Genomic DNA, 57,671 nt, shown 5'->3' with positions numbered 1-57,671 from the left:
GTTGACCACGTTACTTTCGCTGAGTGTCTGCCCTTGTGGCGACATATAAATCACCGGGCAGTACTCACTATCAATACGGCAACCATGCTGACTGGCGCGTAGGCGGGCATCCTCGATGGCTTGTGATAATGGCTCAGCCATCATCACCATGCCAGGACCGCCACCATACGGACGTTCATCAATACGGCGATAGTTGTCAGTGGTGTAATCACGCGGGTTAATACATTCGATCGTGATTTGCGTCTGAGTGACCGCACGTCCCGTGATACCAAACTCACGAATCGCTGCAAACATCTCAGGAAAAATACTAATCACGGCAAAATACATTTAAATCCCACATAAACGCGTCTAAATAACGACTAAAGTTAGACTAGTAGTCGCTTGGCCAAGCTACAAGCACCGTTTTACTGGCCATATCGACCTGCATCACGGTTTGCTTGTGCCAGGGTATCAAGCGTTCTTCAGCATCTAAACTATCAGCAGTTGTGGCAACACGCATCAAATCATGGGCACCAGTCTCAAACATCTCAGTAATATCACCAAGATACTGCTCCTGTTCATTCATGACTCGAAGACCAACCAAATCCGACCAATAATATTCATCTTCGGCTGTTTCTGGTAAGACATCTTGCGCGACCCAGATAGTGGCACCGTTCATGGTTTCAGCGACATTACGGTCAGGAACTTGCTCAAACTGAGCCACAAGTCCTGTACCTTGCTCACGCCACGCTTTAACAGTTAGCGGCTTCATACCAGTAGCCGTTTTCATCCACCACTGCTTGATGTCAAATATTTCCGCGTGTTCATCGGTATCGCTGAACACCCAAAGCCAACCTTTTATGCCGTAAGGCTTTTTGAGCTGACCGATTTTCATAAGGGTGCTGGCGTCTGGTACAGATGACATAACGGCTAACCTAACATGATATAAATAGCAGTGGATAAATAGCGACTGTCAGAACGTAAACAATCAATTAAAACAGCGATAAACAGTTAATGGCGTACACTGGCTCAACCAGCTACGCTATGTGTTCTAAAGCCAAGCATGCAACGCAACCATCACGCTATCAATGCTCAACGACTGCACTTGGCAACTGGCAATTAAGCAGTAGCTTCAGTGCTGGCCGCAGCTTTGTTATAAGCTTTTACTAATGAAGCAACGCGGTCTGAAGGTTGTGCACCTTTTTCGAGCCACGCATTGTACGCGTCCATATTTACACGTACCGCTTCTTCTGACTCTTTAGCTAGCGGATTAAAAAAGCCGATGTTTTCAATGTAGCGACCGTCACGCGCGCGGCGTTGATCAGCAACAACAACTTGATAAAATGGGCGTTTCTTGGCACCGCCCCGTGCTAAACGAATAACAACCATGTGAATTCTCTCTTTCGCAGGTATACCAAAAAGGGCATAATTATATCATAGTATTATTTTATTGAAAACATAAACTGTGTTTATTTAATTAAATTATAACAATAGCTTAAATGCCTTCGTCTACCAAATGAGGTCCATAGCGATTACCCCTTATCGGTTCGAATTATGGTCGAGATACTCTTTGCAATACGCTCCCTTCATGACCCTATTTTCGTAAAAGTATATAAAATAACACTTATAACCTATGAAACCACAGGGTCACCATAGCGAATAAGTAGCTATTCAATTATACTTTGTGAGAACTTTGTAAAAACAGCCCCTACTCATGACGACTCCAAGCCTGCCCACACCACGTAAAGCCTGGCTTTCACGTTCCTACTCTAGTAGCTGGCTCACCACTTTAACGGTCGCTTTTATTGTGATCATCAGTGTTAGTTTATCGATTTGGTTTTTTTGGCGTAGTCTGTATTTACCGGAGTTAAAAACGCATGCACGCTACCTGACCAGTGAGCTTGAGTTAATCAACAGTGTCAAAAAAGATTGGCGAGATAATCCAGAAATACGGCAATGGGTTTATCAGCATTCACATGTGGTCGTGGTCGAAAACCCAGGTGACTTTCCGCTGGTTGCAGACAAGGCTTTTGTAGGAATTTTTACCGATGTCTTGCAACACGAAATCGGCGCGCAGTTAGGACGTCCGGTCGAGGTTTATTTCAAGTTCAAACCTACCCCGCAGCTGTGGGTACAAGACAGCCGTGATAGCAGTTTTTGGATTCGCGAACCAGTGGTTTATTATTCGCAATATAGCCCGACCCTATTAATATTATTTTTGATCGGGCTCCCGATATTAACGCTGCTAACTATTATATTGTTAGCACGGCAATTAAACCGCCCGCTGCGCTATCTACAGCGTGCTGCCACTAATTATATCCGTCTTGGCCATGCTACTACCCTGCCTACGCGCGAAGGCCCTACTGAAATCCGCCAAGTGAATATGGCCTTTAATCATTTGTTCACCACTCTCAATCAAGCCCAAAAAGAGCGGACGATTATGCTCGCAGGTATTTCTCATGATTTGCGCACCCCACTTACCCGGATGCGCTTAACGGCTGAGATGCTACCAGATGATTTTTTTCGTGAGGGTTTAATCTATGACATTGAGGACATGGACGCCATTTTAGAGCAGTTTATTTCATTTATGAAAGATGGCTCCGATGAGCCAGTACGCCTAACCGACTTAGATGTGATATTTAATGAAATTATGGTGCAGTTTGCGCCAATGAAGTTTATTTATCAGTCAGAGCATAATGAAGCAGTACCAGTACGACCGTTATCAATCAAACGTTTGGTTATTAACCTAGTCAATAATGCCAATCGTTATGGCAAGCCACCAATTTACTTATCGGCGACTGTAATACCGACCTTCATAGAGACAGCTGAGCCAGAAGATAGCGATGTGGTCACTGAAAATGAGGTTAATAAAGAAGCGCAAGAACAATTGATGATATGCGTGCGTGACTGTGGTGATGGGGTCGCAGAAGACCAACTAGAGCGTATCATGCAGCCGTTTGAGCGTGGTGAGACCGCACGTACTACCCAGGGTAGTGGACTGGGTCTGGCGATCGTAAGCCGTATTGCACGCTTGCATCACGGCACCGTTGAAGCGATCAATCATCCGGATGGTGGATTACAAGTTTGTGTGCGGATTCCTTTAATTTCTAAAGTTTCTGAGACTGAGACGTTAAGCGCTGAGGCCAAAGACTTATCTATTGCTAAGAATACAATAGATGATGAAGATTCTTGAACATAGGCTATTAAGCACTAGCTATTAAAAGCAGCTTTTAGAATAAAGCTATGAGTGATTTATTCTCAAATAATAGCAACTGGAATATGAGTTTAGGGACTAGAGATTAGAGATTAGTCAGTATCAGTCTTTACTGCCGATAGGGGCCGGAATATGCTCAGCACTATTGATAAAAGATAATGGGCGTGTTATTTCAGCCTGTGCAGTCTGTAAGCTCTGAGTGGTGGTGGGTTGCTCGATAAACAGATAATAGCCCAGTGTTAAGGCGTTCAATAGCACCAAGCCACCAAATAAATACGGCATTCCTTGCTCCCTGTACTTTTAGCTTATCGTAAAAGTTAATGCTTTAAGTCATTGCTGCTTAACCCATTGCCCAGTATTCAGATACTATTTATATCGGCTATGATCAGTAAGTCTTCGCTCAAGTAACTGGGGCAAGTCGAACAATGATCAGTGCTAGTCATTTAAAATAGTTATTAATAATTGTCATGCCTGATGTTATATTCAATCCAATTTAAAAACGATAAAGTGCTGCTGTTATGAATTTTTAGCAGCCTCTGTCACGCGTGCGAACAGCAAGCAAGAAAAATTTATACCAGTAGCACGCTGATACAAATGTATCTATTTTATTTTGAACTAGCTATACCTGTATCAGCTTAAATTAAGCATCAAAGTCGCGGTCACTTTTTTCCTGCGTTAACTCATCGGCAACGATGGTTTGAGTTAACGGCTTGATAGGCCAAGTCATTACAAAACGCGCACCGCCAAGCTCCGGACTTTCATCAACATTCATACTACCATTAAACCAGAACGCAATACGTGACACGATAGACAGCCCCAAGCCATAACCACCCGATGCACGCGTTCGGCTATCATCTAGACGTGAAAATGGGATAAAGACCTTTTCACGATCAGACTCGGCAATACCCTGTCCGTCATCCTCGACACTAACAAAGGCATTGCCCTTTTTGACCCCAGCGCTAATAATAATAGTGGTCTCTGCATAGCGTAACGCATTACCGGCAAGGTTTTGGATAACGCGATGCAAATAGCGCCTGTCTGCTACTGCCGTTACTTTGACAGTGGGTGGGTTAGCAACGATTGTTATAGACTTACCTAGTGCATTGGTTTCGCGCTCAATCTGCTCAACCAGCTCTTTAAGATTTACTGGCTCTAAGTCTAATTTCGGCGAGCCCTCTTCAAGCTTCGCATAGGTTAACATCTCATCAATGAGCCCATTAAGCGACTCAATATCCTCATCGATAAAGTCACGCTGAGTGAATCTTGAGTCCTCATCCTCCGTATCTGCCAACATATCTACCGCAAAGCGAATACGTGCCACTGGCGTACGTAGCTCATGCGAAACTGCGCGGGTTAGTTCACGTTGCGACTCAATGAGGCGCTTAATGTGTGCAGTCATGGCATTAAAGGTTGCTGACAGACGAGCAATTTCATCTTGCCCGATCACCTGTACCTCACTATCAAGATTGCCTTTACTAACTTCATTAACCCCCACCTGAATCAACTGTAACTTACGCTCCAGCGGAAAAATCAGCGCATAAACACCTAGACTGATCAAAAACATACTGATCAGTACCATGCTAATAATCAAATTAAGGGGAAACCAGTTGAATAATGGCACAGGTCCCATCAAGATTGCCATGTCATTAATCTCGGATGGCACAACGATTTTGATCGATGAATTACCCTGGCTGGTGTTGGTATCCTGCAATAAGATAACCACCTCATCACGACGCAAGCGCGCCATTTGATCGTTATCTAAATTGAGTGTATTGACCCCTTTAAAGCTCAAAGGAAAAGAAAACGTCTTTTCTAACTCAGCTAGGCGCTCACGCTTAGCCGATAGCGTGGGGTAATAAGACAAGTCGTCCAACAAGAACACTGCCATAGCACGCACTTGTTGCTCTGAAACTTGTGAAATCCTAGCCGTTAAGACACTGTTGCCATCTGGCAGACGATGATAGACATCGGCATAGGTGGGTTGGTTGAAATAACGCACGACCGTGCCACCCTTGTCAAACCGGCGTAGCTCACTGGCGTTAAAGTCCACCTCATTGATGGGCACAATACGAAAAGTCGAGCCGAATAGGCTACTGGCATCAGACAACCAATAGTCACGCTGGGTCTCACTGTCTTGGTTAGTGACCCCTTCACTGACCAAATAAAAAGCACCGGTTGCCATGTTTTCGCGATACGACTGCACACGCTCCTTATTGATAGTGTCCATCAATAACTGCGCAAACAATGCGACACACAGGCAGACTATTAATAGTCCAGCATAAATACGAACAAAAATACTGTGTTTTAAAGAAGAGACTAATGACATACGTGCCGTGACCAAATCTATTGAGTAGTAATTTGCCGAAGCCATCTGTACTGTAGACAGTGTCGGTCATTATTAATTAAGAACAATGTCTATTTATTATTACGCTTTTACATAACACTTAGCATCATTAAGATAACCAATACCAGAAAAAGCATTGCTCGCCTTTTAGTATGAGAAACCATAGCTCAAGTTTAAAAAATTATCTATTAAGAATTACCTATCAAGGATTGCCTATTAAAGTTCACCTATTAAGGGTTACTCATTAGGGCCAATAAGTTATGTAAAGAAGGCTGAGCAATGGAGAGCGCTTGTCCCTACTGCCTGATATAAGTATAGATTATTTATATCATTAGCGCCCATAATTATCGCTTAATTAAACCACATAACCTGGTATATAGCGTTAGAAACTTAAACACTGTCCACAAAAAAACCAGCATGATACTGGTTTTTTTAGTCTATTGAAGAAGAACAGTCAGTTAAGGGTCGTGGGGTAAAACTAATTACCTTCTTTTACGAACAAATAACCTTTACTACGGACGGTTTTGATACGTTTTGGGTTTTCTGGATCATCACCAATCTTAGGACGAATACGTGAAATACGCACGTCAATAGAACGATCTTGACCATCGTACTCAATACCACGTAGACGCTCGAAGATATCTTCGCGTGACAAGATACGACCCGCGTTAGAGGCGAGCAACCACAATAAGTCATATTCCGCACTAGTAAAGTCGACTAACTCTTCACCAAGCATTACTGAACGACCGCCATTATCGATAACTAAGTCACCAAATTCTAAGCGCTGTGGTACATCTTCTGATGGGGCATTTTCCGAACGACGTAGTAAGGCACGAATACGCGCGAGTAGTACGCGTGGCTGAGCAGGCTTAGCGACGTAATCGTCAGCACCCATCTCTAAACCAAGTACCTGATCCATATCTTCAGTACGAGCAGTAAGCATCAAAATAGGGTTTTGATAATGAGGGCGTACTTCGCGGCACACCGTCAGACCATCACTACCAGGAAGCATGACATCAAGCACGACCAAATCTGGCTGCTCATTAACGATACGGCGGATAGCACGATTACCGTCAGTTTCAATCGCTACTTCCAAGCCATTTTTGACTAAATAGTCTTGAGTCAACATAGCCAGACGCTCATCATCCTCAACAATCAGGATTCGTGGCGTGTTGTCGTCTTCGTTCATTGTCATTTTTATATCCTCTAATGTAGAAAAATTAATAGCAGGGAAGGTAGTAGCACTATAAAAGGGAACAATTTATGTCCGTCGTGATGGTGCAAAATCGGTAGCGCATTATACTATCAAACGTGTAGCATCCCATACTATAGCCTATCATCGTTAACAAAATCTATAAACAATCTCTAATAAAGCTTTCGTTTGCGTCCAAAAACTGTGTGTTTTTCACCTAACGAACAATATATGATAGCCAGGTTTAGTTATTAATTACAAATTCCTTAAATAAGCACTCAAACACTTTATTAAAGCGCTATTGTTATCCTCAATATAACCAAGTATCACCATATAGTCGATCCAATTTAAAAAGGACAAGGCACTGCTGGTATATATTTTTTGCAGCCTCTGTCACACTTACGAACAGCAAGTAAAAAACAGCAATAAAAAAACAGCCCATAATGGACTGTTTTTATTATAGCTACTGTATATCGCTCAAAGAAACTCTGAGATGAATATTCTTAAGCACGGTTTTGGTACTTACGAATAGTATGTAACTGTGCAGCTGACTCAATCAGTGACACTAAAGCGGCGTTAGTTTGTAAGGTATCAGACTGGTTGACCAGCATTTGCTCTGCTTTTCTGCGGGCCTCGACAATTTTACTTTCGTCAAGATTATGCGCGCGCATGCCGGTATCTGCTAGTACGGTGACCATTTTTGGTTGTACTTCAAGCACGCCGCCTGAGACATAGATAACGACTTCTTCGCCATCTGGTTTTTGCACCCGCATTGGGCCAGGTTTTAGCAAAGTAATGAGCGGAGTGTGGCCGGGTAGCACCCCAATTTCGCCCTCGCTACCAGTAGCGATCAACATGCTGATCTCGCCTGAGTACAACTCTTCACGAGCGCTTACGACGCGACATTGTAACGTTGCCATCCCTATCTCCTTACTATAAAAACTGCTATAAAAACTACTGGGCGCTGCTGTTAGCAAACAAACTGTTTATAGCCTATTTGCCAGACAACTTGAAGTTATAGAACACTTACTTTGAAGCAGATTTCATTTTTTCAGCTTTAGCGACCACTTCGTCGATTCCGCCGGCCATATAGAATGCTTGTTCTGGTAGATCATCATATTCACCAGCGATAATTGCTTTGAAGCCAGCAATAGTGTCGCGTAGTGCCACGTATTTACCAGGGGCACCCGTAAAGACTTCGGCCACATGGAAAGGCTGTGATAAGAAGCGCTGGATTTTACGCGCACGATAAACGGTTAGTTTGTCTTCTTCTGATAGCTCATCCATACCCAAAATGGCAATGATGTCTTTTAGTTCTTTATAGCTCTGCAATACTTCTTGCACGCCACGAGCCACATTATAATGCTCTTCGCTGATGACCTGTGGATCTAGCTGACGTGAGGTTGAATCCAGTGGATCAACCGCCGGATAGATACCTTGTGAGGCGATATCACGGTTTAGTACGACCGTCGCATCCAAGTGAGCAAAGGTAGTGGCAGGTGATGGATCAGTCAAGTCATCCGCTGGTACATATACGGCTTGTATTGACGTGATTGAACCTGATTGCGTTGAAGTAATACGCTCTTGTAGCATACCCATCTCTTCAGCAAGTGTTGGCTGATAACCAACCGCTGATGGCATACGGCCTAGCAAGGCGGATACTTCAGTACCGGCAAGCGTATAACGATAGATGTTATCAACAAAGAACAGAACGTCACGACCTTTGCCAGTTTCAGGATCTTTGGTATCACGGAAATACTCAGCCATGGTGAGACCAGACAGCGCAACACGTAAACGGTTACCCGGTGGCTCATTCATCTGACCATAAATCATCGCCACTTTAGACTTGGTGAAGTCTTCGGTATTTACAACGCCCGCTTCTTGCATTTCGTGATAGAAGTCATTGCCTTCACGCGTACGTTCACCAACACCCGCAAATACTGACAAGCCTTCGTGTTTAAGAGCGATGTTATTGATCAATTCCATAATGTTGACGGTTTTGCCAACCCCAGCACCACCAAACAGACCCACTTTACCACCTTTGGCGAACGGGCAAAGTAGATCAATGACTTTAATACCAGTCTCTAATAGCTCAGTGCTGTTAGATTGGTCGGCATAGCTTGGCGCTTCACGGTGAATCGACCATTTAGTATCGGCGATTACAGGACCTTCTTCATCGATAGGACGACCCAAAACATCCATAATACGACCCAGCGTACCAATACCTACCGGCACAGAAATAGGGGCACCAGTATTGGTAACGGTTAGGTTACGTTTTAGGCCTTCCGTTGAGCCCATGGCGATAGTACGCACGATACCATCCCCTATTTGTTGCTGTACTTCTAGGGTGGTTTCGGTACCATCTACTTGCAAAGCATCATAAATTTGAGGTACTTCGTCACGGCTGAACTCAACGTCAAGAACCGCGCCAATAATCTGTACAATACGACCGCTACTCATTGCGTTCTCCTTGAACTTCTATATATAGGTGGTGTCAATTATGAAACAGCAGCAGCGCCGCCAACGATTTCTGAGATTTCTCGAGTAATCGCCGCTTGACGCAGCTTGTTGTAAACCAACTGTAAATCGTTAATTAGGTCACCAGCATTATCTGTTGCCGCTTTCATAGCGACCATACGCGACGACTGCTCAGAGGCAATGTTTTCCATTACCGCTTGATAGACAATCGACTCAATATAGCGCCCTAGCAGACTATCGATCAACGTTTCGATATCAGGCTCATAGATGTAATCCCAGCTTAGTTCAGTCTGCATGCCACTGTCTTCATCAGCAAACGATTGCTCTGGTAAAGGTACCAGTTGACTGACGGTTGGCTTTTGGGTCATCGCATTAACGAACTGGTTATACACCACATAGATACGGTCTATTTTACCGTTCTCATAATCGTCAAGCATGGCTTGAACCGGTGCATTTAGCTGCTCAAAGGTCGGCTTATCACCATAGTTAGTCACGGCTGAGGTGACTTTACCACCAAAACTCTTGAAGAAACTAACACCTTTAGCGCCAATAACTGCAAATTCAGCTTGTACAGACTGGTCTTGATAGTCTTTGATGCTTTTGCTTAAAGCTTTGAATAAATTAATATTCAAACCACCCGCCAGACCACGGTCGGAGGTGATGACAATATAACCTACTTTATTGACCGGGCGCGATACCATATACGGGTGTTTATAGTCTGATGAAGCATGCACCAAATGTGAAATAACCCGGCGCATACTATCAGCATACGGGCGACCCACGACCATGCGCTCTTGGGCACGGCGCATTTTACTCGCGGCCACCATTTGCATGGCGCGGGTAATTTTCTGGGTGCTTTTAATACTGGTGACTTTGGCACGTATTTCTTTTAAGCTTGCCATAATGATTCCAATATAAGAGGGTTAAAAAAGCATTGGCGAATGCAACAATATTTAATATAAAGCACTGTACTAGTTTCTTGTAGCACTACGCGGTCACATGCCGTTGATTATGGCTAAAGCAGCACAACTGTTATTCTTCTTAAAGACAGCGCGCCACTTTAGCAGTAACCAACCAAACCGGCTTAACCCGTTAAATTAATAACTGTGGTTTTGTTTAAAAGTCTCAATCGCTGACTTTAAACGACCTGCAATATCATCATTATAATTTGCAGTGTCATCAATCTCTTTCATCAAATCGCTTTGCTCGTCATGCATATAACGTAAGTAGCTTTCTTCAAAAGAACCGATTTTATTAATAGGAACGTCCGATAAGAAACCTTCGTTTGACGCGTAAATCACTGCCGCTTGCTCAGAGATAGACATCGGCTGATACTGTTTTTGCTTCATCAGTTCAGTCACGCGCTCACCATGATCAAGCTGGGCGCGAGTGGCATCATCAAGATCCGAGGCAAACTGCGCGAACGCGGCCAATTCACGATACTGCGCTAGCGCGGTACGAATACCACCAGATAGCTTTTTAATAATCTTAGTCTGCGCCGCACCACCAACCCGCGATACCGAAATACCCGCGTTCACAGCTGGACGGATACCTGAGTTAAATAGGCTTGATTCTAAGAAAATCTGACCATCAGTGATTGAAATCACGTTGGTTGGTACGAATGCTGATACGTCACCCGCTTGGGTTTCGATGATCGGTAGCGCGGTTAAAGAACCGGTTTTACCAACCACTTCACCATTGGTGAATTTTTCTACATATTCAGCGTTGACGCGTGAGGCACGCTCAAGCAGACGTGAATGAAGATAGAAGACATCACCAGGATAGGCTTCACGACCTGGCGGGCGACGTAGTAGTAATGAAATTTGGCGATAAGCAACCGCTTGTTTTGATAAGTCATCAAATACAATCAAGGCATCTTCGCCGCGGTCACGGAAGTATTCGCCCATCGTACAACCTGAGTACGGGGCAATATACTGAAGTGCTGCGGGCTCTGAAGCTGAAGCAACCACTACAGTGGTGTATTCAAGTGCGCCGGTTTGTTCAAGCTTACGCACCACGTTAGCAATGGTAGAGCGCTTTTGACCAATGGCCACATATACGCATTTAATGCCAGAGGTTTTCTGCGCGATGATCGCATCGATAGCCATGGCTGTTTTACCCGTCTGACGGTCACCAATGATCAGCTCACGCTGGCCACGGCCAATCGGAATCATGGTGTCAACGGCTTTATAACCGGTCATTACTGGCTGATCTACTGACTGACGTTCAATAACCCCTGGGGCGATTTTTTCGACTTTGTCAGTCATTTTAGCATTGATAGGACCTTTGCCATCAATAGGATTACCTAAGGCATCAACAACACGGCCTAGCAGCTCAGGACCTACGGGTACTTCAAGAATACGACCAGTACAATAGGCTTTTTGGCCTTCTTGTAGTTTTAAATAATCGCCTAGTACGACCGCACCGACAGAATCACGCTCTAAGTTAAGCGCCATTCCGTAGATTTCGCCTTCAAACTCAATCATTTCGCCATACATGGCATCTTCAAGACCATGAATCTGCACGATACCGTCAGATACTTTGACAATCGTGCCTTCATTCTTTGCAGTTGCACCCGCATCAAGGTCTTGAATTCGCTGCTTAATCAGATTACTGATTTCCGCTGGATTCAATTGTTGCATTGCCTGGTTTCCTTTAATTTATGATAACCCGCCCACTGACTTAAACGCTCTACTTATCACTCAAACTAGCAAAATATTGTCACGCCGACCTGACTTAACTGGTAAACGTTGATGAGAAGATAAATAACATTAGGCCGTTAGCTGTGTTTTTAACTGTTGTAATTTGCCGCGCATAGAATCGTCGATGATTTTGTCACCGATTTTGATAGTAGCGCCTGCCAAAAGACTAGGATCAACCGTTTCGTGAATTACCACACTGGCATTTAGCGAGGCGGCAAGACGGGTTTCGAACAGCTCACGCTGCGCGTCGGTCAATGGATAGGCAGAAGTCACATAAGCATTGAGCTGCTTTAAGCTTAACGCCTTATGACGACGATAATGCTCATAAACTTCAGGAAGCAGCGCCAGGCGCTCTTGCTCTGACAGCTGATGAACGAAGTTGCTAAGCGCTGTTGATACTTTAGGATAGCTGGTAGTGCTGTCTTGACGATGCCCTTGGGTATTATTCAGTAACACCTTAAAGGCAGAGTCAGTAGCGTCAGTTACTTGTGTATCATACAGATCGACCAAAACGGCTGACTTGTGCTCAGCAGAAACGGCTGGATTGTCTAGCAATGTGTGGAACGACTTGTCACTGACAATCGTACTGGCAATAAACAAGAAATCTTCCCACTCCTTTACCACCCCATGTTCATTGGCATAGTCAAACGCAGCTTTAGCGTAGGGTCGTGCTAAGGTTGATAAGTCAGCCATTATATCCTCACTATTACAGCTTCGCCGCCAGTTGGTCTAACATGCTGGCATGTTTTTGCATATCGACTTGCTCTTGCAAAATCTTCTCAGCACCAAGTACCGCAAGTTCTGCGACTTGGGCACGTAATAACTCACGTGCTTGATTGATCTCTTGATCGATAGACGCCTGTGCTTGTTGACGGATACGTTCACCTTCCACTTGGGCTTGTGATTTGGCATCTTCAACCAGCTGATTGGCACTTTTATTCGCCTGCTCAATCAACGCAGCAGCTTTAGTCTTAGCGACATTAAGCTCCTGCTGTACATCTTGCTCCGCGGAGGCCAAATCTGCTTTTGCTTTTTCCGCCGCATTTAGACCATCAGCGATTTTACGCTGACGCTCATTAATAGCGCCGATAAGTGGTGGCCACACGAACTTCATGCAAAAAACCACAAATATTGCAAAAGCAATGGCTTGACCGATGAGGGTAGAATTGATATTCACGTGATCACCTCTTTGTTAATGAAAAGTCAGTTTCGTTGACCGTGCTCGACAGTCAAGCAGTTACAACTGAGATTTCAGACTAAGCGCCTAGAGGGTTTGCAAATAACAATAACATAGCAATACCAACACCAATCATCGGTACGGCATCAAGTAGGCCGGCCACGATGAACATACGAGTTTGCAACTGTGAACCAAGTTCTGGCTGACGGGCAACGCCTTCTAAGAATTTGCCACCTAAGATAGCAAAACCAATACCGGTACCAAGTGCGCCTAAACCGATAAGCAAAGCCACGGCGATAACTGTGTAACCATCTAAGGTTGCTTGCGCTAATACTACTGGATCCATGGATGTATCCTCATTTACCTATTGAATGTCTAATTAATGTTCAGTTGATGATGCTAGCGACATATAAACTATCGTCAACATCATAAATACGAACGCTTGAAGTGTAATAATCAAAATGTGGAAAATAGCCCACGGTACCGATAACGCCCATTGAATCCAAAACGGCATTAGGGCTATCAATACGAAAATCAGTTCCCCAGCATACATGTTACCGAATAGTCGCAGACCTAATGAGATAGGTTTAGCAATCAAGGTAACAAATTCTAAGATAAAGTTAATAGGGATTAAAATAGTTTGTACGATAGGGTTTTTGGCGTTAAACGGATGTAACGTCAACTCGCCAACGAAACCACCCAGGCCCTTTTCTTTAATGCTATAAAAGATAATCAACGCAAAGACAGAGAATGACATGCCCAACGTGACGTTAGGATCAGTGGTTGGGACGATTTTAAAGAATACATGATGAGGATCATAGCCCATCGCTGCACCAATTTGTCCAGCAATACTTGGGATAAAGTCAACAGGAATCAAATCCATTAAGTTCATCAAGAAAATCCACACAAAGATAGTTAACGCTAATGGCGCCACCAACTTTGAGGTACCGCTATACGAATCACGGACGTTGTTGTCGACAAACTCAATGATAATCTCTACGGCGGCCTGTAGTTTACCCGGTACACCCGAGGTCACCTTTCTAGCAACCATCCAAAAGACGACACAAAATAGAATGCCTAGACCAATTGACCACAGCATAGAGTCGAGATGAATAGCTTTAAAGCCCATTTGTCCTGCTTCTTCAGCAGTATATGCGACTTTCCAACCTTCGCCCGGCAAATAGCCATACGTCCAGTTCGTTAAGTGGTGAGAGATATATTCTGATGATGTTTGTTGCTCGGCTGCCATAATGTAAGCTTCTTATTAATCAACGATTTAATCAACTACCAAAAAATACGGTTGTCATCTGATGAATAGCTTTGGCACAATAAATTTTTAGCGCTGATGTTCTGTGCAAATTTATCGTACTAAACTATCCTATAATCAACAACATCCAACCCATAAACCTAATGCAAGTATCTGATTTTATTAGCTTTTTATAAAATTTAGCTATCAAAAAAGGGCTTGTGATTATTCATTACTAGCCCTTGGTACTTGTGCGTAAAGCATTCATATTTGTGTTTGCTCATATCGTTTTGTGACGACACACGCTCAATACAGCGTAGATAAGCAGGTTAATTAGCGGCCTATATTAATGCAACGTTGTATTCATGTAAAGTCAATTATGTGTTTTTTAAGCGCTATATGGACGAGGTGTCGCTAATAGCGTTTATTAATATAGGTTTGCGTCTACAATTAAATTGTAAGATTTTATTTACAAGTGACCTTTACTCTCCAAACGGTCATCAACTTCCTCTGCTTAATACTCATTTTAATGGCTTATACTGCTGTTTTCGCAGTGATTAATACGGTTTTATAAGACATATTATTTATTACTTTTTGGTTTAACTGTCAAGGGGATGGGAACAAGGAGCGGGCAGATAAGGCAGTCTGATTAGCACTATCAACGGCCTTATAATTTAACTGTGTAACGTCTATTGCCGTCAGCGTACGTACGATAACATCACAGTATGACTAAACTGCATGACTATAAAACCAACAAATAACGCAGGCGCGGACAAAGGCTGTATGGTAATAAAGATCAATGCGAAACCCAACACGGTTAGTAGCCACTTGACCATTTGTCCTCGATACAACTGGCTGACAATATGTCGGCGCGCACGATACCCACTATGCCAAAAGATGAAGCCGGCAAATACTGCTTGGGTCGCAAAGCTTAGTAGTGCACCGATTGCACTGCTTTTTGCGACAACCAACGCACTGTGTAGCCAAAAAATATCTAACATCGAAGCAATAATAATTAGGATGAACAGTATCCATGCTTGGCGCTTGAGATAGATACCAATTTTATCTTTTTGCGTGCGTTTGGCAGGTTTGGTCATTGGCTATCCTCTAGCATTGATACAGCAACCACCGCGTTTTGATAAGGTAGCATAGTTGCGACAAGTTTATCCGTAAATGGGGCATTCTACTAGTGTCGACTGTTGTCCAAAAATAAAACGCCGATAACTTTAGAACCCACACTTCCGTCAAGCAAGTGCAGTATGACACTTATCAACCCTACAGTTGGGAGTATACCAACGACTCATTTATCAATAAAGTCACGACCCACATAATTTTTTATAATCACTTTAGGGGCCATTGCCAGTCACCTTAAAAGCCAGCAAGCGCAATACTTTATAGGCTCTTTATATTATTTTTGAGATCTACAGCGACTCTTAAGAAATACAACGACGAATCTGCTGCGCCATAATACTCCAGCCAGCCACAAAGTCTTTACTCATACTCATGTCTTCGGCTTGTACTGTAGTATTCACCGGTTGTAGCTTGGCAAGTAATCCTTTAGCAGGGCTGCTTGGGGATACCAAACACATTTGCTTAGCAGGTCTTTGCTCGTTAAGCCAGCGCAGTTGACTGGCCTTAGGTGCTATATGGTCATCGGCACTCAGACTACCGATAAACTGTAGTTGTAGAGAGGCTTCTATATATTGATAAGCATCATGATAGGCCCAATAAGGATACGCTTTTTGACCTTTTTCCTGCTGAACTTTCTGTATCTCATTGGCCACCGCACTGTCCATTCGCTGAGCAAATTTCTGTGCATTAGCGTGATAGAGTTTTTTATATTGCGGGTTAGCATGACTATGGATAACGGCGAGGGCACGAGTAATGGCTTTAGCGTTCTCAGGATCGAGCCACATGTGCGGGTCTAGCGTGCCGGCAATAGGGACACCTTTGACATCACGTAACGGATGACGATTAAAAGCATTGAAGTCAAATAATGCAATAGCATTAGGTGCTGACTCTAGGCTTGATGCCAAATTATTCTCTAAAGAAGCACCAAACCACACCACAAAATGGCTGTCTTGAATGGCTTTGATATCACCAGGGCTAATGCTACCATGGTGCCCCACCTCCCCCGCTTGTAATAATTGTTTCGCTGCCGGTGAACCTTCAGTCACTGCTTGGCTCAATAAAAACAGTGGATAGTTACTGACACTGACCGTTGCTGCTTGAGCATTTAAGGTTAAAGAGCCTAGCATTATTATTGCTATGATCAGCAAACGTTTAGACAGTATAATTGAGCATAAAAATTTATTGAAAAATGAATTGGTAAGAAAGGACTTAAGGTCAAGAAAATTATTTATAGTATTATCGTTATTTTGACGATGAAAAGTCATGCGTAAGTAGTCCTGTTAAATAGATAGGAATAATGAGAGTTATGTTTTTCTAATTTCCATTATGTTATACTATAACAATTAAAAGTGCTAACTTATTTTTTGGAGCTTGAATAGTGTCTATTACTTCATCTGGCTGTGAGTCATCTACCAATGGCGATGTATGTGACAATCACGTACACGACAACCATCTGCATGATGTGCAAGACTTTACGCCGCGCGATGTAGTTGAGCGACTCGCAGCAGCAAAAGAGCAGTGCCGGACGCGTGGCGTACGCTTTACGCCTTTACGTCAGCAGATCTATGAACTGGTATTGCAGGCCAATAAACCAGTTGGCGCTTATGATCTCATTACTCAACTGCAGCGTGTACGGCTATTAGACACCGATAATAATGTCCATGAAACAAAAAATACCACATCAAAAAATGTCGCACCACCGACGGTTTATCGCAGCTTAGAGTTTTTGTTAAGTGAGGGCTTGATTCATCAACTGACTTCGATTAATGCTTATGTCCCCTGTTGTCATCCACGGGCACAACATACGGCAGCCTTCTTAATCTGTGACCAATGCCAGCGAGTGCAAGAATGTAGCAGCTTACCAGTACAAGAAATGATGAGCTTCGCTGAGCAAGATGTTGGCTTTACCGTTGCCCGTAGTGTCATTGAGCTTAGCGGCATTTGCCAGGCCTGCCACTAAAGCCATGCAAAGAACGTCATGCAAAATATCTTTTTTATTCATTCATCAATTTTCAAACTATTAGCTGCCGACTCATGAATCATCCTGTATCTTCATCTACACAACCACCCTCTACTCAACAGCTTGATTCGTTCTCTAAGCGTGATGTTCCGCTTCTTACTTTAACTGATGTCAGTTATCATATCGGGCAACAGCGCTTGGTATCGCATATTAATATTGATATTGCGGTCAATGAAACCGTTAGTCTTATTGGGCCTAATGGTGCTGGCAAGTCAACGTTGGTGAAGCTTGTTTTGGGGCTAATCATGCCCTCTGAAGGGCAAATTATTGCGCATCAACCGTTGCAGCTTGGTTATGTACCGCAACGTTTTGCCGTACCGCCGATCTTGCCACTGCGAGTCCAGGACTTATTGGCGCAAGCAGATAAGCGACGCTTGACTGATAGCCAGCGGCAATTCATTTTTGATAATTTGTCATTAACGCATCTACTATCACGGCAGATGTTGCACTTATCTGGTGGGGAGACTCAGCGGGTACTATTAGCACGCGCCTTGTTAGACAAGCCTAATTTACTGATTTTAGATGAGCCCATGCAGGGACTGGATCCTGATACGGAAGTGTGGCTATATCAGTTCATTGATGAGCTGCCCGATTTTCTACGTTGTGCGATGCTAGTAGTGTCACACGATTTGCATTGGGTAATGAAAGGCAGCCGACGAGTGATTTGTCTCAATAAACATATCTGCTGTGAAGGCCAACCCAGCGATCTGGCTATCAGTGCTGAGTTTCAAAAATTGTTTGGTCATCATTATGAGCAACCTTATGTACATCAGCCGCACGCTTGTGAACACCAAGCGCCAAGTGGGCTGTTGTAGCTGCATCCATACCAGCTTGCCAGCTACTAAACTGGTTGTGTTACCTTACTTATTCACTATTAAGTTCTTTATTAAATTTTATAAATAAAGTCTAACGGACACTTATTATGACCGCTTGGTTAGCTATCATTGCCCCTGCTTGGATTGCCGGCAGTATTTTAGCCCTGCTATCAGCGCCCCTTGGATGTCTGGTATTGTGGCGACGCATGGCCTTTTTTGCAGATGCCTTAGCGCATGGAACCCTTCTCGGCGTTGCGCTAGCGGTGTGGTGGCAGTTGCCGATGGGTATTGGTATCGCTATGGTTAGCGTCATGGTGGTCGTAGGACTGGTGTTGATCGATGATGAGCGACTACCAGTCGATGCAGTACTGGCAGTGGTCGCGGTCTCACTACTGTGTTTGGGACTATTGGCCTTGACCCAGCTTACTGATCAACAAGCCAATGTATTGGGGTTTTTATTTGGTAATTTACTGGAGCTTGACTGGGCAGATCTGCCGTTACTTGCTACGAGTGTACTGATTGGACTCGGATTATTAGCTTATATTTGGCCAGCACAAATTAAACTGGCGACTCATGAAGCGTTAGCCCGTATTCAAGGCATTAACCCCACGCGGCAGCGGCTGTTTTTTATGGGAGTATTGGCTGGATTCTGTGCGATTGCCTTGCAAGCAGTTGGTAGCTTATTAATCAGTGGCTTGCTAGTACTACCAGCACTCACGGCGCGCCTATATTCAGCGTCACCTAAGCAGATGGTGATTATCGCACTGATCGTTGCTCAACTGGGCGTCACTTTAGGCGTTTGGGGCAGTATCTGGCTTGATATACAGACCGGACTGACCATTGTACTGGTCTTGGCCATTCTATTTTTCGCCGCGCTGATTGTCTCTAAATTAACGACCTCAAAATTAATGCCTTCAAAATTTTGGACGGCACGCCGTTAAAGAGACTATGACGGCACATCGTTAAAGGGACTATATTGTCATCGAATGAGCCCTTGTGAAAGTTTTATTCAACTTTATTTCACAGATATAGCTAGAGATTTATTAGGTTTTGTGCTATAAATTTTCCTAAATATTATCAGTACCCTATTTAATTAACCAACTGCCACACCAAATAGTGGTGGCAATTATTTAATTGTAATATCAGATGGGTTATAAAGTTGCTGGAATACCCTAGATAACATCAACGCTGAAAAGTAAAAAACCAAGACTTACTTATTCGTTTTCTGACAGCCTCATTCGTTTTAGTCTGATAAAGGACTGACCATGCTAAGCTACCCTGCCCGTAGGATTTACACGCCAGATGAGCACGTAAACGTCTTGCAGATCACTGACCTACATTTATCAGCCCACTATCCCATAACGAGCAGCACTATTGCTCAAAACGATGACCTCACTGACTCTATTTGTCAGGAAAATTTTGAAGCCAGCCTTCGACAGGCTTTGAACGAAGATATTCGCTGTGACTTGATTTTGGTCACTGGCGACTTGGTTAGTCAGGTTGAACCTGCTATTTATGATCATATTTTTAAGATACTAAAGGCGACTAATATCCCTTTTGCCTGTATCGCTGGCAACCATGACGTGACTGATGAAATAGTGACAGAGGTGCCTTTTTTTCAGCGAGAAACCATTGCTCAAGCGGCTGATGAGCGTTTGCTCAGTCGTCATGTCATTGATACTGACTACTGGCAGTTGTTATTATTAGACTCTGCTATCCCAGGTAAAGTCGCAGGGGAAGTCACTGATACCGATATTGATTGGTTGTGTGAGCAACTGACAGCTGACGATAAGCCAGCCCTAATCGCTATCCATCATCACGTACTACCGATGAGATCTGACTGGATAGACGCCCATATTGCAGAGAATACAGAGAGCTTTTGGCAACGTATGGTGCCCTTTGATCATCTGCGCGTTATCATTAGCGGCCATACTCATCAAGAACAAGTCCGCTATCGCCAAGGCGTTACTGTTTATAGCACGCCCTCTACCTGCTACCAGTTCGAGCCCTACAAAGATGACTTTACCTACGATCATGATGCAAACCCCGGTTATCGCTGGTTGCAATTGGCCAACAATGGGCAGGTTGCAAGCTGGGTCAAAAGACTGGATACTTGACGGCCAGTTTTATTAGGCCAAAATATTTATTGAGCTAATGAACGTGTTGGCCTGCCTAGCACTGGCATTACCTATAGCTGACAGGGACTGACTGCTAGATAAATAGTGTCATATAATATAAATAGATGCCAAAGTACATTAGCAGTTAATAATCAGTAAAAAGGCAGCGGCACTAGTAAAATGTGCTAAAAAATAGTATCGTCTAAGGCCGGATGTTAAGAAAAATTATAGTAGCTAGGATAGCTAAACCAACCACCTACTAAGCTTGCGCAACCAGTAATTTGTAGCATTGTTTGAGCAGTAGCATTTGAATAAAAATATGCATGACAATATACATAACAATTTTGTAGATAAAGATTTTATAAACAATAACTTTAGTAGCGATATAAGCATACCGGTATAAACGTATCATTATGAGCTTACTATGAGATTAGCTGTGTTACTTGCGTTACCAAGTGGTGAAACGTTCTGTAAAAGGACAAGTTATAACGTTTAGCAAATTTACAACGTCTTGTCTTTTAAAACGTCGTTTTGTTGAATTAATTTGAAAAATTAGGATACCCATATGAGCACCCTGACCACGAATCCGAGTGATGTTAAGTTCACCCCTTATGTGCCTGCCAAAGACGAAGAGTATATGTCTGATGCTCAGTTAGAGCATTTCAAGGCTATTTTGTTGGATTGGAAGCATCAACTGATCGGCGAAGCTGACCGCACAAAGACTTATATCCAAGATGAATCAAGCGCCATGCCTGACATCAACGACCGTGCCACTCAAGAAGAAGAGTTTGCATTAACCCTGCGTACGCGTGACCGTGAACGTAAGCTTATCCGCAAAATCGATAAGTCCATGGGTGAAATTGAAAATGACGACTATGGATTCTGTGAAACTTGCGGAGTAGAAATCGGTTTACGTCGCCTAGAAGCACGCCCAACCGCGACTCAGTGCATCGACTGTAAGACTTTATCTGAAATTAAAGAACGCCAAAACCAAGGTGCTTAAAAAGGCCTTTAAATTAAAGTTAACTAAAGTACGTATAACAACGAGCGACCATATTACTGGTCGCTCGTTGCATTTAATAAATATCTTTTTATAGTCGCCTTCTTTATCCTATCTATATTCTCCTACTTTCAACAGCTGCCTATTTTGACACTCATTAATGATCATAGTCTTACTCCAACTCGGGCGCCGCCAGCACAGCCTATTGGCCGTTTTGCACCCTCGCCGACTGGTGAGCTACACCTTGGCTCATTGACCACTGCGCTAGCAAGTTATTGCCATATTAAGTCATTAGGTGGCAAATGGTTACTACGTATCGAAGACACTGATACCGCGCGCTGTGATAACCAGTTTAGCGAGCAGATACTGATAGATTTAGAAGTATTGGGCCTGCACTGGGACGGTGATGTCATTTACCAGTCTGAGCGTGTTGATATCTACAACGACTACTTGTCCACTGTACTGCATCCGCGACTCTACGGCTGCCTATGTTCCCGTAAAAGTCTAACGCAATATTGGCAACAACAAGCTAGGAAGCAACAATCTTTAGAGCAAAAAAATGCGCCACCAAACAACACAGTCCCCAAAAGCGTCACTGACGCCCTAAGCCGTAATCAACGGTATCCACGCTGTTGTATAAATGCCAATCTTGATCAGCAGCAGCATAAGCTACGTATACAGCTGCCCGATCATATGATTGGTTTTATGGATGGGATTCAAGGCATGCAATGGAGTAATCCCCAGCAAACTTTGGGGGATATGGTGGTGCGGCGTCAAGATGGCATGATTAATTATATTTTGGCGGCCAGTATTGATGATGGTCTGCAACAGATTACCCATATCATGCGCGGCTTAGATATCTTACCGCTGACCACGGCTCAGATTAGCATCATGCAGGCCGCTAACCTGACCGCTATTGACCGTTGGTATCATCTACCGCTGATATGTCATACTGACGGCCAAAAGCTCTCCAAGCAAAATCTCGCTCAGCCTATCGATACTCGCAAGCCTAGCACGCTAATTGCCAACGCTTTACAGCTGCTACAACAGCCATCTGTCGATAATGACACGCCAGCGCGCATGCTGGAGCAAGCGATCGCCCAATGGGATAACGCGCCTTTGCAAGGCATAAGTCATCTGGATATGTTCAGTGAGTTTCAGGAACATAAAGAATAAAAAACGCCTTAATAACACCTTAGCAAGGTCTTAGTAATAGCGACCCTGGCTTTTTTCTATCTCAGGGCTTTCTTTATAAATTTTCAACAACAGCGCGACCATAACTAAGCTGATTAGCATCGATGAGCCGCCATAACTAAAGAATGGCATGGTCAGACCTTTGGTTGGAATGGCGCCCATATTCATCGCCGCATTAATAATAGTCTGCGCAATAAAGACGATTCCGATCCCAAATGCGGTATAGCTCATGCGCATCTGCCGACGCTTAAGCGCATTGTAGCTGATACGCATAGCGCTACCAATGATCAACGCTTCAAGCAGCAGCACCATAGTGACGCCTACAAAGCCCAGTTCTTCACCCGTAATCGCTAATAGAAAATCCGTATGAGCCTCTGGTAAGTGCGATAGCTTTTGCACACTCTCACCATAACCAACCCCTGTAAACTCTCCGCGACCAAAAGCAATTAAGCTGCGTGCCAGCTGATAATCGGTGTCCTGAACATCATCAAAAGGATCTATAAATGATAAGGCGCGTGTCAGGCGATACTGTACCAAGGTCACTGCTAGCACCGCTAAGCCCACGACTAATACGCCCAATGCTAGAAATTGCTTATAAGGGGCACCAGCGATATAAAATATAGCAAACACAGTCCCTACAATAACCACTAGCGAGCCAAAATCTGGCTGTAATAACAGCAACATCGTTATCATACCAACGACTAAAAAGATCCGTAAAAAACCATCCCAGCCATTACGTACCTCAAAAGAGCGCCGCACCACAAAGTCAGCAACGAACACAATCATCACTAATTTCGCCAGCTCCGCTACTTGGAAGTTAAGAAAGCCTAGCTCTAACCAGCGTTTAGAGCCATTAATAGGGGTACCAAGTAAAGTTAGAAACAGCAATCCGCCGGTAATGGCCAGCAGCAAAAATTGCATTTCAGTTTTATACAGGGTTCGTAGCGGTAGGAAATAATAGGGCACTGCCGCCACACAGATGCCAATACCCATATACATCAGCTGATGCTCAAAAAAGTATAGCTCTGTCATTCCGCGACTGAGCGCAAAGGGAATAGAGGCAGAGGCCACCATTAATAAACTGAGTACCAGCATACAGCCAACACTTGCTAATAAGATGGCACGTGCTGATGGCATGGACAGGATACCATCTGAGCCAGTAGCTGACTGCGATTGACGAGATGAACGAGAGAAGAAAGAGAGCGCCATAATTTTTAAGTACACTAACAAACAAAAAACACGGCGTCTATTAAACGCCACCGTTTAAAAAGTATAAAAGAGATAAAACAAAATAGACAGTAACCAATAGCGAATACAAGACAAATACGACTAGATAGGCGATGTCAGGCAACATGATACAACATTAAACTGCGCAGCCTAATAAACTATTAGGCGTTGCAACAAATAATGTCAGTGCAGCACGTCTTGTTACTCATTGTTATGTCACAAGGCGAGGTCAGCCGGCTATTGATTTGGTTGGTCTGTTGCTTGATCGATTATCATTGACAGTAGCAGTAATCTATAAGCAAAACAATACTTTATCAAGCGAACATAATGTATTAGGCACAAATTACCTTTTATTAAATACTGCTGCCTGATTATCAATTGATGACACGCCCTAGCTAGCTGGCCGTAAACGCCTCTAACTGTGCGACTAACTGACTAAAATATTCACCGCGAGCCGCATAACCACTAAACTGATCAAAGCTGGCACAGGCCGGTGACAATAACACCGCTTGTACTTGTGACAGACTACTTGCGGTCACTTGTTGAATGGTCGCAAAAGCACCCTCCAGTGTCTGGCATTGATGTAACATCACCTCATCACTTAATGCGGCAGCGCGTAGATGCTGCTCAATCTGCTGGCTGTCCTCACCAATACACAGTACTTGACTGACATACTGGTTGATAAAAGGGGTTAATTCGCCAAATTTTTGGCCTTTGCCTTGTCCGCCTAAGATTAATAACAGCTTGCCATCTTTGGGGGCATATACTGCACCTAGCCCTTCGATAGCAGCCATCGTTGAGCCGATATTAGTGCCTTTGGAATCATTAAAATAGTCAATATCAGCGGCAGTTGCGACATATTGGCAACGATGTTCAAGTCCGGTGAATCGCTGTAGCGTGATCAGCATACTATCAAGCGGTAAACCAGCAAGCTCACCTAGTGCTAGAGCAGCCTGTGCATTGAGCAGGTTATGGCGACCTTTAATAATCAGTTTGTCCGCCGATAATAGTCGGTCAGTACCTCGTGCCAGGTGAATTTGTCCGTTAGGATCAGTAATTAGACCATAGTGACCTTTATCAGGGGCATGGATACCCGTACTCAACCGTGGTAAGTTATCTGCTACTAGAGGTCGAGTCAATGCGTCTTCACGACTAATAACCACTGACTTTGCGCCTTGAAAGATGCGATGCTTAGCTTGATGGTAGCCGAGCATATCGCCATGACGATCTAAATGATCAGGCGACATATTGAGTACAGTGGCGACCTGCGCGCCTAAATGAGTCACTGTCTCCAACTGAAAGCTAGACAGCTCAAGCACCGCTAACTGCATGTTGGCATTAGTAAGTAAGCTCAATGCTGGCACGCCAATATTGCCGCCAACGCCAACATCAACGCCGGCATCAGCAGCCATTTGTCCAACCAAGGTGGTCACCGTACTTTTGGCATTCGAGCCAGTGATTGCTACTATTGGTACCTCACAGGCGTCACAAAACAGCTGAATATCACTAACTACCGGGATCTTCGCCTGTCTAGCAGCAGACACTGCCTCGATGTTAAGGGAGATACCAGGGCTTATGATAATGCGTGCTGCTCGTTGTAATAGATCGGCATCAATCGCGCCAAATTGCCGAATAGTAACTGCTGCCGGTAACTCCTGAGCCAATGCAGGTGCTGACTGATTGTCTGTGACTGCCACCTGGTAACCTTGATCGGCAAGATACTTTGCCACTGATAATCCGGATTGTCCTAAGCCGACCACTACTTGTAGACCACTGCCTTTATGAAGTAAGGTTTCTGTTGCGGCGAGAATGGTCATATCTATTCCTTCTATGCTTGGTTAGGCTGACTTAGCGTTTTAGTTTAGCATGTTGTGACCTGTATCACGCTATTGTCACGCATCTTCAGCGAAGATGGGCATTATTATAGTAGGGTAAGCATCGGCTTAATTATATTTTCACCCTTTATTTTCGCCCTTCTTGTTTGAGCACACATTTACGTCCTATTTGCCGCTCAGATACCCGAGCTTAATCCTATGACAGAGCGCGTTGGATTGACCGTATGTGTTATGACAGCCGCTGAACACCGTGCATATTGATCTCAGTCAAGCCCACTTCTGGGATATCAGTGCCGTTGATACTTTAGACAAGCTAGTCATATGCTTGCAACGTGAAGGGATTGATGTCAAAGTGTTAGGACTCAGTAGTGAGAGTCGTACACTAATTGACCGTTTCTCTATCTATGATCAGCGCGATATTGACCTGTTGGATTAAATCTAATGACTCGTTTGCGTTATTAGGTTAACGCAATCGTGCCTGTTACCAATTTCGTTATTGAGCCTGACTATACTTTCATTATCAATATGATGTAACTGCCTTATGAGTAATTTAAAGCCAGATAGTATCATTGCTTGTTTAGACTGTCCTAATCACGTCCAAGCAGTGTTGGATGCCAGTATGTGGGCGTCGGCACGTCTGCAAGCCCCTATTGGTATGCTCCATGCGGTGCCAAGCGTCCAGAAAAAGGCAGCTGTCAATTATTCAGGCTGCCTGAATATCGGTGATGAGAGCACCTTGCTTGATCAATTTACCAGCAAAGAACATTTAAGTGACTCTGAGCTAAAAGCTCAAGGCAAACTCCTGCTGCATCAAGCCGCAGTTTATTGCGAACAGCATCAACCTAAGCGTAAGATGTATACGCTACACCGACACGAAAACCTTAACGAAAGCATTGATTATGTTGATGATCAGGCGCAACTTATTATTATTGGCCATCATGTTACCTGTAAATCCACTCTGAGCCAGCTCATACGCTTAAGTCACTGCCCTATTTTGGTGACTCATGCACCATTTTTGCCCCCAACAACGGCTTTATTTGCCTTCGATAACCGTGCGACTGCGCATAAATTACTTAATTGGCTTTGTAAAACGCCTATGGTACGCGCGCTAACTGTACATATTGTCATGGTCGGTAAAGACAATTCTGAAAACTGTGATGCGCTACGTGAAGCTTATGCCCGTCTTAAGCAAGCCGGTATTAACACTAAAAAAGCGTTGCTAGATTGCCGCGATGTCAGTGCAGCCTTAAACTATTATCAAAGCAAGCATGATATTGGTCTATTAATGACGGGGGCTTTTGGGCAATCACGTCTTCGTGAGCTGCTCCAAGGTAGCGATACCGAAAAGCTACTTTGCAGTACTAAGACCCCGTACCTGCTATTCCCCAAAGTTTAAATTTAGGATTTAAACGACACTCAAAGCGTCAATCTCTGCTCGCTTGTTCCTACCCTTGCCCCCCAATAATATTTTATTAAATCATCATAGCATAGCCTGCCCTGGCAGCTTAAAAGTTGGTTATAATAAAGTCCTCTTAAGTCTAACGTCAAAGGTTGATTCACTCAGCTTATATTGCCAACCGCAACATTTATCATGACAATATAAGCATTGTACTCTGTCATTATGGCAGTTGTTTACGAGCCAATAAGCCCAAACTTACCTACCCCCTTGAGTAGGTTTGGCACAGTTCTTGAATGACTTACTGTAAGCATGGTAGCGGTACGATACTCCAAAATGCACATATCAACCTTCGGCATCACTCATATAAGGAAATTTTTATGAAGTTAATCACTGCGATTTTAAAACCGTTCAAGCTCGATGATGTACGAGAAGCACTTTCTGATATCGGTGTTAAAGGTGTCACCGTCACTGAGGTAAAAGGCTTCGGTCGCCAAAAAGGCCATACCGAGCTTTATCGCGGTGCAGAATACGTGGTGGACTTTTTACCTAAAGTGAAAGTTGAAGTGGCCGTTATTGATGAGATGGTTGAGCCTGCAATCGAGGCTATTACCCGTATCGCCAGCACCGGTAAAATTGGTGATGGCAAAATATTTGTTACTACCTTGGAACAAGTCATTCGTATTCGTACGGGTGAAACGGGTCCTGACGCTATCTAAAGTTAAAGACAAGCTTATAAGCATAGTTTTATAAGTATAGGTTTAAAGCTACAAGCTCGTACCGCACGCCTATAACTCAGTTATAACAAGATCTGCATTATCAATTCAAGGGGGAATTAAGATGCAAAACCAAATCTTTGAGCTTCAATACGCACTCGATACGTTTTATTTTTTGATATGTGGGGCGCTGGTCATGTGGATGGCAGCCGGCTTCACTATGTTAGAGGCCGGATTGGTTCGATCAAAAAATACGGTCGAAATCTTGACTAAAAACATCGCCCTGTTTGCAACCGCCAGTATCATGTACATGATATGCGGCTATGCCATTATGTATGGTGGCGATCTATTTTTGAGCGGGATTGCAGGCGGTGAGACACTAGTAGATGACGCCTTAGCAGCCTCGGCTGAAAATGGTTTCGGTGGCGACTCCGTCTACTCTGCAGCGTCCGACTTTTTCTTTCAAGTAGTCTTTGTGGCAACCTGTATGTCAATCGTCTCAGGTGCCGTAGCTGAACGTATGAAGCTGTGGTCTTTTTTACTCTTTACAGTGGTTATGACTGGTGTCATCTATCCACTAGAGGGCAGTTGGACCTGGGGTGGCAACGATGTTTTTGGGTTATTTAACTTAGGTGACATGGGCTTCTCTGATTTTGCTGGCTCTGGTATCGTACATATGGCAGGTGCCGCTGCTGCACTAGCAGGTGTATTGCTGCTAGGGGCACGTCAAGGTAAGTATGGTCCTAACGGTGAGATACGGGCGATTCCTGGTGCTAATCTGCCGCTGGCAGCGCTTGGTACCCTAATCTTATGGATGGGTTGGTTCGGCTTTAATGGCGGGTCCGTTCTTAAACTGGGTGACATTGCCAGTGCCAACGCCGTTGCCATAGTGTTTTTGAATACCAATGCTGCAGCAGCAGGCGGTGCTATTGGGGCCTTGTTACTCGCGCGTCTCATTTTCGGAAAAGCTGACTTAACGATGCTCTTAAATGGTGCATTAGCAGGTCTAGTTGCGATTACTGCAGAACCCTCAACCCCCTCCGCTCTACAAGCCACTATTTTCGGTATGATAGCAGGTGCGATTGTAGTGTTATCAATCCTCGCCTTAGATAGGATGAAAATTGATGATCCAGTTGGTGCGATTTCGGTTCATGGCGTGGTGGGTCTATTTGGTCTACTAATTGTCCCGATTACCAATCCGGCATCTACCTTTATCGGTCAGATTGCTGGTGCTGCCACAATTTTTGCTTGGGTATTTATTGCCAGTTTAATAGTGTGGTCAATTATTAAAGTAGTCATTGGTCTGCGTATTTCTGAAGAAGATGAATACGAAGGTGGAGATATAGCAGAATGTGGTATGGAAGCTTACCCTGAGTTTACAAAATAGCTGATTTGAGCCATTTAATAAATCGACGATATAAAAAATCCCGCAGAACCTTTAGGTAATGCGGGATTTTTTTAATCATTTGCTATTAAAACCTCTCCATAAACAATAGACTCTTAAGGAATAGGCTCTTAATATTCAAAATATTAGCTTATTTCTTTTTCCACGTTTGGCTACGTGAGAATGGACCGATATAACCTTTTAGATCCAGTGTATTACCACTTAAATTTGCAGTCATGCGATAGGTTTTGTCTTTTGCAGGATCTGTAATCGTGCCACCACTATATTTGCCATTGCCGTCGGACTTAAGACCAGAAATAATAGTCATACCAACATATTGTTTGCCTTTTTCTGTCATAGCGGCAACCAGCTTGCCAGTCAAGACACCGTTCGCTTCAGTGATTTTCACCAAACCTTTTGGCTTGCCTTCGTCAAAAGTTTGCCAAGTAGTATTTGCTAATGGATCTGCAGCAAATGCCATTGTAGCCATACTGATACCAGCGATTGCTAACGTAGTTTTTGTAAATAATTTCATAAATCGACTCCCTTCGTACGATGATTACTCAAAACGTTATGTTATTACGCTTATCCTTTGCTAAAAGTTTTCTTTGCTATAAATGATACGGTATACAGTTGGAAAACGAGTACTTTAGCAACATAAGCGATGTCTCAACCTATTATAAGCAAAATTAGAACTTTGCCTAGTAGTTTTTTTATAGTTTCTTATTGCTATAAAACTAGAACTATATCAAATAGTTACATAAAAGGATTGTCTATATTTTCATCTGATTGGTCATTTTTTGCTTTTGACTCAGGCTCATTATTAATATAACCAGCAGAATTTTCAAAAGCCTGTAAAATTTTACCGGTTAATTCATGTAGCTGTTGAGCTTGCTTATGTCCCGACACATCAAAGTGTAGATCAATATCACCATAGATAATGATTTTATCTTTTTGGTTCTCGATAACTAGCTCACCAATTTGCATACTTTGATGGTCATTAGCAAAAGGTTCAATCATTGCCGTCTCCTGATTATTAACGATGCAGTGTGTTATTTTTTAATAATAGGTTGTTTTTTAACTAACTATTGCTAACGTATACTCACTTCATACTATTTAGGCCTGTAGCTGCATCATTAGCCAATTAATAATTGCCCATACAAATAGCATCCAAGTCGGCTCTTCACTGGGCTCTTCTGATGTCTCTAACTCCTTGCCTGCTTTTAATGGCAATACCAGTGCCTGTTCTTTGCGTTGACGGTCAAGTGCTGGCAGCACATCAATACCCGTTTGCACTACTAACTCATCTACACTGATGACTTCTATGCGCTCTGACTCGTCATTAGGCGCATAATAAACGCCTGCTTGATTAATGGCTGGAATATAGACCGCTTTAAAAAAGTGACTCGGCACCAATACTCGTCCGGCAAGTCGTTTGGTTTTTTTATTAGTAAAGGCTACCCCAGTAACCGTATAGACTTCGCCATATTGCTGGGTCAAATAACGAGTAGCTGATTCAATATTACGCCAAATATAGCGGTTATTACGGGGTGACTGCGGCGCGATATTGGCAAGGCTAAAGCTATCATATTGCTGACTGCGATTAGCCATATCTCCATTAGGCGCTAAATGTCCACGATCATAGCCAGAGCCCGAATAGTCAGAGAGCTCAGCACGGAATGACTGGGGTAGCCGGCTTTCTTCGTGAAAGCTATCTTCGCGATCGATTTGTTTGGCCTGTTGTAAGCGCTTACGTGTTAGATACTCTGCGACCCACAGCGGTGTGCGTGAGACCCCAGAATACATAACAGCAAAGCCATCCATACATAGCATCTGGGTCTTTTCACTAAGCTTAGTATTCGTAAATTCAGGATAAGTACCGCCATAAAAAGACTCGCTACACTGAGTCAGGTCATCAGCATGTGCCGGTGCTATAGCGATTATAAAGACTATCATCATGCTGACCAACGTCGATACCATAACGCTGAGACGACTTGATACAACGCTAGATATAGCATAGAGTATATTCGTTATATCACTACCACTTTTGGGCCTATCGACGCTTATCATTGTTTTTTTACCCTCGATACCTGACAGTCTTTGCTTTAATATTTGCTATCCTAGCAGGCGTTTACAGATAAAGAAAGATAAGCTATTACCCTGTCAAACCTTCTGCATGAGACAAAGAGTTTTTACCAGTGACATTTTAAATCGTATCCGCTATACTAGGCCGTCTGAAATAGTTAGGCTACCAGTTGTTACGTCTCATCTTCGAGTAATATGGTACCAAAGCTGGCTATTGAACGTCAAAAACGGTGAAGTGGGTGAGTGGCTGAAACCGCACGCCTGGAAAGTGTGTATGCGTTAATAGCGTATCGAGGGTTCGAATCCCTCCTTCACCGCCAATTATTATTCTGCTAGATAAAACCTCTGTATTTCTATCCTGTCCGAACCTCTCCAAACTTGTCCGAACCTCTCCAAAACTTCCCTTAAAACCTTTATAGGTAAGACTTTCCGTCTATACTTATTATCTACTGCTGTCCGAATCATTCCTGTTTAACCCTATGCATCCCACGTATTGTGTTGGTCTATTATTCATATATACCGTGAATAGACCAACATGCGATCTAAACTTATATGCCATAGACCAACATAATCGTCTTAAAGCTTTAAGCGTATAGCTTGCAGATATAGGAAAAGAATAACCTGTCAAGTGATAGTAAAATCCGCATTCTCAAACCTAGCAAAAAATGTACCCCTTCTCATCCGGATCAACACAGTATGATTAGTTTTTATAGCCTTAGAGGCTTTTAACCTGCCTCTAGGCTCGTTACCTTTATAGTAAATACCAGATCTAAATTTGATTCGCTATGACTGTTAACCAAGCGCTTTTATAGCATGGCTTGTGCAATCATGGCCGACCCTAAGAAAGTGCCCGTAAAGGTAAGTATGGCAACGATCGCAATTTTAAATCCTGATTTTTTGAATAAATCCACTTCCATTTGCGAGATGGCAAACCCTGCATAGGCAAGCACTGGTGTCAGTAATTGCAACACACCCAGTTTCTCTGTCTCTGCCAAAACGTAAGCATTGAATGGGAACTGTGGCAATGATATTAAAATAGCCACAATGGATATCCAAGCAATAGCCGGGACGTTGACTGGGATCAATCGTTTTAATAATATCCCAACAATACAGCAGGCAAACAGAATCAGCATAGCAGGTAAGGCGGTAATTGGGTTGACACCTTGTCCGACCCAGTTACTCAATAGCAGTACGACACATATAACCGCTAGTAGAATAAAGGACTGTACGGTCGATAGACTAGCCGGTTCTTCCATAACGGCACCGAAATCTGTTTTGGTGGTAGCGTCTGCCCCAGTATTCTTTTTAAACTTGCTGACAAGCTTGTATAAAAATTCTGTTAAAGGTAGCGCCACAAATAAACTAACGAATAATCCTGTGGCGTAAGTTAACAGGTTAGACGTGGCTGCAAAAGCCGTAATGGTTTCTTTTTGAGCAGGCACAGTCTCTGCAAGTGCAGCCGAACACGCCCCCATCATACTGCCACTACCGATGCCACAAGCCATCGCCAGCGCACGAACATCAATAAGTTCCATAGAGGCAATAACACCTGCCATTAATGAAAAATAAATCGCCCCAAACAAGGTGCCCATGACATAAACACCCATCACCCCGATACCTTCGGGACTTTGAAGCCCGTATTTGTCAGCGATTAGAGCCACGTTGGGTTCGCGAGCAATTGAGTGAGTCGCACCAATGGCTTCTCGCCCCATGCCAAAGACCAGTACGGCAACAGGCAGAGCAATCAGTACAGTAGCTACGTTACCTAATTCTTGTAGCAGTAGTGCTGGACCTGCAGCTATGATTTCTTCGATATTGGGACCAACACCCACGCCAAACTTGGCAATAAAAGGCATGATGCTTAAAAGAATGGCATAACTGGCAAATTTTGCTCGTTTCTTGGTTATGACGGCTTTCATCGAAGGAACAACATTAGGATTCAATAATATTGCAAAAATAAAGGCATATAGTAAAGGCAGTAATACTAAGATACCAATGCCGATAGGAATCTTAATGATGCCTATCCATTCTGCCAGTAGCGATGCCCCAATCACCAGTAAATGTAGCTTCCAATCAAGTAGGTGCTTGGTCATGTTCGGTGACAGCACGCTATTATTATTCATAGCAATTCCCTTTGTATTTCATTATTCCTACACGTCTTAATCATTCAATTTATTAAGGCATTTTTGGTAGTTTAGAACTTTTTAAGATTTTTTTGGTAGTTCAGATTCAGTTAGAGAAACCCATACCTTGATACCAGTCTCAATAGCATCATCATTAAAATCATACAATGCGTTATGCAGTGGTTTAGAAGGATTGCTACCGTCGACACCCAACCAAAAATAAGCGCCTTTAACCACCTGACTCATGAATGAAAAGTCTTCAGAAGCCATTGAAGGTTCTACATCAGTTTTTACTTTATCAGCGCCCAGCACCTTGGTTGCAGCCGCTTTGATTTCAAGATAAGCCTGACTGTCATTGGTGGTGACTGGATAACGAATGTGATAATCAATTTCGCCTGTAACCCCATATAGAGGTGGCAAGGCTGTCACCATCTCTGTGAGCAGGTCCTGCATGGATTGGCGTACGTCCATATCAAAGCTACGCACGGTCCCTTTTAAAATGGCATAATCAGGAATGACATTGGTGGTATCACCGCTGTTCATCTGGGTCACGCTGATCACACCAGACTGCAGTGGCGATACGCGACGAGAAATAATAGATTGAATATTAGTAATTAGTGCCGCACCTGCTGCAATCGGATCAGCCCCTAGATGTGGCATAGCGGCATGCGTGCCTTTACCCGTTAGAGTGATCTCAAAAGTATCAAAGGACGCCATCATGGGGCCATTATTAACCGCAATCTCTCCCACAGGCAGTCCTGGCCAGTTATGCAGTCCATAAACCGCGTCCATAGGAAACTTGTCAAACAAGCCATCATCAATCATGGCTTTTGCACCGCCTAGGACTTCTTCAGCAGGTTGAAATATAAAGTGAATCGTTCCACTAAAATTCTTATGTTGGCTTAGATGTTTGGCTGTACCTAGTAGAACTGAGGTATGACCATCATGACCACAGGCGTGCATACAATTGTCATGAGTGGACTTATGATCAACATCGTTTTGCTCTTTTATAGGTAGTGCATCCATATCAGCACGTAGTCCGATCGTAGGACCTGAGCCATTCTTAAGTGTACCTACAACCCCAGTACCTCCCAACCCTTGATGCACTTCAATGCCAAAAGACTGTAGTTTATCGGCAATAAATGACGCAGTTTTGAATTCTTTAAAACCCAGCTCAGGCTGGCTATGAATTTGTTTGCGCCATTGTTTGACTTCATCTAATAGTGCTTCTTTGACTAACATTTAATTTCTCCCTTGAAGATATTCAAGCATGGTTATATTTTTTAAAAAGGCTGTAGTTCTAATAATTTCAAAGCCAACAGCTCTATCACAAATTGGGTCAAACCAACTTTTACGCTGGCGTCGATGTGATTGGTTTGGCATTAGAAGGCAACCGTTCATTTAGATACGGTGATGTAATAAGAACAACCTTGATGTTGAAGAAGATACTTAGCGCTAACGATAAGACGAAAATATTAACACTTCAGATAGCTATAGTGGCAGTCTAATCAGTCAGTATTTTAGGCTATTATTTGTTAGTGTGGCTTTACACTACCTACAATACATTAAATAAATGATTTCTATAGCCACATGTGTAAAATTAAGGCTTTTATTGGTAATAAAAAGCCTTAATTTGAGCATTCACATTAGCAATGTGCAGATATTGAAGTAGAAAGTATGAGGATGGGGAGCTACTTTGCCATTTTCTATTGATTCGTAACGCTTAGAAACGGCATAAATATGCTTATGAAGCGCATATTAAGTCCCAATTTGATTTTGGACTAAATTATAAGAATGGATGTGGAACACACCGAAGTAAGACATGAGCTAAAGAAGGATTTGGTAAAGCGTGCGATAACAGCCATCAAGATGGCTGTGGCCAATATTAAATCAGCAAGGATGTTGATCAAGGCTTTTAAGTGTGGCTATCATAGATAGCTTTGTACCAAATTTCTGTACCCTCATTTAAGTTAAAGGAATTTTTAGATTCTTGCGTACCATAGATAACAGTATGCAACCTAAAGGTTCGCAGTATTCATGCATTAGGCAGTGATACCGTACTTATTGTAATTTTCCTACATGGACTGTCTAAAATTTTACATCATCCTGGGTCATTGCGCTTATCTTAATCGGCACAGCAAACGACCATGCGACCCCACCAGTACAAAAAAAGCTATTGTCATTAAAAGACACAATACGAGCCGTAAAGTCGTTATTCATTTGATCTGCCATGGCTTCTTTATCATTACTGTCCTCTACAGCACACCATATCTGTTGATCACCGCGCTTCAGCATTGCGCGAGTTAAGTCACTACCTGTTAACTTTTTATCCATCTTGACACCTCTTAGCCGCCCACTACAGTTTTTGAACTAAAAAGATCTTCTACCGTAATATTTTCTGTAGAAGTGACCCTTAGCTATACCTGAAATGCTATCGTTTATGGTGGCGTAATAAGAATGTTACATCAGATATACTTAAATTTATAATATTTTTACTATAGTTTTCATTAACTATAAGATGAACAGCACTTTTTTTAGTTTAAACGGTAAAGACAGCATAAAGATTTTAAAGGTCAGCCAATGAAAAAGTATCCCTCACAGCCCTAGTTCATCTTGAGTCAGTGCGATTTTTTTAACAGGTACCGCATGTTGCCATAAGTGTCCTTCCTTACAAAAGAAGCCGCGATTGTCAAAAGAAATAATATGCATTAGGGAACTATAATCCGTACTATTGATAGTAGCCATAGCATCCTCATCGCTATCATTGCTTGTAGCGCACCACACTTGCTGATCGCCACGGTCCAACATGGCACGAGTTAGATTACTACCTGTTAATTCATTACTCATATCTAAACCTTTTTTGTCTTGTATAATTTTTTAAGTACAGCTTACTTATCATTATATCGACTTATGTTTATAAAGTGTTTGGTTTTATAGGTCCTTATGCTCTTTCAGTTGCCTTTACTCATTCAAATATAGCTCTACTGTCAGATCTAGCCTGACTTACATGTCTTTCCGTGAGGAAGAGTTCCTAACATGCAATATAACCGATGCGTTGTTTTTCGGCTTTGACCAAGCGGAAGTTGGTTATCAAGCTACTTTTAAGCGAGCAACCTCTCAATTAGCTGTTCGTTGCTGAGATTATAAATCTTTAGTCATTTAACTTTGAAGATGCGTTCATCAGATGCCTGCTCACTGGGGTCACACCACAAAGACAAGGTTCAGCTTATCGCAAGTCAGCTTCACAACGTTGATTTTCGTATCAGCCGCTTGCTCGGGATCAAGACATATCTTTAACACATAACGACAACCTAAATAAAAGTGCGTTTCACTATAATTAATCCATCTCAAAAACAGCACAATGCTATTGGGATAAATTTTTTGCCGGCGCCGTCATGCTTGCGAACAGCACGCCAGAAAAATTTATACCAGTAACACCTTGCTACAAGTGACTGTCTTGTACATTGAATCAACTACACTGCCGTAGCGCTTAGGTAAAACATAATTTTTTTACTCTATTTAATTACAGTATTTTTCTTCCAAGTACCGCTAAGCACAAATCTTCGACCGTTCAACTCCTTCTCGATTTATTTCTATAAGCAACTGGTTTATTCTATATCACTGAACGCTGCCATTTTGGTTGTTTTAATATTTTTTATTATCAATTATTTATTATCAATCTAGGGCGTTGGTCGTTGCTGTTATCTTCTAGATCACGATAATTTGTGGTAATGAGATAACTTTAATCATAGTGTTAAGCCCACAACTAATAGTGTTAAGCCCGCGACTATAAGTTTTAAAAACCTCACGCGTTGATCTGGATGGAGAATTCCATAGCTAGTATAACGTTTTTTGTCATGCTTCTAATGTTAAGCTTGGCTAAAAAATTTCCTGTATCACTTTAGTAATAATTGACACTAAAATTTACTGTGATGTTGTCTAATAAGATGTTATATTCTAAATTATAAATATAATAAAACAGATAATTGTTTGCTAAATACTTTATCTAAAACTTAAAAATCGATATAAACATTACTGTATTAAACATTACTGTATTTTAAGAACTTTGCAATAAGTGCACTCAAGATGAGGGCTAAGAAATAACTAGTCTATTTCTACTGTGTCTGAGGAAACTATACTTAAAAAGTTTCTAATGACGACATGAAATTATCTACCTATTGGCTAAAAAAATCGAAGACAAAAATATGATAAATACTGGTGATAAACTTCTGTGTAGAATTGGTAATAACTGTTACCTAGAAGGCGAAACCTACATTGTAGGTAAGTTCGTGAATGGAAGATATTTTGAACTAATGACAGGCTCTAATAATGACCATTGGTATGCCACTATAAATAATGAAGGCATATACGTTCGTTTTAATGCTATGAGAGATGAATTTAGCGACGCTTGGTTTGATAAGATAAATAACCAGCATTACTCTTGAATCTTGAGTGATTTTTAGCACCATTCCGACTTATCCCATCATTTAGCGGTATCACTAGTAATCTAGTGATACCGCTATTTTTATGCGGATCTTGAAGTGTTTTTATTTGATTGAATGTCTATTGGATACAGGGACTTGATAGCTGGATAGAAAGCAAGAAGATAACTCTATAGTCGATTCAATATAGAAGACAGTCACTGGCAGCAAGGTGCCACTGGTGTAAATTTTTCTGGCGTGCTGTTCGCAAGTGTGAGGGAGGCGGTAAAAAACTCATCCCAATAGCACTGTGCTGTTTCTCAATTGAATTAACTGTAGGTTCAGAATGGACGGCAAAAGCATGATGAGGATACCTACTTTCAAAGAGTAAGATCATAATTTATTTAAAACCCTACCTCAACTGGTACCACGGCCACCTTTTGAGCCCATTGTTGCCAGAGTACCTATCGTCATAGCGCATCTTGGCACAATGAACTGGGTTAAGGCTTGCTACTTGATAGCAAATTGATAAACCGATAGATTACGGCATTTATTTGCATTAGTGCACAACTGGCGTCCCCTCTGTGCTAAATGCGAAGGCTTTATTACTAAAATTACCAACCATAACTGCTTCGATAATGGGTTTTACCGTGTCATCTACGCCTTCCACTTCGATGATGAAATTTGCGCCAGACCCACCTTTGTCTTCTTCTTTTTCGACAATATAATTAAGTGTGGCCATGGCTGGTAGCTCAATCGGGCTTTTTAAGTACGCTTTGACAAAAGCACCATCGGTATCGTAATAGTCTATTTTGTTAATGTATAAAGATTTTTTTAAAGTGGTGTTACGGACACTCAAGGTGGCTGATAACAGAACTTGACGGTTGTCTCTGTCGGTATAGATGTCTGAGTAAATCGGCACATAAAAAGTTTGCTTATAGAGAAATTGGCTACGATCGACCGCTGATTTTATCTCAAGCTCTGTAATCGGATCTTTATGTTTCTCTGAGAACATGGTGTTTGGGTCTTGTATTGACTGATCACAGCCTGAGAATAACACCAACCCGGCAATACATAGGACGGATATGCGGTACTTGTTCATAACTTTCCCCTTCATCATTTCATGTATCTACTATTTCAAATAGCTGACGGTTAACTTTTCGGCCCGCTACTGTACTTTAACCCCGACACTACGTAAGAACTGATTAATGTGTTTATTAGCGCCGTAGACTACCAGCACATCACTATCTTGCAGGACTTGTTCAGGTTCAGCTAAGCCTTGAATACTAGGTCTACTTTGAGCGCGTCCAAAGCTGTCTTTGTAATGCTCATAACGCATAGTGCTCAGTAGTTTGATATTGAACTTATCTTCCAGCTGTAAGGCAGCTACTGTTTTACCGACCAAAGCGTCTGGAATACTAATCTCCACAATACTAAAGCTATCAGTCAAGGAAAAGGAATCGACAAAATAGCGTAGTGACAGCCGTTTTGCCCAGCGCTTTGCCGATTCTTGTTCAGGATGAAAAATATCATCGACCCCAATCGCTTGCAACACTTTTTCGTGCAGCGGGTTGATACTACGGCTGATTAAACGCTTTGCTTTTAGAGTTTTAAATAAGGCGGTCGCCATGACGTTAGCGCCTTGGTCTTCCCCAATCGCTACTATCACTATATCCGTATCAATAATCGGTAGGCCATTGACCGTATACTCATCGGTTGCGTCCATACAGATGGTATGCGAGATGACTTCTTTATAGCTCTCAACTTTTCGCATACTGCTATCAATAGCGACCACCTCATGGCCTTGGCTAGTGAGCGCTATACCGAGTGATGAGCCAAAACTTCCTAAACCTACGATGATATATTTCATAACCTTCCTTATCTTCTCTTAAGCGTCTTGTTTTAATACTAAGCCCTTATAATCTTGCTTTGACGATCGAATAATAACTCAATACACCCTAGTTAATAGTAATCTCTTCAGTCGGGTAACGATAGTTACGTTGGCGCATATTTTTAAGTAGTGCGATAAAGATGGTTAGCATACCCACCCGCCCAACGAACATGATGGCTGTGACCACCAGCTTACTAAAAGTTGATAGATCAGCCGTTAGGTTCAAACTCAACCCCACTGTGCTATAGGCAGAAAAACATTCAAAAATCACTTTAATCAAATCAAGCTCAGGCTGATCATAACTGATCAGAGTCACGCCCGTACCAATCACCAATAGCGACAGCCACATGATCGAAAATGCCCGACGAATAGAAATATCAGCTATTTCGCGTTTGAATACTTCCACCTTGGTCTGACCACGCGCGAGGCTAAAAGTATTTAACACCGCAATAGCAAAGGTGCTGGTCTTGATACCGCCACCCGTTGAATTGGGAGACGCACCAATCCACATCAAAAAAATCGTTAGCATCACAGTCGGGAACGCCAGCGCATCCATATCGGCAATATTAAAGCCTGCAGTTCGCGGCGTAGCCGCCGTAAACAACCCCGCTATTAACTTGCCATACCAACTACTATGCTCAGCAAGTATGCCGTGGTATTCAAATAGCATCACCCCAATTAGCCCTATTGATAATAACGCGCCAGAGGTGATTAAAGTGATGCGACTGTTAATACTAAGTAGCCACGGCTGATAGGTATAGCGCGGATCATTATGGTAAAGCGCTCTTTGGGTACAGTGCCGCAGATAGCGCAGCAGATTAACCACAATCACAAAGCCCATGCCACCAAATAAGAAGGTGGCACCAATAATCAGCTGTAAAGGATAGTTAAAGCGTAACGCCTCATCGTATAAACCTGCGCTAAAGGTAGAAAATCCCGCATTACAAAATGCAGATACGGCATGAAAAACCGAAAAGAATAACCGCTCAGAGAGATTCAATCCTGGTAGATCATAAATGCTGATATAAATCAAAATAGCAGCCAGCGCCTCAACGCCAAAAGTCACGTATAAAATAGATTTTAGAGTGGTGACCATATCACCCATACGCGGTGAGTAGTTCATCTCACTGATACTTAGCTGAGTCTCATAGCTGATACCACCTTTAAAAAAGTAGCTAAAATAAGTCACAAAGGTCAGGATACCAAGGCCACCAATTTGAATAAGACCTATGATAATCATTTGCCCAAAGGTGGTAAAACGAGTGGCGGTATCTACCACAATTAATCCGGTCACGCAGACGGCACTGGTAGCAGTAAATAGCGCATCAACAAATGAGATAGGCTCGTTGGTAGCGTTGGGCATCATCAGTAGCAAGGCCCCGACCAATACTACTGATAAAAAACTTAAGATAAAAAACTGGGCTGGATTTAAAAATGCACGATTAAGACTAAAATTATTATCAGATATTTCACGGACAAAGGTGACAAATACAGCAACCTTAATCGCAATAAAGCCATCTACCGGCGTCGATAGCCCTGATTGCCATAAAGCCGTGAAATGAACCACCAGTAGCATGACAATCGCTATACCGGTCAGCAAATCAAAAATTGCTACCTTGTTCACGATCAACGGCAATTTTCGGCGAATATAGCGCCCTATCGTGGCGATAAACCCCAGTAAAATAATCGCTAAATAGAAAATATGAAAGAGGTGCTGTAGCCACGTTGATAGTGTAAAACCACTGTCGACTAAAGCGACTGCTACCCCAATAATGCTGGCGACAATAGTAAACTTATTCAACAACCGATACGGTAGGGCTGGGTGCATAGCCTGAGTCCATTAAAGGGATAGTTAGTTCCAACTAGACTTGTGAGATAATATGACTTTTTAGGATAGAACGTTTAGAGTCGCCCTGCCTACGTCAATGACACTGTCACTTATACTCCTTTTTTTAACCATCTACTAAGATTGATTTTGGAGAATCGTAACCAGTTATGAAGCGCTTCATGACGAGGTTTTATAGAAAAACACCTAGAGTGCTCTTATTTTATAAGACTGACGATTGACATTGTGCAAGTTAATATCACCATTCCTAGGTAGGCACCCAAGGTTCAGAATACGTTATAATCAGTTAATGCTATCGATAACGGTATAAAGATACTTTTAAGTAAAAGCACTAATAATAGTAGGACCTCCCTATGGCAGTAAATATTTTCCTAACCGTGCATTTTGTCTTACTGCTGCTGATATCCTTGCGAGTACTGGCGCGTCACGACCTAACCTCATCAGCACGGCTGGCTTGGCTATTGCGATAGTCGTAACTGCGCGGATCCTGAGTTTCGAGTAAAGCCTAAATATGCGCCTTGGGTAGATATTATGCTGCGGGTTGAAGGACCAGTAGTGGCACAAAATCAAATGCTGTTTGCTAGTGATTGGTTAACTGAAAACCCCGACACCTCTCCAGAAAGCTTTTATTATAATACGAAGCCACAGCCAGGTGGGTTTGCAGCGCAAGTCTTCGCATATGGACCCACCCAGCGACGCGGCGCAACTCCGCAGTTTCTAGGGGCGCTCATCAGTCAAGCTCAGCATACGTTGATTATTTCAACACCATACTTTATACCGGACTATTCACTGATTAATATTTTATGCGCGACTGCTTATCGTGGTGTGGCAGTCACAATGATAGTTCCCAAACATAATGACTCATTCGTAGTGACAGTGACCAGTCGAAGCTATTACTGGCAATTGCTTAAAGCGGGGGTCAAGATTTATGAGTATAAACCAGGTTTGCTACATGCCAAAACCTTGACTGTTGATGGTGAGCTCAGCCTAATTGGCTCGACTAACTTAGACTTGCGTAGCTTTGGCTTGATTTGATTTGAACTATGAAAATAATGTAGTAATAAGCGATAAAATGCTGACTACTGACATCATAGAGCGGCAATATCAATATATTACTGACTCCAATGAAGTACAGCGCGAGCAGGTATAGTTAAAATACCTTAAAACGCTAGGGTACTGCTGGTATAAGCTTTTTGCAGCCTGTGTCTGCGTAGGCACAGCAAGCAAGAAAAACGTATGCCAGCAGTAGGTTATGTATCGATATTACTTTTCATTGACTATAGAAAGTTGGGTGCTACCCTATAGAATTTGGAACCATATTATTACCACCATGGAGCCAATACTATAGCGTTTATATATAGGCAATTAAAAAGACTAGCCTGATTTATTTATCAGCTGTTTTTTGCAAAACATACACCACAAATCGTGCCTCGGTCTCAAATGGCTGAGCCTCAGCACTTGCCAATAGTGCTTGTCGATTTTCCGCACGAGCGCGATAAGCATAGGGCGTCATGGTTAATAAATCAGCTAATGCCTCTGCTGATAAGCTCAACTTGGAGCTAATGTGATGGGTATCTACAAGTATAAAATACGGTGCTAATGTGGGTAAAAATTTCTCAGAATCATGTTCACGCACGCTATCAAATAGTACCTCACGCAAGGTCGCTAAATGACCCATGTCCGGCTTAGCAATCACTAAATAGCCACCCTCTTGTAAGACCTCAGCAAATGCTTCGGGCAAAATTGGGCTAAAAATACTACTAATGCCGGTCATGCTATGCGCGCGTAAGGGTAAATGCGCCGCACTGGTCACTAATGGGTAAATGGCAGCCGTTTTAGACAGTCCTATTGCTTGTTCATTTTCTCTTTGATACCACAGACGATTTGTCACCTTACTGGCTCTAGCCAGCTCGATCAGCGCCGACTTACTAATATCAGCCGCTATTAATTCATCAATACCCACGCTTACTTCTGAGCCAATTTGCGCCATTGCTTGGGTGTAATACCCTTCTCCGCAACCAATATCTAGCCAGCATGTTTCGGGTGTATCGTTTTTACCATGTTCGTCATTATTAGTTGCTGTTTTACCTTGCGCCAATAGTTGTGCCATTTGCTGACAAACCAGATTTTGTAATGGTTGATAATATCCCGCCGCCAAAAAACGCTGCCGCGCTTCGATAGAGTCTTGACTGTCGCCGGGGTTTTTAGATTTCTTTTGTTGTACAGGCAGCAGATTAACGTAGCCTTGCCGCGCCACATCAAACGGATGGCAGGTTTGTTTGGGGTGCAAGCTGCCATCACAGCGCCAAGTATCCGCTGCTGGCTGTAGTGGCGACTGACAAATAGGACAAATAAATAAGGACACAAGCATCTCAAAGTCATACAAATATGGATAACATTTTAGCAAAATTTACGCTCAGCAAGTAATAAAACAAACGATAAAAGAGGCACTAAAAAAGCCACCTCAGTAATGACCCAGATGGCTTTTCTAATAATAAACATAAATATAGTCGGTTCACTTTAAAACAGAGTCAGTGTGGCTGGTAGAAATTTTTGCAGCCTCTGTCTGGCGAAGCGCACAGCACGCTAGAAAATTTTTACCAGCTGCACGTATTTATCTACGTATCACTTTTATTTTGCATTGACTATACGTTGAATATAGTTTGGTCTTAACGCAGCTTTAACGTCATCAGTCCCATTATCACTAGTATGATGGCAATAATCCAAAACCGTACGACCACTTGGGTTTCTTTCCAACCAATCTCTTCAAAGTGATGATGTAGCGGTGCCATACGAAAGACGCGTTTTTTGCGCAGCTTATACGAGCCGACTTGTAGCATGACCGATACCGCTTCTGCGACAAACAGCCCGCCCATAATCGCAAAAGCAATCTCTTGCCGGGTCATTACCGCAATGGTACCGAGCATCGCACCCAGCGCTAGCGCTCCAACATCACCCATAAATACTTGTGCAGGATGAGCATTGAACCACAAGAAACCAAGACCCGCACCAATCATAGCGCCACAAACAATAATCACTTCAGAATTATAAGCGATATAAGGCACATGCAAATACTCAGAGAATCTAACATCACCTGATACATAGGCCATCGCACCCAAACCTGCTGCAACCAAGACCACAGGTAAAATAGCGAGACCATCTAAGCCATCAGTCAAGTTAACCGAATTTGAGGCGCCATTAATCACAAAATAAGTAAAGATAATAAAACCAATACCATAGGGTACCGCTGAGAATGGGATGGCCCAGTCTTTAAAGATGGGTAACAATAAATCCTGCATCTCGCGTGTGGTCACTATGTTAGGCTGCAACGTGGCAATATAATAAAGGGAAATTCCCACGAATAACGCGCCCATTGACAGCCAGAAATATTTTTTTCGAGCACTCAATCCTTTGGGGTCTTTGTACTTAATTTTTAGCCAATCATCTGCCCAGCCTACCGCACCAAAGATAATCATCACAATAAGCAAGATCCAAACGTAGGGGTTATTCAGTCGCGCCCACAGTAAGGTCGACACGCCGATAGCACTTAAAATTAACACCCCACCCATGGTAGGCGTGCCAGTTTTGACTAAATGCGATTGTGGCCCATCATTACGAATCGCTTGACCGTACTTGAGTGCACGCAGATGCCTAATGACCCGTCCACCTAAAAACATACAGAAACCAAGCGCGGTAACGACCGCCAATAACGCCCGCAGCGTCAACGAAGAAACCGCAGAAAATGGGGTATAGTACTGACCCAACCATTCAAACAACCAAACTAACACCGCCTACTCCTTTACTAACGCATCAATAAGTGTTTCCATTTCCATGGAACGAGAGCCTTTGAACAACACGGTACAAGGCTGTGCTTGCTGCGCCTGTAAATACGGCTGTAAATACTGTAACAAACTGGCTTTATCATCAAAAGCCTGGGCAGTAATGCCGCCAATCTCTTGCGCGCCAGTAACGCTATAGGTAGCATACTCGCCAACACAAAGCAGTACATCGATACCGCTGGCAGCAATAGTGCGACCTAAACTTTGATGTTCGCTCACAGCGGCATCGCCCAACTCAGCGATGTCGCCTAATACCATCACTTGCACGCCCGTTTGCGCCGCCAATACTTTCGTGGCTGCTCTCACTGCATGCGGATTGGCATTATAAGCGTCATCAATCAGACGATGCAACCCTAACATCTGGCTGTTTAAACGGCCTTTTGCCGGACGTGCATTTTCAAGACCGATGACAATATCTTCAATATTGATATCTAGTGCGTAAGCACAAGCAGCAGCGGCAAGAGCATTATTTACATTGTGCTCACCCGCCAGCGGTAAATTAATATTATGGACTTGAGAGCCAATATGTAGCTTAAATTCACTGCGCTCAGGCTCAACATCAAGATGGCTAGCACTGACATCGGTATTACCAAAACCAATTACATGTGATGTATGGGTCTCAGCAATCCGGCGCAACTGATTGGTAAAGTCGTCGTCATCAGGAACAATCGCAAATTGGCCATCATTTAAAGTGTGGTAAATTTCCGCCTTAGTCTGACAAATACCCTCGCGGCTACCGAATTCGCCTAAATGCGCCGTACCGATGTTTAAAATACAGGCGACATCAGGACGGACAATGTCGGTGGTATAGGCAATCTCACCGATATGGTTGGCACCCAACTCTAATATGGCATAACGATGATGATCGGACAGCTCAAGGAGCATCATCGGCACGCCTAAATCATTGTTTAGGTTGCCACGAGTGATGAGAGTGGGTGCTAGACGACCAAAGATACTGCCGAGCATCTCTTTACAAGTGGTTTTGCCACTAGAACCAGTGATAGCAATCACAGTCAAGTCTTGATGCTGCTGGCGGCGATAAGCAGCCAGCTGCCCTAACGCCAAGCGGGTGTCACTAACGATCAACTGCGGAATATTGGCTGCAGTTGGACGCGATACGATAGCAGCAACTGCCCCTTGCGCCACAGCGGCATCAATATAATGGTGTCCATCGAAGTTATCACCGCTCAGTGCTAAAAATATGTCGCCAGTTTTAATCGTACGAGTATCGGTGGCAATGCGAATGCTGCTAACGCCACTATACGCATCTGCCTGCGCGGTAGTTGCATCCGGACCTTCTGTCTGTTGCTCATGCTCAGGTAGCTGCCAATGGCCATCAAGTCTGATGGTTGCCGCCAGCAAATTATCAGCTTGCCAAACGTACAGCCCCTGCGACTGAATGATGTTATCGTTGTCAGCTGTCATAGTAATTACCTTGTATGATGGCTACCTTATATGGTGGCTACTTTATTTTATAGTTTTGTATTGATATAAATGCTAGTTTTTCAGTCAACTATAGTTAAAACACCTTAAAAAACGCGACGGTACTGCTGGTATAAGCTTTTTGTAGCCTCTGTCTGCGTAGGCACAGCAAGCCAGAAAAATTTATGCCAGCAGTAGGTTATGTATCGATATTACTTTTCATTGACTATATATAGGCGTTTAGAAAAGTAAATTCGTTAGCGGCGTCCGGCTTGTTGTAGCGCCTGTAGAAAGATAACACTGTCATCAAAATCATGACGGACACCTTGAATCTCTTGATAAGTTTCATGCCCTTTGCCAGCGATAACCACAATATCATCAGGGCTAGCGTGAGCGACCGCATATTCAATGGCCTGCTGACGCGAAGGCTCAATATGAGTGCGCTGGTATTGCTCTGTGCTCATACCTAGTTGCATATCTTGCAAGATCATATTGGGATCTTCTGTGCGCGGGTTATCGGCGGTTAATATGACTTGATCCGCGCCTGATAATCCGGCCTGTGCCATTAATGGACGTTTACCCGCGTCGCGATCACCGCCACAACCAAAGACTGCCCACAATTTACCACGGCAGTGGGTTTTGAGACTATCAAGCACTTGAACCAAGGCATCGGGCGTATGAGCATAATCTACAATAAAGCAGCCTTCTGCTGAGGGTACTCGTTGCATACGCCCAACGGCACCCTGTAGCTGTGGCACTACTGCGGCAATACGTTCAAGACTTATGCCAAGCGCCACCGCAGTTGCGATCGCTGCCAGCAGATTTGCGACATTGAAGCGACCAAGGAGTGGGCTCACAATATTAATAGTACCAAAATCGCTATGCAAGGCAATCTCAACACCTTGTAGACTCGGTATGATACTGGAGGCCACGAAGGTCGCTGTTTGTGACGCCTGTAAACTATAAGTCCATACGATTAAGTTGCTGGCATGCGCGGTATCCAGCATTGTCCGAGCATACTCATCGTCACTGTTGATAACAGCGTGGGTTAAGCTTGGGAAATGCGCTCGATCAAACAGCTTGGCTTTGGCGGCGACATATTCGGCCATATCAGCATGATAATCTAGGTGATCCCGGCTTAGATTGGTGTAAATAGCGACGGTTACGGGCATCCCTTGCAAGCGTTGCTGATCCAGTCCATGCGAGCTGGCTTCAAGCGCTAATAAATCTGCACCCTGTTCACCCATTTGGTATAAAAACTGCTGAACAGCCAAAGCATCGCCAGTGGTATGACTGGCTTGTATTAACGCGCCTAGCTTACCATTACCTGCTGTTCCCATGACTGCGCTACTCATTCCCGCTAATTGGGCCAATTGCGCGACCAGCTGACTGATAGTCGTTTTGCCGTTAGTACCAGTAACTGCTATCACAGTTGGCAAAGTAGTGGGTTGTTGATATTGCATATAGGCTTGGATCAGGTCTCCTAAAAAGTCCCGGATATTGGGCACATATAATACCGGACAAGGCAGCGCTGCGGGTTGCTGCTGCGCTGAAGACTGCTTGTTGATTGCAGGCTGTGTATTTTCGAGCTGAATATTGGCATTTGGTGGCGCATTAGCCGGCGTAAACAAAGCGACTGGATCGACCTCTGATAAGATAAACGCAGCATTCTGAGCAGCCTGTGACAGGTAATCACGGCTTTTTTGACAGTTTGGGGTCTGACTTTTTAATAAAATAAACACATCATTGACAGCCACTTGGCGGCTGTCTAGGTGAAATTTTTGAAAGGGAATTTTGGCGACTGAACTGGTATTGTCTACTGCATCGCCTACTTCATATATCATCGCTGCCAATCGCTGCTGTAGCTTAGCGCTGCTGGCATAGTCCTCAATAAGCTGCTGTAAAGTAACAGCACGTGGCGATGATAAGGGCATGAGCAAATCCTAAACAATTAAAAAGAATAAATGAAAATGATATTATGAAGATATCAGCCACCAGAAAAATTTCAGTGGTTTTAAGGTATCAACAGCGCTGCTGCTATTCTAAACTACTCCGTCTGTAGTGGCTTATCTAAAGGTACATTGTACAAGCGTAGTGCCTCTTTCATAACATTATGGAATACTGGCGCTGCGGTAAGCCCCGCATAAATCTGCCCACGTGGATCTTCAATTAAGATCACACCAACCAGCTTTGGATTAGAGGCTGGTACCATTCCGGCAAAGACGTTACGATACTGATCGGTATGATAGCCCCCATCAGGATCAATTCGGCGTGACGTCCCTGTTTTACCAGCTACTCGGTAGCCATCAATAGCTGCCGCTTTAGCCGTACCACCGTCTTCAGTCACCCCTTCCATCATTTTTACAATCGACATCGCTTGTTCTCGCGCCATAATTCGTTTACTTGGTGGCACTTTGTTATTTTTGATCAAGCTTAAAGGATGCATGACGCCACCTGACGCTAGTGCCGCATAGGCCTGTGCTACCTGTGCTAGCGTCACTTGTAAACCATAACCATAGCTGACGGTAGCCCGACGAGCAGTCTCTTTCTCTTTAGGCGTGACGACTAGGCCACTGCCCTCACCAGGGAACTGTAGTGGTGTCTTTGAGCCAAAGCCAAATTGCTTTTGCATATTGGTAATCGCAGCAGGCGGTAAGGATAAAGCAATCTTAGTAGAGGCGACGTTACTTGATTTCTGTAACAGGGTCGCCAGATTAATCGTCCCCAAATTATCATGGTCACGAATGGTATAGCCTCTGACTCGAATAGAGCCAGGGTTGGTATCAATCAAAGAATTTGAGGTATATTTACCTGAATCTAGGGCGGCGGCAACGGTAAAGGGCTTCATCACTGACCCAGGCTCAAAAACATCAAGTAACGCACGATTACGCTGGTTTTCACCTGTCATTTCATTGAGATTGTTAGAGTTAAAAGATGGCCAAGTAGACAGTGCCAATACTTCACCAGTCTGTACATCAACCACCATACCCGTTGACCAACGTGCTTGTTGCAAGCGACCCACTTTTTCTAACTCTTTATACAGTAAATACTGTAAGCGCGAATCAATAGTCAGCGCCACATTTTGACCTGCTACTTCTGGCTCAATCTGTTTGATCTCTTTTAGGCTATTTTGCTTCGCATCTTTTAGGACTAAGACTTTGCCGTCGTCACCTGCCAGCATCGTTTCATATTGGCGCTCAATACCAGCACGCCCCTCGTAGCCACCTTCAGGATCATTAGCACTTTGCCCCATGAAGCCTAAAAGTTGCGAGTTAGGCTGCGGCTGTGGATAGTAGCGCTGAAAGAAATTTTTCTCATTCACACCTGGGAAGTCTAGCGAGCTGACACTTTGAGCGATCTCAGGGGTCACCTTATTCAATAGTGGTAAATAATGCGAGCCTGCACCTGATGGCAATGCCGCTTTTACCGCCGCTTCGTCGGTAACGTCGATGCTGTCATCGATAGCAGTGGCTTTCTGTAATTCAGTTACCGCTATATTGGCAGCTGCCGCAAGCGTGGTTAAATCCATATTATCAAGACGCTTTTGCATACGCGCTTGTAGCTGCGGACTGTCAGGATTGGTAAGCTTGACCCGTTTAAGCTCGTAATATTCGCGCGCATAATCATGCGGACTAAAAGACACGGTAGCTAACGGCGCACTGACCGCCAATGGCAACTTATTGCGATCGGTAATCATACCGCGGTAGGATTTTTGCGTGCGCACGCTAGTGATCAGCTCGTTACCCTTATCTTGATAAAACTGAGCATTGGCTACTTGTAAGTAATAGGCGCGTGATACCAGTAGCCCCAGTATAATTAAAGCAACTACCCATACAGTACGAAAGCGGTTCTTATCATTTTCAAAGCCGCCACGCGATGAGGCACCAGATGCTTTACTCAAAAAGGTTCTTTTGCTTTTGCGATTTTTAATACTGGTATAGGCCCCTTGGGTTTCATTGTTTTTTAGGCGACCAAACAGCTTAGTGGAACGATTTTTTGGTTTGTCGTTTGAGGAAGTCGCTTTTGAGTTATTAGCAGTAGAAGACTTGCTATTGGTCGGAGCAGATTTGGCAGCACTAGCGCGGCGTAAAGGCTTGATCACCTTGCCGCTGGCCGGTTTCTTACTGGTACTTTTTTCTGAGCCTTTAGCATTGGTAGAGTTTGAATCTTTATCACTCATTGTCCTACCTCCGTTGCTGCGAGACCGGCAGGATCTGTATCAGAAACCGTATTAGCGTTTTGGCTCTGATTGAGATTTGGATTAGCAGTTGTTTTGCCCACTGCTACAGGAGTCACAGGCGCGCTGGGCTGAATAATCAGCTTGTCTTTAAGGGTCGGCGAATACATGCTCAGCTCAGCAACGGCACGACTGGCAATCTGCGGGGTAGCACTGAAAGTTTGCTGCTCAATCAATAAGCGCTGATGCTCGACTTGCAGCTTGCGTTCTTGTTTTTTCATATCTTGCAAGGTTTTATAATCCTGGTGATATTGCTGAACGCTTTCGGCAGTTCTAATACCACTCCATACAATAGCGGCCGCTAATAGCAGTAGTACCACCACATAAATACTCACTACGCCAAAGCGCTGTGCGAATAGCTCTCCAACATCAGTATTATTAGTAGATGCAGTGTTGCGACGGTTGGTAGGTTGGTCAGATATTGCCATGACGATCTCAAAAAATGAACTTAAATATAAAAGAGGATTTAGGATAACGAGTTATAAACGACCTATTTACTATCAGTACCATCAATAAAAAACACTCACTATAGTCAGAACTAGATAAAACGGATACACATATGGTTTTGGATAACTGGCAAAAATTTTTCTAGCTTGCTGTGTGACTGCATCACTTTTCGAGCCTTCGAAAATTTCTTCCAGCTATCCTGTACCTACTTTAAAACAGCTTAGCTATAGTGCATGACAGCCGCAAAGGCTTGCTATTAGTGCAAGCACCAAAAATGCAACTGCTGAGCCTAGCAGACAATATTTACAGCTTTTTAACAGTTGCGTAGTTATTACTACATTAGCATCAATTCAGTATGCAAAATGCCTGCTAATAACTGTTGATATTTGCACCGTACTGACTGTTCACGGTGGAGCAGACGTTTTCAGCTATCTATCATTTTCAACTAGGTGATTTTTTCAACTAGCCGCTGTTTTCAGTGAGATTCTGGCTGATATGCTGTGTCCGTACGAGTTGCAGTCCGCAACCATGCACTACGCGAGCGCGGGTTTCCGGCTACTTCCGCTTTACTAGGTCCAATGCGTTTGGGTTTACTAAAGTAACGCGGGCGATTGGGCGGCATCGGTGATTGCTCATCTTCAGGATACTGCCCTTTACTATGGCGTTGCAAAAATTGCTTGATGCGCCGATCCTCAAGCGAATGAAAGCTAATCACCGCCAGCTGCCCACCCGCTTTAACAATAGGAATACTTTGTTGTAAAAAGCTATCCACATCACCAAGCTCATTATTAATAAAAATACGCATCGCTTGAAAGCTTTGAGTGGCCGGATGCTTGCCTCTCTGCCATTTAGGATGCGCAACTTTAATGACTTCTGCCAGCTCTAATGTAGAGGTATAACGGCTCATCTCTTTAATCGCGCGCGCAATTCGGCGACTATGGCGCTCTTCACCAAACTCGTATAATACATTGGCTAAGGTTTCGTCATCGACCTGCTCAAGCCATTCAGCAACAGACTGACCGCGAGTGGTGTCCATGCGCATGTCTATCGCACCATCACGCATAAAGCTAAAACCGCGACTGCCGTCATCGATTTGCGGCGAGGATACCCCCAAATCTGCCATCAAGCCATCAACCTGGTCGATACCCATCGCGGCTAAGCCAGCAGTTAGACTGGCAAAGCTGTCATGAATGACCTGTACGCGACTGTCTTCAGCCGCCAGTTCACGGGCGACTGCGATGGCAGTTGGGTCTTTATCGATAACAATCAGCTGCGCATCATCAGCCAGTTGCGATAATAGTAATCGACTATGACCGCCGCGCCCAAAGGTAGCATCGACGTAGACACCAGTAGCCTGCAAGCTATTTTCACTATCTGAGTCATTCTCCTGCATGGGCAACGATTTGACACCCAGCACTGCCGCGACTGCTTCATGCAATAACACCGCTTCATGGGCAAAGCTTGGTTGATCAAGCTCTACTTTATCAGAAACAGTTTTATCAGAGACTGCCGGATCTGGTGCAGTTGCAACGGACCGATCATCTATAGCCGACAGTGCTGCCGACGTAGCGGAAGAATCGGTAGCAGATAAAGAACGGGCTTTAGAATTAGGTTTAGACTTTGGCTTAGATTTCGATAGGGACACAAACAACTCAATAAATGACGACCAATGAGGCCATTAATAGTAAAAAATCAGATAAAAATAAACAAGTTAGGACTCAGCTAGCATTATTATCGCAAGGATACATCTGTAGTCAAGCGCCATCTAGCCTTTTCAGCAAAAATATTGCCTATCCCTGTTATAATAACGCTATATTTTACGCTATATGACCCTATAACGGCCTCTTTTCCTCATATTTTTTGCTTATCCCTTTTTAATTAACAACCATTACTTGAGACTATTATGACCCAAACTACAGTTTCTGCTGATAATAACATGAACAGCACCCGTCCTGTCCGTACCCGAATCGCACCCTCGCCTACTGGCTTCCCTCATGTGGGCACCGCTTATATCGCTTTATTTAATCTAGCTTTTGCTAAAGCACATGGCGGCGAATTTATCTTGCGCATTGAAGATACCGATCAGGTACGCTCAACCGAACAGTCTGAACAGATGATTTTAGACGCGTTACACTGGGTAGGGCTTGATTGGGCCGAAGGTCCTGACATCGGCGGTCCACATGCACCCTATCGTCAAAGTGAACGCGCTGACATCTATAAAAAACACGCGCAGCAGCTATTAGATAGCGATCATGCGTTTCGCTGTTTCTGCACCTCTGAGGAGCTTGACATCATGCGCGCTGAGCAAATGGCCAATGGTGAAAGCCCACGTTATGATGGCCGCTATGCTAACTTAGCACGGGTAGAGTCAGATAAAATGGTCGCGGATGGCAAACCTTTTGTAATTCGTATGCGTGTGCCCACTGAAGGCGTTTGCCGCGTTGAGGACATGCTACGTGGAACGGTTGAGATTCCATGGTCGCAAGTCGATATGCAAGTGCTATTAAAAACCGATGGCTTGCCAACTTATCATCTGGCCAATGTCGTCGATGACCACTTGATGGATATCAGCCATGTATTGCGCGGTGAAGAATGGCTGAATTCCGCCCCTAAACACCAATTACTGTATGAGTATTTCGGTTGGGAAATGCCAGTACTTTGCCACATGCCATTACTACGTAACCCTGATAAATCTAAATTATCTAAACGTAAAAACCCAACCTCCATCACTTACTATCGTGATGCAGGCGTATTGCCTGAGGCTCTACTTAACTATCTAGGGCGTATGGGTTACTCCATGCCTGATGAAGCGGAACAGTTCACTTTAGAAGACATGATCGCCAGCTTTGATATTCAGCGGGTGTCGCTTGGTGGTCCTATCTTTGATATCGAAAAATTAAATTGGCTCAATGCTGAATGGTTACGAGCGCTAACCCCAGCAGAACTTAAAAACAAGATTCTCGATTGGGCGAATAATAGCGATAAACTCACTGCTATGGCCGCCGCTATTCAGCCGCGTATTGAACTGCTCTCTGATGCAGTCAATTGGGGGGCCTTTTATTTCCAAAACCTACCCGATATCAACGCTGCAAGCTTTACTCATAAGTCGCTCACTCCTGAACAGATCATGGATATGCTGCAGCTTACTATTTGGCAGCTTGAGGCGTTACCGACTTGGAACGAGGAAGATATCTACGCCACTATAAAAGGTATGGCTGCTGCGCTTGATATCAAGATGCGCGACTTTATCGCCCCATTCTTTATTGCCATTGCTGGTAGCTCTTCATCAACACCAGTCATGAACTCTATGGCGATTATTGGCGCTGATATGACGCTCACGCGTTTACGCAATGCCGTTGACGTGCTTGGTGGTTTGGGCAAAAAGAAGCTTAAAAAACTAGAGAAGCAAGCGGCTGAATTACCAGATTTTTTGGCTGGTGATGATGATAACCGTTAAAAATTTTGTTCTTGAAAAAACTACTTTAATTTTCAAATCATAAAGGAAACTCTTGTAAAAAGGGTTTCCTATAAAACATTCAGAATTAATCATCACGAATTAACAAGAAAGGCCAGTCGCACTATTACTAACTTAATCTACTCAAACTTCAAAAGGTAATTTATGCCATATCCAATAGCTATAGACCCCGATAAAGTAGGAGAATACCCTGCGATGGTTTATGCAGGAGGCGGTTATTTTTTTGATGAAGTACTGGAGTATCGTGTTTGGTGTTATCCTGAACATAAGGCTAAGAATATAGACCATAACGATGGTGAAAGCGATAATTGTCATTGCTTTGCGACCTATCAAGAAGCACTAGAATTCGCCGATAACACTCAAAATGCAGAAAGGCCAATCGCATTGGTCAGGCAGCTTGAGTGGATCGACCAGCCATCAAGAGGTATTTATATTCATAATAAAGGGGAGAGGCTGACAGAATGGAGACCTGAATGGTTAGAGAGGGGCGCCAGAACAATGAACGATATTAGTCAATTTCTTCAAAAAAATAGTTAATATTCCTTATTAATTGACTACAAACTCATTTTTTGACAGATTTATTACTACTTTATTGAAATAGCAGTTGACAATTCCTCATCACTTACCTAAAATACGCACACTCTTAGCGAGGGGCTATAGCTCAGTTGGTAGAGCACTTGCATGGCATGCAAGGGGTCAACGGTTCGACTCCGTTTAGCTCCACCACGCTATTTACGATAAAGTGCAGCACTATCAGGCTTTATGGTGAATGACTTGCTAATAGTACAGCATCACCTAGGCACCGCTTATTTTTTAAGCAATCTGATGTTGTTGATTACCGTTATAGCGCTATTAACCTTAGCATCTATGACAACTCTATGCGTCCCCATCGTCTAGAGGCCTAGGACACCGCCCTTTCACGGCGGTAACGGGGGTTCGAACCCCCCTGGGGACGCCACTATTCGGCGCCACTTATTAGCACTTTTGTGAAGTTACATAAGATCAGACTAGTAAGCGTACCATCAAAAAGTCCAGTCACAATATATTGTGATTGGGCTTTTTTTATGTCCGTATTTTATTGCAAAGCAAAGGCATTCTATAGTCAATGAAAAGTAATATCGATATATAACGTACTGCTGGCATAAGTTTTTCTTGCTTGCTGTGCCTACGCAGACAGAGGCTGCAAAAAGCTTTTACCAGCAGTACCGTAGCGTTTTTAAGATATTTTAACTATAGAAGGCTATGACGACTTAACAACAGGATCAACATCGTCAGATTTTTGCTCAGCACGCTGTTTTATGAAAAGGGCTTTATGAGTGGGCCAACTTCTTTAAGGATAAATTTAAAGACAAGTAGGTACCGAACAATATCACGACTGAGCCAATAATAGCACCGATATCCAATGCTTCACCAAGTAACACATAACCAAAGAATATCGCAAAAATAGGAATAACTAAAGTAATGCTGGTCGCACGCATGGGACCAATACTTTTGATAAGGCGGTTCATAAAAATTAGGGCGATTGCCGTTGAAAATATCCCAATGCAAATCACAGACAGCCAAGCCTTAAGACTAATACTCTTGCCATACGGAAATTCATAGACGGCAATGGGTAGCATGACCAAGCTGGCAATGATTAGCGAGCCTGCCGTGATCGCAAGCGGCGAGAGGTCTTCTAAATAGTTTCTGGTGACGTTGGCCCCTGTTGCATAACCCACACAGGCTAATAAGGCGTAGCCCATTGGCAGCAACCCTGACCCTAAGTCTAAAACCTGTCCTTGCTCATCAAACAAGCGCTCACTCATTAAAATACCGACGCCAACCACACCGATAACCAATCCTATCGTTTGCCTCTTAGCGAGTTTATCGTTGAAAAACTTACTGGCGATAAACCCACTCATCATGGGCACCGAGGCATTAAGAACAGCCAATACTCCCGCGTTTACTGACTGCGCTGAAAAAGAAAATAACACAAAGGGAATGGCCGCGGAGAATAAGCCGACCACTGCCAAAACTTTGTAGTTTTCACGAATACCTTCTCGACTTTTCGGATATAACACCACAAAAACCAGCATGGTTAGCCCTGCAAATACCACCCGCAGGCTAGCAAATGCTAACGAGCCAAACTCAGGGACACCTACTCGATAAAATATAAAAGATAGCGACCACATGAAGGACAGCGTGATAAATATAATAAGATCGCGTCTGGTCATTTGTTAACTCGATTTTGATGTTTGGACTGTTTTAGCTAAGTCATTAAAATATCGTGATGATAACGCTTTAACTGCAGTTTAGGTGGGGTTTTTATGTGTTTTTAGTCAGGCTTTGAGGGGTTTGCACTCATTGTGCATTGGGTTTTGTTAAGCTATTAAACCTAGAGTCAGTTGTTTTTAAAAACGCTCGAAGAGAATCATGATGGAGCGTAACCTACTATTTGCGTTATCCTTCCTCACCCAATAAAAAACCCAACACAGCGTTGGGTTTTTTATTGGGCTCAAATAACGGATTACTTAAGCAGAGTCTTTGTTCTCACTGGCCAGTTGACGCAGTACATAGTGCAATACACCACCATGACGAACATATTCGCGCTCTTTTGGCGTCTGTAGCACGACGTGGACATCAAAGGTCTCAGTTGAGCCATCAACGCGCGTTGCACTAACGGTAGCAGTCTCACTCTCACCATTGTTAAGCCCGGTGATACTTAGTACTTCTGAGCCA

Annotated in this window: 51 protein-coding genes and 3 tRNA genes (2 of these 54 only partly in view); 17 read left to right on the top strand and 37 right to left on the bottom strand. The window is 43.4% G+C overall.

The features are described from left to right. The 3 genes from trmD to rpsP form a co-directional block, all read right to left on the bottom strand. On the bottom strand, positions 1-327 hold the start of the coding sequence (gene trmD, locus H4W00_RS03265; RefSeq protein WP_209956215.1) for a tRNA (guanosine(37)-N1)-methyltransferase TrmD. Its footprint begins 438 nt before the window's first position; 327 of the gene's 765 nt are visible here — the first part of the coding sequence; it begins with the start codon at positions 325-327; its stop codon lies beyond the left edge, outside the window. Between the two features lie 43 nt (positions 328-370). Continuing rightward, the gene (gene rimM / locus H4W00_RS03260; RefSeq protein WP_209956214.1) at positions 371-904 is read right to left on the bottom strand and encodes a ribosome maturation factor RimM; all 534 of its coding nucleotides are present in this window, start codon (positions 902-904) and stop codon (positions 371-373) included. 194 nt (positions 905-1,098) lie between these two features. Continuing rightward, on the bottom strand, positions 1,099-1,368 hold the full coding sequence (gene rpsP, locus H4W00_RS03255) for a 30S ribosomal protein S16 (RefSeq protein WP_209956213.1): 270 nt from the start codon (positions 1,366-1,368) through the stop codon (positions 1,099-1,101). A 325-nt stretch (positions 1,369-1,693) separates the two neighbouring features. On the opposite strand from rpsP, the gene H4W00_RS03250 reads away from it, so the two are divergent. Next, complete coding sequence (locus tag H4W00_RS03250) at positions 1,694-3,172, top strand: ATP-binding protein (RefSeq protein WP_209956212.1); 1,479 nt, start codon at positions 1,694-1,696, stop codon at positions 3,170-3,172. Positions 3,173-3,295: 123 nt separating this feature from the next. On the opposite strand, the gene H4W00_RS03245 is transcribed toward H4W00_RS03250, so the two are convergent. From H4W00_RS03245 to H4W00_RS03185, 13 genes are all read right to left on the bottom strand, one after another. After that, positions 3,296-3,475, bottom strand: coding sequence for a hypothetical protein (locus tag H4W00_RS03245; RefSeq protein ID WP_209956211.1), 180 nt, complete (start codon positions 3,473-3,475; stop codon positions 3,296-3,298). A gap of 358 nt (positions 3,476-3,833) precedes the next feature. Continuing rightward, positions 3,834-5,519, bottom strand: coding sequence for an ATP-binding protein (locus H4W00_RS03240; RefSeq protein WP_209956210.1), 1,686 nt, complete (start codon positions 5,517-5,519; stop codon positions 3,834-3,836). Between the two features lie 496 nt (positions 5,520-6,015). Next, positions 6,016-6,726: a response regulator gene (locus H4W00_RS03235; protein ID WP_209958858.1), complete on the bottom strand. Its 711-nt coding sequence runs from the start codon at positions 6,724-6,726 to the stop codon at positions 6,016-6,018. A gap of 506 nt (positions 6,727-7,232) precedes the next feature. Then, the gene (locus H4W00_RS03230; RefSeq protein ID WP_209956209.1) at positions 7,233-7,649 is read right to left on the bottom strand and encodes a F0F1 ATP synthase subunit epsilon; all 417 of its coding nucleotides are present in this window, start codon (positions 7,647-7,649) and stop codon (positions 7,233-7,235) included. A gap of 106 nt (positions 7,650-7,755) precedes the next feature. Beyond that, the gene (gene atpD, locus H4W00_RS03225) at positions 7,756-9,189 is read right to left on the bottom strand and encodes a F0F1 ATP synthase subunit beta (protein ID WP_209956208.1); all 1,434 of its coding nucleotides are present in this window, start codon (positions 9,187-9,189) and stop codon (positions 7,756-7,758) included. Between the two features lie 38 nt (positions 9,190-9,227). Beyond that, positions 9,228-10,109 carry a F0F1 ATP synthase subunit gamma gene (gene atpG, locus H4W00_RS03220; RefSeq protein WP_209956207.1) on the bottom strand — a complete coding sequence of 294 codons (882 nt, stop codon included), beginning with the start codon at positions 10,107-10,109 and terminating at the stop codon, positions 9,228-9,230. Positions 10,110-10,304: 195 nt separating this feature from the next. After that, complete coding sequence (atpA, locus tag H4W00_RS03215) at positions 10,305-11,849, bottom strand: F0F1 ATP synthase subunit alpha (RefSeq protein ID WP_209956206.1); 1,545 nt, start codon at positions 11,847-11,849, stop codon at positions 10,305-10,307. A gap of 129 nt (positions 11,850-11,978) precedes the next feature. Further along, the gene (locus H4W00_RS03210; protein ID WP_209956205.1) at positions 11,979-12,602 is read right to left on the bottom strand and encodes a F0F1 ATP synthase subunit delta; all 624 of its coding nucleotides are present in this window, start codon (positions 12,600-12,602) and stop codon (positions 11,979-11,981) included. A 13-nt stretch (positions 12,603-12,615) separates the two neighbouring features. Beyond that, positions 12,616-13,086 carry a F0F1 ATP synthase subunit B gene (locus tag H4W00_RS03205; protein WP_209956204.1) on the bottom strand — a complete coding sequence of 157 codons (471 nt, stop codon included), beginning with the start codon at positions 13,084-13,086 and terminating at the stop codon, positions 12,616-12,618. Between the two features lie 79 nt (positions 13,087-13,165). Next, positions 13,166-13,432 (bottom strand): F0F1 ATP synthase subunit C, encoded by a 267-nt coding sequence (gene atpE / locus H4W00_RS03200; protein ID WP_201555703.1) that lies wholly within the window; start codon positions 13,430-13,432, stop codon positions 13,166-13,168. A gap of 33 nt (positions 13,433-13,465) precedes the next feature. Then, positions 13,466-14,335, bottom strand: a complete 870-nt coding sequence (atpB, locus tag H4W00_RS03195; RefSeq protein WP_209956203.1) for a F0F1 ATP synthase subunit A — start codon at positions 14,333-14,335, stop codon at positions 13,466-13,468. A 695-nt stretch (positions 14,336-15,030) separates the two neighbouring features. Continuing rightward, a complete protein-coding gene (locus H4W00_RS03190; protein ID WP_209956202.1) occupies positions 15,031-15,429 on the bottom strand; it encodes an ATP synthase subunit I in 399 nt (132 codons plus the stop codon). A gap of 336 nt (positions 15,430-15,765) precedes the next feature. Further along, positions 15,766-16,590: a metal ABC transporter solute-binding protein, Zn/Mn family gene (locus tag H4W00_RS03185; protein ID WP_334684858.1), complete on the bottom strand. Its 825-nt coding sequence runs from the start codon at positions 16,588-16,590 to the stop codon at positions 15,766-15,768. Between the two features lie 251 nt (positions 16,591-16,841). Here H4W00_RS03185 and H4W00_RS03180 point away from each other — a divergent pair, with 251 nt between their 5' ends. The 6 genes from H4W00_RS03180 to gluQRS all read left to right on the top strand — a co-directional run bounded on the left by H4W00_RS03180 (position 16,842) and on the right by gluQRS (position 22,591). Further along, complete coding sequence (locus tag H4W00_RS03180; RefSeq protein WP_209956200.1) at positions 16,842-17,423, top strand: transcriptional repressor; 582 nt, start codon at positions 16,842-16,844, stop codon at positions 17,421-17,423. A 74-nt stretch (positions 17,424-17,497) separates the two neighbouring features. Next, positions 17,498-18,298 carry a metal ABC transporter ATP-binding protein gene (locus tag H4W00_RS03175; RefSeq protein ID WP_209956199.1) on the top strand — a complete coding sequence of 267 codons (801 nt, stop codon included), beginning with the start codon at positions 17,498-17,500 and terminating at the stop codon, positions 18,296-18,298. Positions 18,299-18,405: 107 nt separating this feature from the next. Further along, the gene (locus H4W00_RS03170; RefSeq protein ID WP_209956198.1) at positions 18,406-19,239 is read left to right on the top strand and encodes a metal ABC transporter permease; all 834 of its coding nucleotides are present in this window, start codon (positions 18,406-18,408) and stop codon (positions 19,237-19,239) included. Positions 19,240-19,563: 324 nt separating this feature from the next. Beyond that, positions 19,564-20,415, top strand: a complete 852-nt coding sequence (locus H4W00_RS03165) for a metallophosphoesterase (protein WP_209956197.1) — start codon at positions 19,564-19,566, stop codon at positions 20,413-20,415. Between the two features lie 565 nt (positions 20,416-20,980). Next, a complete protein-coding gene (dksA, locus tag H4W00_RS03160) occupies positions 20,981-21,418 on the top strand; it encodes an RNA polymerase-binding protein DksA (protein ID WP_209956196.1) in 438 nt (145 codons plus the stop codon). Positions 21,419-21,562: 144 nt separating this feature from the next. Continuing rightward, positions 21,563-22,591 carry a tRNA glutamyl-Q(34) synthetase GluQRS gene (gene gluQRS, locus H4W00_RS03155; RefSeq protein WP_442793120.1) on the top strand — a complete coding sequence of 343 codons (1,029 nt, stop codon included), beginning with the start codon at positions 21,563-21,565 and terminating at the stop codon, positions 22,589-22,591. Between the two features lie 30 nt (positions 22,592-22,621). Here the strand turns inward: gluQRS and ftsW are convergent, their stop codons facing one another. Continuing rightward, the gene (gene ftsW, locus H4W00_RS03150) at positions 22,622-23,818 is read right to left on the bottom strand and encodes a putative lipid II flippase FtsW (protein ID WP_209956195.1); all 1,197 of its coding nucleotides are present in this window, start codon (positions 23,816-23,818) and stop codon (positions 22,622-22,624) included. Positions 23,819-24,231: 413 nt separating this feature from the next. Next, positions 24,232-25,653 carry a UDP-N-acetylmuramoyl-L-alanine--D-glutamate ligase gene (gene murD / locus H4W00_RS03145; protein ID WP_209956194.1) on the bottom strand — a complete coding sequence of 474 codons (1,422 nt, stop codon included), beginning with the start codon at positions 25,651-25,653 and terminating at the stop codon, positions 24,232-24,234. 268 nt (positions 25,654-25,921) lie between these two features. Here murD and H4W00_RS03140 point away from each other — a divergent pair, with 268 nt between their 5' ends. The 4 genes from H4W00_RS03140 to H4W00_RS03125 all read left to right on the top strand — a co-directional run bounded on the left by H4W00_RS03140 (position 25,922) and on the right by H4W00_RS03125 (position 29,170). Then, positions 25,922-26,107, top strand: a complete 186-nt coding sequence (locus H4W00_RS03140) for an STAS domain-containing protein (RefSeq protein WP_327193276.1) — start codon at positions 25,922-25,924, stop codon at positions 26,105-26,107. A gap of 105 nt (positions 26,108-26,212) precedes the next feature. Further along, complete coding sequence (locus H4W00_RS03135; protein WP_209956193.1) at positions 26,213-27,067, top strand: universal stress protein; 855 nt, start codon at positions 26,213-26,215, stop codon at positions 27,065-27,067. 380 nt (positions 27,068-27,447) lie between these two features. Beyond that, positions 27,448-27,786 (top strand): P-II family nitrogen regulator, encoded by a 339-nt coding sequence (locus H4W00_RS03130; RefSeq protein ID WP_209956192.1) that lies wholly within the window; start codon positions 27,448-27,450, stop codon positions 27,784-27,786. 121 nt (positions 27,787-27,907) lie between these two features. Then, positions 27,908-29,170 carry an ammonium transporter gene (locus H4W00_RS03125; protein WP_209956191.1) on the top strand — a complete coding sequence of 421 codons (1,263 nt, stop codon included), beginning with the start codon at positions 27,908-27,910 and terminating at the stop codon, positions 29,168-29,170. Positions 29,171-29,318: 148 nt separating this feature from the next. Here H4W00_RS03125 and H4W00_RS03120 read toward each other — a convergent pair whose 3' ends face one another. From H4W00_RS03120 to H4W00_RS03110, 3 genes are all read right to left on the bottom strand, one after another. Then, positions 29,319-29,702: a DUF2147 domain-containing protein gene (locus tag H4W00_RS03120; protein WP_209956190.1), complete on the bottom strand. Its 384-nt coding sequence runs from the start codon at positions 29,700-29,702 to the stop codon at positions 29,319-29,321. A 221-nt stretch (positions 29,703-29,923) separates the two neighbouring features. Next, complete coding sequence (locus H4W00_RS03115; RefSeq protein ID WP_209956189.1) at positions 29,924-30,187, bottom strand: hypothetical protein; 264 nt, start codon at positions 30,185-30,187, stop codon at positions 29,924-29,926. 96 nt (positions 30,188-30,283) lie between these two features. Further along, positions 30,284-31,123, bottom strand: coding sequence for a DNA/RNA non-specific endonuclease (locus tag H4W00_RS03110; protein WP_334684857.1), 840 nt, complete (start codon positions 31,121-31,123; stop codon positions 30,284-30,286). Between the two features lie 358 nt (positions 31,124-31,481). Here H4W00_RS03110 and H4W00_RS03105 point away from each other — a divergent pair. Next, positions 31,482-31,572: transfer RNA gene (locus tag H4W00_RS03105), tRNA-Ser, on the top strand. A 486-nt stretch (positions 31,573-32,058) separates the two neighbouring features. On the opposite strand, the gene H4W00_RS03100 is transcribed toward H4W00_RS03105, so the two are convergent. The 7 genes from H4W00_RS03100 to H4W00_RS03070 form a co-directional block, all read right to left on the bottom strand. Beyond that, a complete protein-coding gene (locus H4W00_RS03100; RefSeq protein WP_209956187.1) occupies positions 32,059-33,375 on the bottom strand; it encodes a DUF3100 domain-containing protein in 1,317 nt (438 codons plus the stop codon). An 81-nt stretch (positions 33,376-33,456) separates the two neighbouring features. Next, positions 33,457-34,617 carry a M20 aminoacylase family protein gene (locus H4W00_RS03095; RefSeq protein ID WP_209956186.1) on the bottom strand — a complete coding sequence of 387 codons (1,161 nt, stop codon included), beginning with the start codon at positions 34,615-34,617 and terminating at the stop codon, positions 33,457-33,459. 846 nt (positions 34,618-35,463) lie between these two features. After that, entirely contained in the window at positions 35,464-35,709 is a 246-nt protein-coding gene (locus tag H4W00_RS03090) for a hypothetical protein (protein WP_209956185.1), read from the bottom strand. Between the two features lie 261 nt (positions 35,710-35,970). Further along, on the bottom strand, positions 35,971-36,222 hold the full coding sequence (locus tag H4W00_RS03085) for a hypothetical protein (protein ID WP_209956184.1): 252 nt from the start codon (positions 36,220-36,222) through the stop codon (positions 35,971-35,973). A gap of 2,133 nt (positions 36,223-38,355) precedes the next feature. Further along, positions 38,356-38,898 carry a DUF3124 domain-containing protein gene (locus tag H4W00_RS03080; RefSeq protein ID WP_209956183.1) on the bottom strand — a complete coding sequence of 181 codons (543 nt, stop codon included), beginning with the start codon at positions 38,896-38,898 and terminating at the stop codon, positions 38,356-38,358. A 66-nt stretch (positions 38,899-38,964) separates the two neighbouring features. Further along, positions 38,965-39,666, bottom strand: coding sequence for a potassium channel family protein (locus H4W00_RS03075; RefSeq protein WP_209956182.1), 702 nt, complete (start codon positions 39,664-39,666; stop codon positions 38,965-38,967). Positions 39,667-39,754: 88 nt separating this feature from the next. Continuing rightward, positions 39,755-41,515, bottom strand: a complete 1,761-nt coding sequence (locus tag H4W00_RS03070; RefSeq protein ID WP_209956181.1) for a TrkH family potassium uptake protein — start codon at positions 41,513-41,515, stop codon at positions 39,755-39,757. 573 nt (positions 41,516-42,088) lie between these two features. On the opposite strand from H4W00_RS03070, the gene H4W00_RS12550 reads away from it, so the two are divergent. Next, positions 42,089-42,568, top strand: a complete 480-nt coding sequence (locus H4W00_RS12550) for a phospholipase D-like domain-containing protein (RefSeq protein WP_334684856.1) — start codon at positions 42,089-42,091, stop codon at positions 42,566-42,568. A gap of 349 nt (positions 42,569-42,917) precedes the next feature. Here the strand turns inward: H4W00_RS12550 and H4W00_RS03060 are convergent, their stop codons facing one another. The 7 genes from H4W00_RS03060 to rsmH form a co-directional block, all read right to left on the bottom strand. Further along, entirely contained in the window at positions 42,918-43,904 is a 987-nt protein-coding gene (locus H4W00_RS03060) for a putative RNA methyltransferase (protein ID WP_209956180.1), read from the bottom strand. A gap of 298 nt (positions 43,905-44,202) precedes the next feature. Beyond that, the gene (mraY, locus tag H4W00_RS03055) at positions 44,203-45,321 is read right to left on the bottom strand and encodes a phospho-N-acetylmuramoyl-pentapeptide-transferase (protein ID WP_209956179.1); all 1,119 of its coding nucleotides are present in this window, start codon (positions 45,319-45,321) and stop codon (positions 44,203-44,205) included. 3 nt (positions 45,322-45,324) lie between these two features. Then, positions 45,325-46,797: a UDP-N-acetylmuramoyl-tripeptide--D-alanyl-D-alanine ligase gene (locus H4W00_RS03050; RefSeq protein WP_209956178.1), complete on the bottom strand. Its 1,473-nt coding sequence runs from the start codon at positions 46,795-46,797 to the stop codon at positions 45,325-45,327. Positions 46,798-47,051: 254 nt separating this feature from the next. Further along, the gene (locus H4W00_RS03045) at positions 47,052-48,638 is read right to left on the bottom strand and encodes a UDP-N-acetylmuramoyl-L-alanyl-D-glutamate--2,6-diaminopimelate ligase (protein WP_442966456.1); all 1,587 of its coding nucleotides are present in this window, start codon (positions 48,636-48,638) and stop codon (positions 47,052-47,054) included. A 203-nt stretch (positions 48,639-48,841) separates the two neighbouring features. After that, positions 48,842-50,974: a peptidoglycan D,D-transpeptidase FtsI family protein gene (locus H4W00_RS03040; protein WP_209956176.1), complete on the bottom strand. Its 2,133-nt coding sequence runs from the start codon at positions 50,972-50,974 to the stop codon at positions 48,842-48,844. Continuing rightward, positions 50,971-51,459: a cell division protein FtsL gene (ftsL, locus tag H4W00_RS03035; protein WP_209956175.1), complete on the bottom strand. Its 489-nt coding sequence runs from the start codon at positions 51,457-51,459 to the stop codon at positions 50,971-50,973. Before ftsL ends, H4W00_RS03040 begins: the two co-directional genes overlap by 4 nt. A gap of 494 nt (positions 51,460-51,953) precedes the next feature. Continuing rightward, positions 51,954-53,123 carry a 16S rRNA (cytosine(1402)-N(4))-methyltransferase RsmH gene (rsmH, locus tag H4W00_RS03030; protein ID WP_334684855.1) on the bottom strand — a complete coding sequence of 390 codons (1,170 nt, stop codon included), beginning with the start codon at positions 53,121-53,123 and terminating at the stop codon, positions 51,954-51,956. 258 nt (positions 53,124-53,381) lie between these two features. Here rsmH and gltX point away from each other — a divergent pair, with 258 nt between their 5' ends. From gltX to H4W00_RS03010, 4 genes are all read left to right on the top strand, one after another. Then, a complete protein-coding gene (gene gltX / locus H4W00_RS03025) occupies positions 53,382-54,935 on the top strand; it encodes a glutamate--tRNA ligase (protein ID WP_442966426.1) in 1,554 nt (517 codons plus the stop codon). A gap of 162 nt (positions 54,936-55,097) precedes the next feature. Continuing rightward, positions 55,098-55,490, top strand: coding sequence for a hypothetical protein (locus tag H4W00_RS03020; protein WP_209956174.1), 393 nt, complete (start codon positions 55,098-55,100; stop codon positions 55,488-55,490). A gap of 113 nt (positions 55,491-55,603) precedes the next feature. Beyond that, positions 55,604-55,679 (top strand) — tRNA-Ala (locus H4W00_RS03015). A 156-nt stretch (positions 55,680-55,835) separates the two neighbouring features. Next, a tRNA-Glu gene (locus tag H4W00_RS03010) sits at positions 55,836-55,911 on the top strand. Positions 55,912-56,263: 352 nt separating this feature from the next. Here H4W00_RS03010 and H4W00_RS03005 read toward each other — a convergent pair. Together H4W00_RS03005 and acnA are read right to left on the bottom strand one after the other, a co-directional pair. Beyond that, positions 56,264-57,166 carry a DMT family transporter gene (locus H4W00_RS03005; RefSeq protein WP_209956173.1) on the bottom strand — a complete coding sequence of 301 codons (903 nt, stop codon included), beginning with the start codon at positions 57,164-57,166 and terminating at the stop codon, positions 56,264-56,266. A 297-nt stretch (positions 57,167-57,463) separates the two neighbouring features. Next, positions 57,464-57,671, bottom strand: the final stretch of a protein-coding gene (gene acnA / locus H4W00_RS03000) for an aconitate hydratase AcnA (RefSeq protein ID WP_209956172.1). It continues 2,633 nt past the right edge of the window; the window shows 208 of its 2,841 coding nt (coding positions 2,634-2,841); the start codon falls outside the window, past its right edge; the stop codon is at positions 57,464-57,466.

This window comes from Psychrobacter sp. PL19 (genome assembly GCF_017875835.1).
GTDB lineage: Bacteria > Pseudomonadota > Gammaproteobacteria > Pseudomonadales > Moraxellaceae > Psychrobacter.
Note: the sequence above shows the minus strand (reverse complement) of the source record. Positions and strands in the feature narration are given on the sequence as shown.

Bases quoted from the DNA above. Each gene is read 5' to 3' on its own strand.
- rimM (WP_209956214.1), bottom strand. From the start codon at position 904: ATGTCATCTGTACCAGACGCCAGCACCCTTATGAAAATCGGTCAGCTC.
- rpsP (WP_209956213.1), bottom strand. From the start codon at position 1,368: ATGGTTGTTATTCGTTTAGCACGGGGCGGTGCCAAGAAACGCCCATTT.
- H4W00_RS03250 (WP_209956212.1), top strand. From the start codon at position 1,694: ATGACGACTCCAAGCCTGCCCACACCACGTAAAGCCTGGCTTTCACGT.
- H4W00_RS03245 (WP_209956211.1), bottom strand. From the start codon at position 3,475: ATGCCGTATTTATTTGGTGGCTTGGTGCTATTGAACGCCTTAACACTG.
- H4W00_RS03240 (WP_209956210.1), bottom strand. From the start codon at position 5,519: ATGTCATTAGTCTCTTCTTTAAAACACAGTATTTTTGTTCGTATTTAT.
- H4W00_RS03235 (WP_209958858.1), bottom strand. From the start codon at position 6,726: ATGAACGAAGACGACAACACGCCACGAATCCTGATTGTTGAGGATGAT.
- H4W00_RS03230 (WP_209956209.1), bottom strand. From the start codon at position 7,649: ATGGCAACGTTACAATGTCGCGTCGTAAGCGCTCGTGAAGAGTTGTAC.
- atpD (WP_209956208.1), bottom strand. From the start codon at position 9,189: ATGAGTAGCGGTCGTATTGTACAGATTATTGGCGCGGTTCTTGACGTT.
- atpG (WP_209956207.1), bottom strand. From the start codon at position 10,109: ATGGCAAGCTTAAAAGAAATACGTGCCAAAGTCACCAGTATTAAAAGC.
- atpA (WP_209956206.1), bottom strand. From the start codon at position 11,849: ATGCAACAATTGAATCCAGCGGAAATCAGTAATCTGATTAAGCAGCGA.
- H4W00_RS03210 (WP_209956205.1), bottom strand. From the start codon at position 12,602: ATGGCTGACTTATCAACCTTAGCACGACCCTACGCTAAAGCTGCGTTT.
- atpE (WP_201555703.1), bottom strand. From the start codon at position 13,432: ATGGATCCAGTAGTATTAGCGCAAGCAACCTTAGATGGTTACACAGTT.
- atpB (WP_209956203.1), bottom strand. From the start codon at position 14,335: ATGGCAGCCGAGCAACAAACATCATCAGAATATATCTCTCACCACTTA.
- H4W00_RS03190 (WP_209956202.1), bottom strand. From the start codon at position 15,429: ATGACCAAACCTGCCAAACGCACGCAAAAAGATAAAATTGGTATCTAT.
- H4W00_RS03185 (WP_334684858.1), bottom strand. From the start codon at position 16,590: ATGCTAGGCTCTTTAACCTTAAATGCTCAAGCAGCAACGGTCAGTGTC.
- H4W00_RS03175 (WP_209956199.1), top strand. From the start codon at position 17,498: ATGAATCATCCTGTATCTTCATCTACACAACCACCCTCTACTCAACAG.
- H4W00_RS03170 (WP_209956198.1), top strand. From the start codon at position 18,406: ATGACCGCTTGGTTAGCTATCATTGCCCCTGCTTGGATTGCCGGCAGT.
- H4W00_RS03165 (WP_209956197.1), top strand. From the start codon at position 19,564: ATGCTAAGCTACCCTGCCCGTAGGATTTACACGCCAGATGAGCACGTA.
- dksA (WP_209956196.1), top strand. From the start codon at position 20,981: ATGAGCACCCTGACCACGAATCCGAGTGATGTTAAGTTCACCCCTTAT.
- ftsW (WP_209956195.1), bottom strand. From the start codon at position 23,818: ATGGCGCTCTCTTTCTTCTCTCGTTCATCTCGTCAATCGCAGTCAGCT.
- murD (WP_209956194.1), bottom strand. From the start codon at position 25,653: ATGACCATTCTCGCCGCAACAGAAACCTTACTTCATAAAGGCAGTGGT.
- H4W00_RS03135 (WP_209956193.1), top strand. From the start codon at position 26,213: ATGAGTAATTTAAAGCCAGATAGTATCATTGCTTGTTTAGACTGTCCT.
- H4W00_RS03130 (WP_209956192.1), top strand. From the start codon at position 27,448: ATGAAGTTAATCACTGCGATTTTAAAACCGTTCAAGCTCGATGATGTA.
- H4W00_RS03125 (WP_209956191.1), top strand. From the start codon at position 27,908: ATGCAAAACCAAATCTTTGAGCTTCAATACGCACTCGATACGTTTTAT.
- H4W00_RS03120 (WP_209956190.1), bottom strand. From the start codon at position 29,702: ATGAAATTATTTACAAAAACTACGTTAGCAATCGCTGGTATCAGTATG.
- H4W00_RS03115 (WP_209956189.1), bottom strand. From the start codon at position 30,187: ATGATTGAACCTTTTGCTAATGACCATCAAAGTATGCAAATTGGTGAG.
- H4W00_RS03110 (WP_334684857.1), bottom strand. From the start codon at position 31,123: ATGATAGTCTTTATAATCGCTATAGCACCGGCACATGCTGATGACCTG.
- H4W00_RS03100 (WP_209956187.1), bottom strand. From the start codon at position 33,375: ATGAATAATAATAGCGTGCTGTCACCGAACATGACCAAGCACCTACTT.
- H4W00_RS03095 (WP_209956186.1), bottom strand. From the start codon at position 34,617: ATGTTAGTCAAAGAAGCACTATTAGATGAAGTCAAACAATGGCGCAAA.
- H4W00_RS03090 (WP_209956185.1), bottom strand. From the start codon at position 35,709: ATGGATAAAAAGTTAACAGGTAGTGACTTAACTCGCGCAATGCTGAAG.
- H4W00_RS03085 (WP_209956184.1), bottom strand. From the start codon at position 36,222: ATGAGTAATGAATTAACAGGTAGTAATCTAACTCGTGCCATGTTGGAC.
- H4W00_RS03080 (WP_209956183.1), bottom strand. From the start codon at position 38,898: ATGAACAAGTACCGCATATCCGTCCTATGTATTGCCGGGTTGGTGTTA.
- H4W00_RS03075 (WP_209956182.1), bottom strand. From the start codon at position 39,666: ATGAAATATATCATCGTAGGTTTAGGAAGTTTTGGCTCATCACTCGGT.
- H4W00_RS03070 (WP_209956181.1), bottom strand. From the start codon at position 41,515: ATGCACCCAGCCCTACCGTATCGGTTGTTGAATAAGTTTACTATTGTC.
- H4W00_RS03060 (WP_209956180.1), bottom strand. From the start codon at position 43,904: ATGCTTGTGTCCTTATTTATTTGTCCTATTTGTCAGTCGCCACTACAG.
- H4W00_RS03050 (WP_209956178.1), bottom strand. From the start codon at position 46,797: ATGACAGCTGACAACGATAACATCATTCAGTCGCAGGGGCTGTACGTT.
- H4W00_RS03045 (WP_442966456.1), bottom strand. From the start codon at position 48,638: ATGATATATGAAGTAGGCGATGCAGTAGACAATACCAGTTCAGTCGCC.
- H4W00_RS03040 (WP_209956176.1), bottom strand. From the start codon at position 50,974: ATGAGTGATAAAGATTCAAACTCTACCAATGCTAAAGGCTCAGAAAAA.
- ftsL (WP_209956175.1), bottom strand. From the start codon at position 51,459: ATGGCAATATCTGACCAACCTACCAACCGTCGCAACACTGCATCTACT.
- gltX (WP_442966426.1), top strand. From the start codon at position 53,382: ATGACCCAAACTACAGTTTCTGCTGATAATAACATGAACAGCACCCGT.
- H4W00_RS03020 (WP_209956174.1), top strand. From the start codon at position 55,098: ATGCCATATCCAATAGCTATAGACCCCGATAAAGTAGGAGAATACCCT.
- H4W00_RS03005 (WP_209956173.1), bottom strand. From the start codon at position 57,166: ATGACCAGACGCGATCTTATTATATTTATCACGCTGTCCTTCATGTGG.